Here is a 57,671-nt window from a genome sequence, read left to right as displayed (position 1 = left end):
CGCAGGGCCACTTACGCCCAGACTTTCGGGGTGTGCGGCCTGCAGAACGCAGGCCGCAGAAAAGACTTCAAACCTCAGCCGGACCAAGCTCGACACGAAAACGGCAGCCATTTGGCTCCATGGTGGTCAGTGTGACCCGCCAGCCCTGGCTATCGCAGATGCGCTGCACCAGTGACAGGCCAAGCCCCAGGCCTTCACCGCGTTTTTCGCTGCCGCGCACAAAGGGCTGAAACATCGCCTGGCGCTTTTCTTCAGGGATGCCCACGCCGCTGTCTTCCACCACAAAACCGCTGGGTTCCAGGGTCAGCCGGATAAACCCGCTGTCGGTGTAGTGCAAGGCATTGCGCAACAAGTTGCCCATGACGGCATGCAGGAAAGTGGCGTTATAACGGGTATCCAGCGGATTGCCGGGGTCGTAGATCAGCTCAAGACCCTTAGCTTCAATCGGCTCGCGCCACAGGCTGATCAGGCCTTCGGCCACGGTAGTCAAGGTCACCGTAGGCGACATGTTGGCATCCTCATGCTGGGCACGGGCCAGCATGAGGAAGGTTTGCACCAGTTCGCGCATTTCCTCACAGGCACGGGAAATACGCTCGACCTGTGAACGACTGCGCTGATCCAGCGACGGGCTTTCCAGCAACAGCTCGCAGGAACTGGCCAGCACCATCAGCGGAGTACGCAGCTCGTGACTGACATCACTGGTGAACAAACGCTCGCGGGTCAGGGTGTCGCGCAACCGACCCAGCGTGGCATCGAACGCCACTGCCAGCTCGCCCACTTCATCGGCCGCATAATCCGGGGCCAACGGCGGCGCCAGCCCCAGTAACTGATCGCGATGGCGGACCTGGCGTGCCAGACGGATAACCGGAGCCATCACCCGCCGCGCCAGGGTCCAACCCAGGAACACCGCCAGCGCCAGCGCCAGGACAAAACCGACGGCGACCACAGCAAACAACACGCGCTCGCGCTCTTCAAAATCGCTCTGGTCTTGCAGCAGGACATAACGCCGGCCATCGACCACTTCTACCATCGCGTGATACGACAACTGGTCACGGAACACTTCATGAAAGCCCGGATCCAGATGACGCAGGTCCTTGGGCAGGGCAAAGTCGCCACGCCCGCCACTGAAATAAAACAGCTGGCTCGGCTTGGGGCGATGGTTCCACTCCGCGCCGTTGTCCATCAGCAACAGGCGCTGCAAATCCCCGCCCAGCCCTGCCGATATGAGTTTTTCTTCGACCAGGTGCACGGTGGCAATAATGCCCACAGCGAATGTCCCTGCCACCAGCGCGCTCATCAATGCAAAAGCGATGATGATCCGCTGGGAAAGACTTTGCCTAAACTCCATCACGAACCTCGGCGAGGCGATAGCCCACGCCATGTACGGTGTGCAACAGAGGCTTGTCGAACGGCTTGTCGATGACCTGACGCAATTGGTGGACGTGGCTGCGCAGGCTGTCGCTGTCCGGGCAATCATCGCCCCACAAGGCTTCTTCCAGCACTTCGCGGCGCAATACATGGGGGCTTTTCTGCATGAGTACCGCCAGCAATTTCAAGCCCACCGGATTGAGCTTGAGCAGACGGCCTTCGCGTGTCACTTCCAGGGTATCGAGGTCGTAACGCAACTCGCCGACCTGCAGTTCGCGTCGCCCGCCGCCCTGGGCACGACGCAAAACCGCCTCGATGCGGGCAGCCAGCTCGGACAGGGCAAAGGGTTTTAGCAAATAGTCATCGGCACCTGACTTGAAGCCTTGCAGGCGGTCATCCAACTGGTCGCGGGCGGTCAGCATGATCACCGGGGTATCGCGACGGGCATCTTCACGCAGGCGCTTGCACAGGGTGTAGCCGTCGATGCCGGGCAACATGATATCGAGCACAATCAGGTCGTAATGCTCGGTGGCCGCCAGGTGCAGGCCCGACAAACCATCTTGCGCACAGTCAACGGTATAGCCCTTGAGACCCAGGTAGTCGGCAAGGTTGGCGAGGATATCGCGGTTGTCTTCAACCAATAGAATTCGCATGGGCACTCTCTCCGTTCACAGTTACGGCCGTCTTGGCCCGCGCAGCTTAAGGCCAAGAACCCCGCAGGGCCAGCACCACAGGGCGCTCAGACAATTTAGTTACGACTCTCACATAAATGACATTTTTTTTACTGTCGGTTCACAAACTCAATACAGTGGCGCCGGCACACTTTCGCACCCCCGCGTTTAAGGAAAAACAACTAATGCGTCTGCTGCACACCGCGCCTATGCGCTATCTCCTGCTGTTGACTGGCTGTTGGCTGGCGACCTTTCTAATCACCCGAGGCGTTCTGCTAGTTACACACCTGGGAGAGGCCGGCAACAACTGGCTGCCCGTGTTTGGCATTGGTTTGCTCTACGACCTTGGCTTTCTAGCCTATGCCGCCGTGCCGCTGGGGGTCTATCTGCTGTTATGCCCACCAGCCCTGTGGCGTCGCCGCGGCCACCAGTGGTTCCTGCAAGGCCTGCTGACGGTCAGCTTGTTTGCCATGCTTTTTACTGGCGTGGCCGAGTGGCTGTTCTGGGATGAGTTCGGCGTGCGCTTCAACTTTATCGCCGTGGACTACCTGGTCTACTCCGATGAAGTGCTGAATAACGTACTGGAATCCTATCCAATCGGCATCCTGCTCAGCGCCATCGCCCTGGCTGCCATTGTATTGAGCCTGATAGTGCGTAAACCGTTCAATGCGGCCATGAATGCCGAGCTACCGACACTGGGTGGACGTATCGCCACCTTTGCCGGCCTGCTGCTGGTAGCGGGCCTGTGCCTGCAACTGCTCGACCAGGACAGCCCGCGCGGCCAGGGCGGCAACGCCTACCAACATGAACTGGCGAGCAATGGCCCGTACCAGTTCTTCGCTGCGTTCCGTAACAACGAGCTGGATTACCAGCAGTTTTACGCCAGCCTGCCCACCGATGTAGTGGCCAAACAGTTGCGCGCCGAACTGACCGAGCCCAACGCCACCTTTGTGGGCCAGGACCCACTGGATATCCGCCGCAACATCGATAACCCGGGTGCTGTGCGCCAGCCCAATATCGTACTGGTGACCATCGAAAGCCTCAGTGCCAAGTACCTGGGCAGCAACGGTGACGGCCGCAACCTGACGCCGAATCTGGATCAGCTGCGTAAAGAGAGCCTGTACTTCAACAACTTTTATGCCACCGGCACGCGTACCGACCGGGGCCTGGAAGCCATTACCCTGGCCATTCCGCCGACGCCCGGGCGTTCAATCGTCAAGCGTATCGGCCGTGAAAGCGGCTTTGCCAGCCTGGGCCAGCAGCTCAATGGCGTGGGCTATGACAGCGTGTTCGTCTATGGCGGGCGCGGTTACTTTGACAATATGAACGCCTTCTTCAGCGGCAACGGTTACCGCGTTGTCGACCAAAGCAGCGTGAATGAAGCCGATATTCATTTCAAAAATGCCTGGGGCATGGCTGACGAAGACTTGTACCGCGAAACCCTGAAACTGGCCGATGCCAATTACGCGCAACAAAAACCGTTTTTGTTGCAACTGATGACCACCTCCAACCACCGTCCTTACACCTACCCTGAGGGCCGGATCGACATCAAATCGGGTAACGGCCGCGACGGCGCAGTGAAATACACCGACTACGCCATCGGCCAATTCCTCAACGATGCGCGTAAAAAGCCGTGGTTCGACAATACGATTTTCGTCTTCGTTGCCGACCACACGGCGGGCAGTGCCGGCAAGGAAGACTTGCCGATCACCAACTATCAGATCCCGCTGTTTATCTATGCGCCCAAGTTGATCGACGCCCGTGAAAACTCGCAACTGGCCAGCCAGATCGACCTGGCGCCCACCTTGCTCGGCTTGCTGAACCTGGATTACCAGTCGACCTTCTTTGGCCGCAACCTGTTGCAGGACAACCCGCTGCCGCCGCGCGTGGTCGTGGGCAACTACCAGCACCTGGGCTTGTTTGACGGCAAAGACCTGGCCATTCTCAGCCCGCGTCAGGGGCTGCGCCGCCATGATGATGCGCTGAGCACCAGTATTGAATCGCGGGTAGCGGCGACTGATCCGCTGATTGAGCGGGCAATAGCCTACTACCAGGGTGCCAGTCATGGCTTCAAGCAGCAGTTGCTGGGCTGGAAGCCGGCGCAAAAGGGACATGTGCAGGTTTCAGAACGCTAATTGACCCACGACCCTCACCCCAACCCTCTCCCATAGGGAGAGGGGGCTGATTGGGGCAAACCCCAGCCCCTCTACAGCCTGAATGCATTGAGTTGAATCCTGCATCGGCTCGGTCAAGCCCCTCTCCCTCTGGGAGAGGGCTAGGGTGAGGGGCTTTTAACAGACCTACAAAAAAGCCCCGCCTGATTACTCAGGCGGGGCTTTTGCGTAGCGGGGTAAGGCTGGCTTACATCATGCCGCCCATACCACCCATGCCGCCCATGTCTGGCATGCCGCCAGCTGGTTTGTCTTCCTGGATCTCAGCGATCATCGCCTCAGTGGTGATCATCAGGCTGGCAATCGACGAAGCCGCTTGCAGAGCCGAACGAGTCACTTTAGCCGGGTCAAGGATACCCATTTCGATCATGTCGCCGTATTCACCAGTGGCTGCGTTGTAACCGTAGTTACCCGAACCCTGCTTCACTTTGTCGACAACTACGCTTGGCTCATCACCGGAGTTGGCAACGATCTGGCGCAGAGGTGCTTCAACAGCACGACGCAGCAGAGCAATACCCACGTTCTGATCAGCGTTGTCGCCTTTCAGTTCGGAGATGGCTTGCAGAGCGCGAACCAGTGCCACGCCACCGCCAGGTACCACGCCTTCTTCAACGGCTGCACGAGTAGCGTGCAGGGCGTCTTCAACGCGGGCTTTCTTCTCTTTCATTTCTACTTCGGAACCAGCGCCAACCTTGATCACTGCAACGCCGCCAGACAGCTTGGCCAGACGCTCTTGCAGTTTTTCACGGTCGTAGTCCGAAGTGGTATCAGCCACTTGAGCACGGATCTGGGTAACACGTGCCTGGATGTCCGCATCGTTGCCAGCACCATCGATGATGGTGGTGTTTTCTTTGGACAGGATCACGCGCTTGGCGTTACCCAGGTGCTCCAGGGTAGTGCTTTCCAGGCTCAGGCCGATCTCTTCGGAGATTACGGTACCGCCAGTCAGAACAGCGATGTCCTGCAGCATTGCTTTACGACGGTCACCGAAGCCTGGTGCTTTGACAGCAGCGACTTTAACGATACCGCGCATGTTGTTCACAACCAGAGTCGCCAGGGCTTCGCCTTCAACGTCTTCAGCCACGATCAGCAGTGGACGGCCGGCTTTTGCAACGGCTTCCAGAACTGGCAGCATTTCGCGGATGTTGGAGATCTTTTTGTCAACCAACAGGATCAGCGGGCCGTCCAGCTCAGCCACCATGGTGTCTGGCTTGTTCACGAAGTAAGGGGACAGGTAGCCACGGTCGAACTGCATGCCTTCAACAACAGACAGTTCGTTTTCCAGGCCCGAGCCTTCTTCAACGGTGATCACGCCTTCTTTACCGACTTTTTCCATGGCTTCGGCAATGATTTCGCCGATGGAGCTGTCGGAGTTGGCAGAAATGGTACCAACCTGGGCAATTGCCTTGCCGTCAGCGCATGGCTTGGCCAGTTGACGCAGTTCTTTGACGATAGCGATGGTCGCTTTGTCGATACCGCGCTTCAGGTCCATCGGGTTCATGCCGGCAGCGACGGCTTTCAGGCCTTCGTTGACGATCGACTGAGCCAGAACGGTTGCAGTGGTAGTACCGTCACCAGCGTCATCGTTGGCACGGGAGGCAACGTCTTTAACCAGCTGCGCGCCCATGTTTTCGAAGCGGTCTTTCAGCTCGATTTCTTTTGCAACGGACACGCCGTCCTTGGTGATGGTCGGAGCGCCGAAGCTCTTCTCGATGATCACGTTACGGCCTTTAGGGCCCAGGGTCGCTTTTACTGCGTCAGCCAGGACGTTTACACCAGCCAACATTTTTTTGCGGGCGGAGTCGCCGAATTTAACTTCTTTAGCAGCCATGTTCGTTCTTCCTTAAATACTTTGTAGTAACGGGAAAAGGAGCGGGAAATCAGCCTTCAATTACAGCGAGAATCTCGTTCTCAGCCATAACCAACAGGTCTTCGCCGTCGACTTTTACAGTGTTGCTGCCGGAGTAAGGGCCGAACACAACCTTGTCACCCACTTTAACGGCCAGTGCACGCACTTCACCGTTGTCCAGAACGCGACCCGTACCAACGGCGATCACTTCACCGCTGTTAGCTTTTTCAGCAGCAGAACCCGGCAGAACGATACCACCAGCGGTTTTCTTTTCTTCTTCGCTGCGACGGATTACGACGCGGTCATGCAGAGGACGAAGCTTCATTGTCGATCTCTCCTAATTGAGGTGTTCATCGGCCGGTGTCAATACCGGCTGGGTTTACAAGTCCGGAAATGCCGGGTGCGATTCGCGGTTGGGATTTTGCTGTTGCCAGTAAAACCCTGCGGTGTCCGTTACATAAGGGCGCATCCACTTATTACAAGGGCACGCCCACGAAATTTTTAACCTGGCGTGCCACTTGAAACAGACACGGCACCCAAGGTGCCGTGTTGATAACGCCAAAGCCTTATTTATCGCGATGCTCGAACTCGCCTTCGATCACATTGGGCTCACGCCCCAAAGGCTGATGGGCACGTGGTCGTGCGGCTTCGAAGTCTTCGGCAAACGCACGCTGGCGGATGGCCTGTTCTTCAGCACGCTTGCGCAGGCGGTTGACCAGAAACCGGCGAACTGGCGGGAACAGCAACAACAGACCGGCCGCATCGCTGATAAAACCAGGCAGAACCAACAGTCCACCACCCAGCGCCAGCATCAGGCCTTCAAGCATTTGCTGAGCAGGCAGCTCGCCGCGATTCAGGCTTTCGCGCGCTTTGAGCGCCGTGGCCAAGCCTGCGACGCGAACGACCAGAACACCCAGCATGGAGCCGGCAATGATCAGCAGCAACGCGGGGAAAAACCCTATGGCGGTGCTGACCTTGAAAAAGACGTACAGCTCTAGCACTGGAAACAACAGAAAGAGCAATAGAAAAGCGCGCATCAAATGATTCCTCTCCGGAAGAATATCTTCCAACCAAGACTAGATGACGGCGCGCTTGTGCAAATTCAAGGTCAGACCGTCTGTTTTTTCGGCCACTCACTGGCACGGGCCAGCAAAACCAAGGCTTCGCGCACCTGTGTCGAAGTGTTGCAAGGCTCCGGAAAAGCCAACCAGTGCACGCCTTCGCCGATGCGCAGGTGCATGCCTTCGCTGTCGATGCCCACCAGCATAGCTGGCGCTGTTTGCGGCAGGCCGGTCAGTTTGACGTAGTGTTCAATGGCATTGGCGTGATCGCTGTTCATATGCTCGACCATCCGCACCTCGACCTGCCCGGCGAAAGGGTTTGCCAGCGTGACCTGGTCCAGCCAGTGGATGGCACCAAAACCGCCTATGTAGCGATGACGAACCGGGTTGAGCACCCAGAAATCGAAATCATGGGCAGTGTCATAGCCCTTCGCCTCGGGAAAGTAGCGGTAGTAACGCTCGGCTGCGGCTTCAATGGCTGCGGGATCGCTCAATTGCACGGCCTCAGCCAGCACGGTAAGACGGCCAACAGCCTGCACCTCTTCAGCGCCCCGCTCCCCCACCATCAGGGAACACTTGGGATCCTTGCGCAGGTTGTGGGTGTGCTGGGCGATGCGGCTGATCAGGATCAGTGGCCTCCCCAGCTCATCCAGGCAATAAGGCACCACGGAGCCGAAGGGAAATCCCGGCATGGCCTTGGACTGGGTAGCCAGGGCGCCACGGTATTCCTTGAGCAGTAATTCTCGGGCATGCTTGGCAGCTTCAACGCTCAACTTATGACTCCTTAATAAAAATCCGTAGATAACGGTCGAGATCAGGGCACTCATGCAACTTAAAGACAAAGTAATCATTATCACTGGCGGCTGCCAGGGGCTGGGTCGCGCCATGGCCGAGTACCTGGCTGCCAAGGGCGCCAAACTGGCACTGGTCGACCTCAACCCGGAAAAACTCGAACTGGCGGTGGCAGCCTGCCAGGCGCACGGCGTCGAGGCCCGAGCCTACCTGTGCAACGTCGCTGACGAAGAACAGGTTACGCAAACCGTTGGCCAAATTGCAGAAGATTTTGGTGCGATCAACGGCCTGGTCAACAACGCCGGCATTTTGCGTGACGGCCTGCTGCTCAAGGTCAAGGATGGCGTTATGACCAAGATGAGCCTGGCGCAATGGCAAGCGGTAATTGATGTGAACCTGACCGGGGTTTTCCTGTGCACCCGTGAGGTAGCGGCGAAAATGATCGAGCTCAACAGCGAGGGCGCGATCATCAATATCTCGTCGATCTCCCGTGCCGGCAATGTCGGCCAGACCAACTACTCGGCGGCCAAGGCCGGGGTTGCTGCTGCCACCGTGACCTGGGCCAGGGAACTGTCGCGTTACGGCATTCGAGTAGCCGGGATTGCACCGGGCTTTATCGAAACCGAAATGACCCTGGGCATGAAACCCGAAGCCCTCGAAAAAATGACCTCGGGCATTCCGCTCAAGCGCATGGGCAAGGTTGAAGAAATCGCTCATTCGGCAGCGTACATTTTTGAAAACGACTACTACACTGGGCGCATTCTGGAACTGGATGGCGGGTTGCGGATCTAGGCATCATCTCCCGCAAAGATAGGCTTGGATTCAATCATGAAACGGCCTGGACCCCCAATCCAGGCCTCACCGTTCACCTCGTTCGGAGTGCGTCAGCGCAAAGCTGTCAGATGCCGGACTAAGCGGTAAACCGCCAAGAAAGCCAATTCACAGGCTTTCGACACATCAAAATCGGATAACAAACACCTTGCCGACCGGGTCTTTCACTCGACGCTCTCGCTCGACCTGAACGTTGCTCCGATAATCCCAACGCTTGCTAAATCGATGTTCAAGGTGGGGGTGACTAGCGCTGCCCACCTATCACCACCGCTCTCCAGGCGCAGTTCATAGCCCCGCAATACCCGAGCCCGCACTTGTTGGATTGAGGCGGAATTTTACTGCGGCTTGATCTCGGGAATATTCGAGCAAACCTGATTGATACAGTAGCCGATGCAGGTATTGGTCTTATTTTTCTCTGGCATCGCAGGCATGACCGTTATATCAGGCATTCATGCCGGGGTTTTGCTGTGAGCGGCTATATAGTCTAGCCACAGCAACCTCTCAGAAAACTCTTACAAGAACAATAGCAAATGCCCATATAGCATTTAAAAGCCAAACAACGAACATACACACCCAAGCAGCTACCGCACAGTATCTCTTAAAAGAGAAACTGTGATGTCAACCAGGAATTCAAGGCGACATAACCTCCACCCAACAAGAGAAACAGAATTTAACAGCAAAACAGGAACACCTCATATATTGCACTATCCACACACTTAACCAAACGACATGAGAAATAACTGCATGCGAATTAAAATTATCGCTCTTACACTGCTGACAGGTTCCTCTATTGCAAGCATCGCTAATGCTGCGGACGGGACAATCAACTTTACGGGCACTATTCTCAGCGCGGCATGCACAGTGACGCCAGCGACTGGCACTCAGACAGTCCCACTTAATTCTGTCACCACGAGCAGCTTGAGCACCGCCGGTGTTACTTCGTCACCCACTAAATTTGATATCGTATTGACCAGTTGCCCTTCTACCGTCAGCACGGCCACCGTAAAGTTCGACGGCCCCACAGACAGTGACAATTCAAGCATCCTGAAACTTACGACTGAGCCAGGTGTTGCGACCGGTGTAGGCATCGCACTGTATGAAAAAGATGCCTCAACACAAATTCCGATCGGCACAAGCTCCACCAGCAGCACGCTGTCCACCACCAGTGACACTACCTTTACTTTTTATGCCAAGTACATGGCTACCAAGGCGGTCACTTCAGGTCCGGCTAACGGCAGCACAGACTTCACTATCAACTACAACTAGCCCCCATTCACCGTGCATTGAGTAATTTCAATGCGTACTGACAACCTGTGCCTACCCCTTGCAAGGGGTAGGCACCTTGAGGAAAACCACACAATGCAATGGCTCACGTCCATCTGTATTACTCTAACTCTCGCCAGCCTGACTCATACTGCTTCGGCGGGAGTGGTAATAGGAGGCACTCGAGTTATTTATGACACCGCAAGAAAAGACTCTTCCTTCTCGGTAAGCAATACTGGAACGTCAGAGCCTTATCTGATTCAGTCCTGGGTAGAAAACCTGCACGACAGCAACAAAGCCCCCTTTATCATAACGCCGCCCCTCTTTCGCCTTGACGCAGACCAAGAAAACACCCTGCGCATCATTCATACGGGAGGGCAGTTACCCGCCGATAAAGAGTCGGCATTCTGGGTGAATGTAAAAACAATATCAGCCTCGGAGAAAAGCGATTCCAACCAGTTACAAATTTCGGTCAAAAGTCGAATCAAGGTTTTTTATCGTCCTACTGGTCTCCCTGGTGATGCGACCGAAGCTTACAAGGCATTGACCTTTACTCGCCAGGGCAGGCAGCTAAAAGTTAACAATCCAACGCCGTATCATGTTTCTTTTTTTCACGTCCGCGTGGGAGATAAAGAAATACAAAATGCCGGTATGGTTGCCCCACAAAAAACGCTCAGCTGGGAGATTCCTCCCGACGCGACCGGACCTGTCAGCTGGCAAGCCATCAACGATTATGGCGGAGTTTCCCCCACCGCAAGTGCCGCACTGCAGTAGCCAGGTACTTTGCATACTTTATTGTCCAGGCCACCCTAAACTTCACACAGCCAAGCGATAGCGACTGAGTTTCACTGCAGTTGTATCGAGGTCGTTCGCATGCAAAAAGCCCCTTTCTACCAGGCCCTTAAATTCCAGGTGCGCCAGCGTGCGCCACTCTTGCACTGCACTCACCTGACTTTATTGATCAGCATACCCGCAACATTAGAACTCGCCTTCCAGCCCTCTTCAGCTTTTGCGCAGGAATACTTCAACCCCCACGCTCTGGAAATGGGTGATCCTGGACAAAAGCCCATCGACCTAGAGTACTTCGCCAACCAGGGCGGGCAACTACCAGGTCTATACAGTGTCGATATATATCTAAATGATAATCGGGTAGCCCATCGAGACGTAAACTTTGTGAGTATCGCTGGAACACTTCAACCCGAACTGACCTCACCTCAACTCCAGGAGATGGGGGTCAAGCTGGAAGCTTTCCCGGCCTTGCAGCAACTGCCCTCAACAAGCGCAATCAGTACATTGTCAGACTACATCCCCTATGCCAGCAGCCGGTTCGATTTCAAACTGCAGCGGCTGGATATCAGCATTCCCCAAGCCGCACTCACAAGCCAGGCTCATGGCTACGTGGATCCTCAGCTATGGGATCAAGGCCTTTCGGCTGCACTGTTGAACTATAGTTTCAGCGGCTCCAACACGCTCAATAATAATAGCAACAATCGCTCAAAGACAAACGACAGCTATTATTTAAATTTACGCAGTGGCCTGAACTTGGGCGCGTGGAGGCTGCGCAATTATTCTACGTATAATTCACGTAACGGAAATAACAACTGGCAGAACCTCGACACTTATGCGCAAAAGGATATTCAGTCACTAAAGGGGCAACTGACGTTGGGTGACAGCTCAACGCCCAGTGACGTTTTCAACAGTGTGCTATACCGCGGTATTCAATTAAATTCGGACGATAACATGTACCCTGACAGTCTGAAAGGGTTTGCACCCGTTGTTCGAGGCATTGCCCAGAGTAATGCCCAGGTCACCGTGCGACAAAATGGCTACATTATTTATCAAACCTATGTCTCGGCGGGTGCGTTCACAATCACTGACTTGTATCCCACGTCCTCCAGTGGTGACTTGGAAATTGCAATCACCGAAAGTGATGGCACCGTACGCCGTTCAACTCAATCATTTTCTGCGGTACCTGTAATGCTACGTGAAGGGCGCCTGAAGTATTCAGTGACTGCAGGACAATATCGTTCCAACGCCAACGCAGCCAGCAAACCAAGTTTTATGCAAAGCACGCTGATTTACGGATTGCCCTATGACTACACCCTCTATGGTGGCTTACTGGCATCTGGAAAATATAATGCCACGACTGTTGGTATTGGCCATACGCTGGAAGGTTGGGGGGCGGTATCTGTGGATGCTACACAGGCACACGCCAAACTACGCAACGGGTCCAGCCATCGAGGGCAGTCTTACCGCTTCCTCTATTCAAAAACCATTAATACCACTGACACTACCTTTACGTTGGCCGGATATCGCTACTCCACCAGCGGCTACTACGATTTTCAGGAAGCCAACGAAATTGACCCCGACAACTTCAATAATTGGCGCGGAACCAGCACTAAACGCAGCAAGACGCAGCTCAGCATCAACCAATCTTTTGGAGACAAAGGAAACTTCTATCTTAATGGATACCAACAAAGTTTCTGGCGTCAAAACAAATATGAACGCAGCCTGACGGCAGGTTATGACCTCAGTTACCGCAGCATCAACTACGGCTTGGCGTATACTTTCACCCAGACACCGCTTGATACTGGACGCAACAACAAAGATCAGCAACTTTCCTTCAAAGTTCAGTTCCCTTTGGGCAAGACACTCCCTAACAGTTGGGCCAGTTACAATTTCAACGCCAGCAAGCAAGGCAGCAGCGCTCATGACGTAGGCCTGAGCGGCACCGCACTGGCAGACAACAACCTGAGCTACAGTATTCAACAGCGGTACGCAAACCAAGGTGTCGGCAGTAGCGGTAATGCCAACGCAAACTACAAAGGCACTTATGGAGAAGCCAGGATTGGTTATAACTACGACACCCGATCACAGCAAGTCAATTACAACTTGCAAGGCGGTATTGTAGCCCACCCTTATGGTGTCACGCTTTCACAACAACATGGTGAAACCATGGCCTTGGTTCGGGCACCTGACGCAGCCGGTGCCAAAGTAAAGAATACTACCGGTGTAAAAACCGACTCGCGTGGTTATGCTGTCGTGCCCTATCTCAGTACATACCGAAAAAACCGGGTAGCGCTTGACACCGCAACACTCACTGACGACGTTGATATTGAGATCAATACCAAAACGGTGATTCCTACCAAAGGTGCGCTTGTATTGGCAGACTTTAAGACTCGTGTTGGCAAGCGTGTATTGATTTCTTTGAGTCACGGCGGCAAGCCCGTACCTTTTGGCGCTACCGCGACACTGCTGGAGAACTCAACTCATTCTAATAATGAGGGCGTTGTCGGCCTGGAGGGCGAGGTATACCTCAGCGGTGTGCCGCAGTCTGGAGCACTGCATGTAAAATGGGGGGATAAATCTGGCCAGCAATGCACGTCACACTTCATCTTGCCTGAGCTGCTTGTAGAGCAAAACGCCACCCCCGCCATCAGCTCCCTTTCAAGCATCTGTCAATAGGCGGAAAACCATGACTCTTGCCAAATATAAAGCCAGTGACCTTATCGTAAAACATAGAGGTCACGCTACTTTCGGATTGTTCATTCTTGCCTTTTCGAACATCGCCACAGCCAGTTGTTCTTTCTATAACGGGGCCACTTCAGAAATAAGAAAAGATATCAATTTTGGTTCTATCATTGTTCAGCGGGACAGTCCTGCTGGCACCGTATTGGCGACAATAAGCACCGGCCCATATCATAGTTCCTATCCCTTTTTCGGGTGCAACACGAGTTGGACATACCGCTGGACAAATGAAATATTTACGGTCCTGAGCCCCCTGGCAAACCGAATATACAACACCAATATTGACGGGGTCGGGATAAGTACAAATAATGAATCAAACACTTACATCGTACCGTACGACGAACCCCTAGGCGCCAACAATTATATTTCAATCCCCCGCGGTATGCGTGTAAGACTTATCAAAACAAAGGCGGGTGCCGTAGGAGCAGGAACTCTTACCACCGGAAGAATTGCCAGAGCGTCCATTGTTGGAAACTTCTATACCGCCAACATCACATTAGTGGGCGTTAATACTATTGTTCCCGTTGCCTGCTCCGTCACCAGCGCTTCCATCAACGTTCCGATGGGCGATGGAATACCGATGAGCACTTTTACTGGGCCCGGTAGCGTCGCCGCCGAAACACCATTCGCCATAGAGCTAAATTGCGATGCAAACACTCGTGTACAGGTCAAACTGGACGGCAGCCCCCATGCGTCTGCCGTCGAGGGTGTATTGGCGCTGAACTCCACCCCTTCCGGGACCATGGCCAAGGGCATAGGTTTACAATTACTTCACAACAGTACGCCTGTAAAGCTGGCGACTAATATTACCGTAGGGACCGTCACGAACGACGGCAACTACTCAATCCCACTGACGGCCCGGTATTATCAGACCGGCGCAAGCGTAAGTGGTGGCGTGGCAAACAGCACGGCAACATTTACCCTGACCTACAACTGATACCTTAAGTCGATGGTTGCATCTAGATATCAGGTCAGAACCTTAGTTTTTGAGGGAGAGCCCTGCCTCTAATGAGGCAGGCATTGGTGAATTTCAACATCCTTGGAATTCAAACGGGTGTTTTCTGATTCCCCACAAGATCCAAGCCCGCCCTCTCAAGTCATGCCGTACGGTTTTACTACCAGACCACGCCAAACCCTACGGTATAGCGGGTCTTGTTGAGGGCGTTATCAGAGCCACTCGAGCTGCCAATCAGGTCTTTCTCGGCCTTTAGATTCAGCGATGCCCATTCCGTGACCTTGTAACGCAAGCCGATTTCGGAATCGAGACTGTAGTCCGACTCCCCTTCCAGCGACTTGCCCAATTCACCATTGGTAAAAAACGAGACTGTTTTGCCCATCAGGTAACGGTTGTAATCCCACTTCATGGCCAGCGAGTAGAAGTTGTCTTTCTTACCGTCAGAGTATTCGTAATCAGTGCGATTGAGCAGTGAGCCCAGCGAGAATGCGCCCAATTCGTCATCCCAGAACTGGTAGCCGGGGCCGGTACCGACTGTACGCTGACGGGAAATGTCTTCCACCCGGTCGCGGTTATAGGTCAAACGACCTTGCCAGTACCACTTGTCGCTGATGAAGTAATCCAGCGCGTACTCAGCAGTCCAGTTATCCGTGGTTACCACATCGTTCTGAAACTCGCGGTTGTACTCACCCTCTGCGTGATGACGCCAGGCGCCGTGGCGGGCAGTGGTCTTGAAATCGAGATCGTAGTCGTCGGTATCCTTGTCCGCCCGTTTGTAGTCCATCGCCACATCAACATTGCCTTTCCAGACCATGTCTTCGACCAGCGGTTTGGGCTTGATGAGTTGCTGGATACTGGCCAGAGCTACGGTTTTCGGTGCTTCACCGTTGACCAGGGTTACGCTGCCGTCTTCGGCCGCCTGCAATGACTTGGCCTTTTCACCGGTCCAGGCATCCTGCTTGACCAGCAATTCCTGATCACTTTCCAGGGTCTTGACCTGCTTCCAGTCAATGGGCACGGCCCCCGCATACTCGGTCTGAATCAGTAATTTGCCGCCATCAAAGACTTTGATCTTGCCGCTCAGGCGGTCGCCGTTTTTCAACCACACCGTATCGGCAAACACGGGCGCAGCAAGGCACATGACAACAAGGCATAACAGGGTTCTGGACAACATAAGCGGATGCGAAACTCAGAAAAACGGAAGAATGCCGGCATTATCCGGATGGATACGCCCTTGAGGAAGAAAGACCGACTCATTGTGCCGGAGTTCATTCTATAGTTCTGTAACAACCCCCATCTTGACCAGAAGTGTCCCTTGAATACACTGCCAGACATTCTTCAAACTCCCGCCGAGATTCGGCGCACGGCGCTGTATTCAACCTTGATGATGGTGCCTGCAGGTTACGTGGTTACTTACGGGCAACTCGCCGAAGCGGCGGGTCTGGGTCGCGCAGCGCGCTGGGTTGGGCGAACGCTCAGCCAGCTCCCCGACGATACACGCCTTCCGTGGCACCGGGTGCTCGCCGCCGGTGGTCGTATCAGTCTGCCTGCAGGTAGCCCGTCTGGTGATGAACAGCGCGCGCGTTTGCGGGCAGAAGGCTTGAGCATCATGAATAATCGCGTGGATATGCGACGCCATGGCTGGCGCCAGATAGAGCACTGCGGTTAGAGTGCGCCCTTTGTTTCCGCAACCAGAGGCAGACTCCAGTCCATGCCCCGTAAAACCTGGCGCGAAGCGCTAGCTGCGTATTCCAGCCCCTCGACCCTAGTGCTGTTGCTGCTCGGTTTTGCCGCCGGCTTGCCGTACATGCTGGTGTTTTCAACCCTTTCCGTCTGGTTGCGCGAAGCCGGTGTGGCCCGCGAAACCATTGGCTATGCCAGCCTGATCGGGCTGGCATACGCCTTCAAATGGGTGTGGTCGCCGCTGCTGGACCAATGGCGCCTGCCATTACTCGGCAAACTTGGCCGGCGTCGCTCATGGCTGGTGCTGTCACAGTCACTGGTTATCCTGGGCCTGATCGGCATGGGCTTTTGTGACCCGCAAAAACATCTGTCCTGGCTGATTGCCATTGCGGTTGTAGTGTCTTTCGCTTCGGCGACCCAGGACATTGCCGTCGATGCCTATCGCCTGGAAATCGCCGAAGACAACCGGCAGGCCGCGCTCGCCGCCAGTTACATGTCCGGTTATCGCGTAGCGGCCCTGCTGGCCACGGCGGGCGCCCTGTTCTTTGCCGAAGGCTTCGGTTCGACGGGCTTCAACTACAAACATTCGGCCTGGACCGGCACCTACGTGCTGTTCGGCCTGCTGATGGTCCCCGCACTGCTCACCACCCTGTTTATGCGCGAACCGCCGGTACCGTTGCGCACCCAGCTGTCGGCCGGGCGCTACAGCTTTGGCCATCAGCTGGCGTCAGTTTTTGTACTGATCGTACTGCTGGTATCTGTCCCGGCCATGTTCACCCAGCTCTACAACACCGATTTTGCTGGCGTGTTGTTTGAAGGGGTCAGCCCGCTGAACCTGATACTGGAAGACCGGGCGTTTCTACGCGCCATCCTGTACACCCTGCTCACCGTGTTGTGCCTTTCATCCATCGGACGACGCGGCCTGGCTCCGGTTCTGACCCCGGTTAATGACTTTATCGTTCGGTATCGCTGGCAAGCCCTGCTACTGCTGGGGTTGATTGCCACCTACCGCATGTCGGACACGGTCATGGGCGTAATGGCCAACGTGTTCTATATCGACCAGGGTTTTACCAAGGATCAGATTGCAGGTGTCAGCAAGATTTTCGGCCTGATCATGACCCTTGTCGGTGCGGGCATGGGCGGCTTGTTGATCGTGCGTTTCGGCATTTTGCCAATTCTGTTGATCGGTGGTGCAGCATCGGCAGGCACCAACCTGCTGTTCATGTTGCTGGCCGATATGGGCCCGAACCTGCAGATGCTGATTGTCACCATTTCCCTCGACAACTTCAGCTCCGGCCTCGCCACCTCAGCATTCGTCGCCTACCTGTCCAGTCTGACCAACCTCAAATTCTCCGCCACCCAGTACGCCCTGCTCAGCTCGATCATGCTGCTGCTACCGCGCTTGATGGGCGGTTACTCGGGGGTCATGGTCGAGAAGTTCGGTTATCACAACTTCTTTATCATTACCGCGGTGATGGGCATCCCGACGCTGCTGCTGATTGCCTTGCACTGGTATCAGGAGAGCCGCCGGGCCCGGCAAAAGCCCGTTGTCGACCTGGAAAAGGCCCAATAAACACGAGGGGGAGCACACCTCCCCCGCCCGCCCTGTACGCAGGCAGATCTCGCCCGTACAATGCCGAGTCATTTCTAGTCATCAGCAACGGCACCGGCTAACCATGCGCACCAGTCAATATTTGCTCGCCACACAGAAAGAAACGCCTTCAGATGCGGTCGTTATCAGCCATCAGCTGATGCTGCGCGCAGGCATGATTCGCAAACTTGCTTCGGGCCTCTACACCTGGCTGCCCATGGGCCTGCGGATCATGCGCAAGGCCGAAGCCATTGTTCGCGAAGAAATGAACGCTGCAGGCGCTCTGGAAGTGCTGATGCCGAGTATCCAGCCAGCTGAGTTGTGGCAGGAGTCCGGCCGTTGGGAAGAGTACGGCCCTGAACTGTTGCGCCTTAAAGACCGCCACGGTCGCGAGTTCTGCGTGGGCCCGACCCACGAAGAAGTGATCACCGACCTGTGCCGCAACGAGTTGAACAGCTACAAACAGCTGCCAATCAACCTGTACCAGATCCAGACCAAATTCCGTGACGAAATCCGCCCGCGCTTCGGCTTGATGCGCGGCCGCGAATTCATCATGAAGGACGCCTACTCCTTCCACGCAGACACCGCTTCGCTGCAGGTCACCTATGACCGTATGCACCAGGCCTACTGCAACGTGTTCACCCGCCTGGGCCTGAACTTCCGCCCGGTTGAAGCCGACAACGGCTCCATCGGCGGTGCCGGCTCCCACGAGTTCCACGTTCTGGCTGAATCCGGCGAAGACGATATCGTGTTCAGCAATGGTTCCGACTACGCGGCCAACATCGAAAAAGCCGAAGCCGTACCCGCCGAAACTTCGCGCCCTGCTGCCACCCAGGAGCTGCGCCTGGTCGACACACCGGATGCCAAGACCATCGCGCAATTGGTTGATGGCTATGACCTGCCAATCGAGAAAACCGTCAAGACCCTGATCGTTCACGCCGCCGAAGCTGGCAAACTGATCGCTCTGGTGATCCGTGGCGATCACGAACTCAACGAAATCAAGGCTGCCAACCATCCGCTGGTGCACAGCCCGCTGGTCATGGCCTCGGATGCCGAACTGCGTGACGCCATCGGCGCCGGCGCTGGCTCTCTGGGCCCGCTGAACCTGCCACTGCCATGCATCATTGATCGCTCGGTCGAGCTGATGAGCGACTTCGGTGTGGGTGCCAATATCGACGACAAACACTACTTCGGCGTGAACTGGGAGCGCGACCTGCCAGTACCGACCGTTGCCGACCTGCGCAACGTGGTGGCCGGCGACCCTAGCCCGGACGGCAAAGGCACGCTGGAAATCAAGCGCGGTATCGAAGTGGGTCACATCTTCCAGCTGGGCACCAAGTACAGCGAAGCCATGAAGTGCCAGGTACTGGGCGAAAACGGCAAGCCGGTCACCCTGGCCATGGGCTGCTACGGCATTGGTGTTTCCCGCGTGGTTGCCGCAGCCATCGAGCAGAACAACGACGAGCGTGGCATTATCTGGAGCGATGCCCTGGCCCCGTTCCAGGTTGCCCTGGTACCGCTGCGCTACGAAACCGAAGCCGTACGTGAAGCTACCGACACGCTCTATGCCGAACTGACTGCAGCTGGCTTTGAAGTGCTGCTGGACGATCGCGACAAGAAAACCAGCCCCGGCATCAAGTTCGCAGACATGGAACTGATCGGCATCCCGCACCGGATCGTGGTCAGCGACCGTGGCCTGGCTGAAGGCAATCTGGAATACAAGAGCCGCACCGAAGCAGAGCCGCAAGCCCTGCCCGTTGCTGATGTGCTTGCCTTCCTTCAGGCCCGTATCGCTCGCTGAAACCAGATAGAGACGCCATGTTCACTCGAAACACCTTGACCCTCGGGGGCGCCGCCATGTGCGGCGCCCTGCTGCTGAGCGGCTGTGCCAATCACATGTCGCAACGCAGCGAGCACGAGGAACGCATCGAGCGCAAACTGCTCGCCCACAGCCTGCAGATCGATGTCGGCTCGCCAACTGTGCTTGAGCTGCCGCAACGTCGTGTGCGCATCAATGAACAGAAGACCTTCGAGGTCACCGAGTTCGATGTCACACGTCATTACGACCGCTACACCCCATACCAACCCTGGCGCGAAGTCTACGAGATTCCGCTGGGCGCGGTGGCTATTGTCGCCGGGGTAGGTGCCAATGTGCTTAATGTGTTCATGTTCGGGCAACTGCCTGACAGCGTGACCAAAGACTGGATCAACTACGGCTTTGCAGGGGTAAACCCGGCGATGAACGTGCAGTCCCATGGCCGCGCCGAGCAGAACCTGGCGGGGATTGATGATGTTCAGCGTGACAAGCGCCTGGAATATTCAAGCCTGCCCTGGGCCGAACGCCCGGTGGTGATCAAGGCTGGCAAACAGACCCACGAGCTGACCACAGACCGCAATGGCGTGCTGCGCCTCAACCTGCTGGACAGCCCTTTTGCCGAACAGGATCTCAATCACGTCGGCAAGCTGACCATCATGGTGGAAGACGCCCAGGACGAAACCCATTCCGATTCGACCCTGTCGATCAGCAGTCACCTGCGCGGCAAGCTGCTCGAAGCACATAACCTGATCTACGACGACCTGGAGGGTGACGACGTCAACCAATGGGTACATCGGGTCAAACGCCTGTCGGAACTGGGGCTGGAAGAAGAAGCCAGCGAACTGGAACAAAGCCTGATCGAACTCACGCGCAACGATCCTGAGTTGCAACGTGAATTCCTTCAATCCTTGACCAAAAATGCCGGGAGACTGGTAGCGGATCCCGGCGTCAGCTGACGCAACTCTGACATGTGGGAGCGGGCTTGCTCGCGATGATATGGCTGCGGTTTTCCTGACAGACCGCACGCCAGCATCGCGAGCAAGCCCGCTCCCCCAACCAGCAAACCAGCCTACCCCTTGAACAGCTCCAGCTGCTCAAAACCAGTGTTCAAATCATGCAAACGCACGCCCAGCCCGAGCAATCGCACGGGCCTGGCACCGCGCGCAAACGCCTGGCTCAACAACCCCTGATAACTCTCAAGGTCGCGCCCGGCACCGGATTGCTCCAGCGTGGTCTGGGTAAAGTCATGGAACTTCACTTTGACAAACGGCTTGCCGGGGCGATAACTGCTGTCGATACGGCCAATACGCCGGTTCAGGGTCTCTAGCAACTCCGGGAGTTTCTCCAGGCAAGAGGCCAGATCTGGCAGGTCAGTATCGTAAGTGTTTTCCACGCTGACTGACTGACGCCGACTGTCACTTTGCACCGGACGCTCATCAATCCCCTGCGCCAACCCCCACAACCGCTCACCAAAACTGCCGAATTCCCGCACCAGAGCCAGTTTGTTCCAATCACGCAGTTGCAGGCAGGTTTCGATACCCAGGCGCCCAAGCTTGTCCGCCGTGACTTTGCCCACGCCATGCAGCTTATTGACCGGCAAGGCAGACACGAAATCATCAACCTGATCAGGGGTGATCACGAACAAGCCGTTGGGCTTGCGCCAGTCACTGGCAATTTTGGCCAGAAACTTGTTGGGGGCTACCCCGGCCGACACCGTGATATGCAACTGATTGGAAACGCGCCGGCGGATGTCCTGAGCTATGCGCGTGGCACTGCCGGCAAAATGCGGGCTGTCGGATACATCCAGATAGGCTTCATCCAGAGACAGCGGCTCAATCAGCTCGGTGTAGTCGCGCAAGATGCCGTGAATCTCTCTGGACGCTTCTTTATAAGCATCCATCCTGCCGTTGACGATAACCAGGTCCGGGCACAGCTTGAGCGCATGCCGGGACGCCATTGCCGAGCGCACGCCATAAGCCCGAGCTTCATAATTACAGGTCGAGATGACCCCGCGCCGATCAGCCGAGCCCCCGACAGCCATCGGCTTGTTTGCCAGGCTCGGGTCATCACGCATCTCAATAGCGGCATAGAAACAGTCACAGTCGACGTGGATGATTTTGCGCTGCGTCATGTAAGGCGGTGTTCTTCAAGGAGGTAGGCAATACTCGGCGCAAGTATGTCACCGCGAACTGTATATAGCACCAGTAGTCTTGATTCTCCCCGACAGACGCGGGAAAAATCGCAGCTGAATTGTTTTTTTCAATCGAATCTCTACCCTCAATAGAGCTACACCCCATACGGAACAGGGCCTGCAGGTCTTTTTATAGCTGTATTTTCTAGCTAAGCAATTGACGCATAACGAATTTTTCTAAATTAACGTTTGACAGCCCAGCGTATCGCTGTAGAATCCACCCCACAGACGCGGGATGGAGCAGTCTGGTAGCTCGTCGGGCTCATAACCCGAAGGTCGTCGGTTCAAATCCGGCTCCCGCAACCAAACATCAAAAAAGGCTACTCGAAAGAGTGGCCTTTTTTGTGCGCGTGTGCTTTGTGCTGCCACCCAACCCGTAGCAGCTGCTACGGACCGAACTGCCCATATCCAAAATCAATGCCAGCTTTGATCTTATTTAACTCATTTATACATTAAAGGTTGACTCCCCCGCCCATCACTGTAAAGTGCGCCCCACAGACGCGGGATGGAGCAGTCTGGTAGCTCGTCGGGCTCATAACCCGAAGGTCGTCGGTTCAAATCCGGCTCCCGCAACCAAACATTAAAAGGCTGCTCGAAAGAGTGGCCTTTTTTGTGCCCGGGTGTTTTTGCCCTCCTCCTGCCAAATGCAGAGCATGGATTAAAACCGGGTATTTCAAGCGGTTACGTGATTTAAGGGTTGACACCTTAACGATTCGCTGTAGAATCCACCACACAGACGCGGGATGGAGCAGTCTGGTAGCTCGTCGGGCTCATAACCCGAAGGTCGTCGGTTCAAATCCGGCTCCCGCAACCAAACATCAAAAAGGCTACTCGAAAGAGTGGCCTTTTTTGTGCGCGCTCGAAAAGTCAGAGACAAGCGTTTATTGACATTAAACGTCATATTTCTGAAAGTCCGTTCATCTATGCTGTCCGCCAACAATTAACCTTTTTTCTCAGACCAATCCTGAACCTCAGGCAAACGGCTGAACACATTTAGAAATATTTTAACCAAAAGGATTGGTAACTTGAGCCTATGCCTCCATCCTATCGCGCACGATCCACGAGGTGATTGATGCCCGATAACTCGCCAGAACCCAAAGAAGCCGTTACAGCAGCCCACCCCATAGCCGCGACCCGATTGCGCTGGCTGGATTTGCTGAGCAAGTATCGCCAGCCCATTGGGCTCGCGCTCACGCTGCTGTTATTTGCAATAGCACTGATTGCGTGTCGCCATCTGTTAAGCGAACTTGACCTGTACGCCCTGCATGACTCGATCCTCGAAGTTCCCAAGCCCGCCCTCTTCGGTGCCGTGGCTGCGACTGCCGCGGGTTTTATCATCCTGCTCGGTTATGAGTGGTCAGCCAGCCGCTATGCGGGGGTAAAACTGCCACCCAAAACCCTGGCACTGGGCGGCTTTACCGCCTTTGCCATTGGCAATGCCATCGGCCTGTCGCTGCTGTCCGGCGGCTCTGTGCGGTATCGCCTTTATGCCCGGTATGGCGCGGGGGCGTCAGAAGTCGCCCATATGACTCTGTTTGCCAGCCTGTCGCTGGGCTGCGCCCTGCCACCGCTGGCGGCACTGGCCACATTGAGCAATTTGCCCGCAGCCTCCGCCGCCCTGCATATCCCGGCCTGGATATTGGGTGCTATCGCTTTTGCGGTGCTGGCCCTGTTTGCCTTGCTGGCAATAGGAATCTACCGCCGACGCCTGCCCGAGCAGCCGATCCCGGACAACCTGCTGGTCAAGGCCGGGCGCCGCACATTGCGCCTGCCAAGTGCGCGCCTGACCTTGCTGCAACTGGTCATTACCGCTCTGGACGTCGCGGCCGCCGCCACGGTGCTCTATCTGCTGCTGCCTGAAGCACCGCCCTTCGGCGCATTTATGCTCGTTTACCTGCTGGCCCTGGCGGCCGGCGTGCTCAGCCACGTCCCCGGCGGTGTCGGGGTGTTTGAGGCAATCTTGCTGGCAGCCTTCGCCGACAAGCTCGGCGCCGCACCATTGGCGGCAGCCCTGCTGCTGTATCGCATGATCTATGTGATTCTGCCGCTGCTGATTGCCTGCCTGATGCTGCTGATGACCGAAGCTCAGCGCCTGATTCACGCCCGCCAAAGCCTGCGGGTTGCGTCAGGCCTGGCCGCTCCGGTACTGGCCGTGCTGGTATTCATGTCCGGCGTGGTTTTGCTGTTCTCCGGCGCCACACCGGAAATCGACACGCGCCTCGAACACATCGGTTTTCTGATCCCCCATCGCCTGGTCGACGCTTCGCACTTTGGCGCCAGCCTGATCGGCGTGCTCTGCCTGCTTTTGGCCCAGGGCCTGCGCCGCCGCCTGTCCGCCGCCTGGATGCTGACCACTATCCTGTTGCTGGTCGGCGCCGTACTGTCCCTGCTGAAAGGCTTCGACTGGGAGGAAGCCACTATCCTGGTTCTCACCGCCAGCCTGCTGGGCCTGTTCCGCCGCTCTTTCTACCGCCCGAGCCGCCTGACCGAACTGCCCTTTTCACCGCTATATCTGGTGGCCAGTGTCTGCGTACTGGGCGCCTCGATCTGGTTGCTGTTGTTCGCCTATCAGGACGTTCCTTATAGCCATCAACTGTGGTGGCAGTTCACCCTTGACTCGGACGCACCACGGGGCCTGCGCTCGCTGCTGGGTGCCGCGGTACTGCTGGTGGTCGTATCCCTGACCTGGTTGCTGCGCACTGCCCGCCCGGTGATCCACCTGCCCGATGCCACCGAACTGGAAAAGGCCGGCAAGATCATCCTTGCCTCCGACCAGCCCGACGGCGGCCTCGCGCTGACCGGTGACAAGGCCTTGCTGTTCCACCCCGACGACAACGCCTTCCTGATGTACGCTCGCCGCGGGCGCAGCCTGGTGGCGCTGTACGACCCGATCGGACCGCCCCAGCAACGTGCCGAGTTGATCTGGCAGTTTCGCGACCTGTGCGACACCGTTCATGCCCGCCCCGTGTTCTATCAGGTACGCGCCGAGAACCTGCCGTTCTATATGGACATCGGCCTGACCGCGATCAAGCTCGGTGAAGAAGCCCGGGTCGACTTGCACCGCTTTGATCTCGAAGCCAAGGGCAAAGAGATGAAGGACCTGCGCTACACCTGGAACCGTGGCACCCGTGACGGCCTGTCACTGGAAATCCACGAACCGGGTGAGGCACCAATGGATGAGCTCAAGGTCATTTCCGACGCCTGGCTCACCGGCAAGAATGTGCGGGAAAAAGGCTTCTCACTCGGGCGCTTCAGCGAGGACTACATCAAGCACTTTCGCATCGCGATCATTCGCTTTGAAGGCAAGCCGGTGGCCTTTGCCAACCTGCTTGAGACCCACAGCCATGAGCTGTCGAGCCTCGACCTGATGCGTGCCCACCCGGACGCGCCGAAACTGACCATGGAATTCATGATGGTCGGCCTGATTCAGCATTATAAAAAGCATGGATACGCCCGTTTCAGCCTGGGAATGGTACCTCTGTCCGGCCTGCAACCGCGTCGCGGCGCACCCTTGACCCAACGTTTGGGTTCGATGCTGTTCCAGCGCGGCGAGCACCTGTACAACTTCCAGGGTTTGCGTCGCTTTAAAGACAAATTCCAGCCCGACTGGGAACCTCGTTATATGGCCGTACCCGCCGGACTTGATCCGCTGGTGGCACTGGCTGATACCGCCGCCCTGATTGCAGGCGGCTTGACTGGATTGGTGAAACGTTAATGAAACATCGTTCCTGGCGGTTTTTGTTGCTTGCCTTGATAGTTCTGGTCGCCCTGGCAGCAGGCGGCTATTGGTGGTGGAATCGCCCGGCTCCGGAACCGACGATTGAACACCTGGGCCAGACCGATGGCTCGACCCTGACCAGGGTCACACCCGGACAGAGAGCCCAGGCCCGGGTGGTGATTGCCACTCCGGCCGAAGAAGCCCTGAACGACAAGCAACTCATGGCCCTGAGCCGCGCAGGCAAGGCGCAACTGGTGCAAGTGATCCTGCCCAAGGACGACTGCACCCTGCAACAGCAAGCACTGCAAACCGCGCTACAGCAGCTCAAGGGGCCTGCAACCCTGGTCAGCGGCATAGGCCCTGGGGCCACTCTGGCCTGGCGCTGGCTGGCCGCGCAAACCAACGACAAGGCGCAAGCCGTATCGGTGGGTTTCAAGCTGGAAGAACCCGGCTGCACACTGCCCGTTCCGAAAACTGCCACCCACGGTAACTGGCTGGTGGCCTGGAACGACAACCCTGATGACCCGAGCGCGGCTTTTGTACGCGATCAACCGAATGCGCAGACCAGCATCAGCGACTACGACATTCACTACCCACAAGTCCTGAGCAACGAGCTGCGCAAAATCCTGGTGGGCGATGAAAACGGCGGGCTGAGCATGCCGGTGGTCGAAGTACCTGCCGGCCAGCAAAACAGCACCGTGACCCTGTTCCTCTCCGGTGATGGAGGCTGGCGGGATCTGGACCGTGACGTGGCGGGCGAGATGGCCAAGATCGGCTACCCGGTGGTGGGCATCGACATGCTGCGCTACTACTGGCAGCACAAGACCCCCGAGCAAAGCGCCACCGACCTCACCGAACTGATGCAGCACTACCGGCAAAAATGGGGCACCCAGCGCTTTGTACTGGTGGGCTATTCGTTTGGTGCAGATGTGTTGCCGGCCACCTACAACCGCCTGCCTGAAGCGGAGCAAAAGCGTGTCGACTCGATCATGCTGCTGGCCTTTGCCCGCAGCGGCAGTTTTGAGATCCATGTCGATGGCTGGCTGGGCAAGGCTGGCGCAGAAGCGGATACCGGCGAAGAAATGTCCAAGCTGCCAGCCAGTAAAGTCGTGTGCATCTATGGCGCAGAAGAAGTCGATGAAAGCGGCTGCACTGCCAAGACCGCAGTCGGCGAAAGCCTCAAGCTGCCCGGCGGCCATCACTTCGACGAGAATTACCCGGCCCTCGCCCAGCGCCTGGTGGACCTGATCAAGAAACATCAGGCGACGGCCCAATAAGTCAGCCTTTGTGGGAGCGGGCTTGCCCGCGATAGCAACGACTCGATCTACCAGATACACCGAGCCGCCTGCATCGCGAGCAAGCCCGCTCCCACAGTTACAGGCCCCGGCTTAACCAAAAAAGCCCCGACTCTCGCGAGCCGGGGCTTTTTTATTGCGCCTGGACGGGTTTACATCTCGACCTGCGTCCCCAGCTCAATCACCCGGTTAACCGGCAGCTTGAAGAAGCGCAGGTTGCTGTTGGCATTCTTGAGCATAAAGGCGAACAAGGCTTCACGCCAACGCGCCATACCCACCAGTTTGGAGGTAATCACTGTCTCACGGCTAAGGAAGTAAGTGGTGCGCATCGGGCTGAAATCCAGCTCATCAAGATGGCACAGCTTCAACGCATCAGGCACATCCGGTTCATCCATAAAGCCAAAGTGCAGGATCACCCGGAAGAACCCGTCACCATAGGCGTCCACCTCGAACCGTCGCGAAGCGGGCACTCGCGGCGAGTCTTCGTTGACCACCGTCAGCAATACCACCTGCTCGTGCAGCACCTGGTTGTGCAGCAAGTTGTGCAACAGCGCATGAGGTACGGCATCCGGACGCGCAGTCAGAAACACCGCCGTCCCCTTCACCCGATGCGGCGGCTGTACCCGGATGCTGCTGATAAACAGCGGCAGTGGCAGCGCGCTTTCGTCAAGACGATCCACCAGTAGTTGCTTGCCGCGGCGCCAGGTGGTCATCAGGACAAACAGCACTATGCCCGCCAGCACCGGAAACGCCCCGCCCTGGAAGATTTTCGGCACGTTGGCAATAAAGAACAGACCGTCCACCAGCAAAAAGCCGATCAACACGGGCACGGCCAGAACAGGTGGCCACTTCCACAACAGCAACATCACTGCCGACACCAGAATACTGGTAATCAGCATGGTCCCTGTGACCGCCACCCCATAAGCCGAAGCCAGGGCTCCCGAAGACTCAAAGCCCAGCACCAGCAAAATCACCCCGACCATCAGCGACCAGTTCACCGCGCCAATGTAGATTTGGCCCTGTTCGGCGCTTGAAGTGTGCTGGATATGCATGCGCGGGATATAACCCAGCTGAATTGCCTGATGGGTCAGGGAGAAGGCTCCGGAAATCACGGCCTGGGAGGCAATCACCGTCGCCAGCGTGGCCAGCCCGACCAAAGGAATCAACGCCCAGGCCGGCGCCAGCAGATAGAACGGGTTGCGCGCCGCCTCAGGATTTTCCAGCAGCAAGGCGCCCTGGCCAAAGTAGTTGAGCACCAGCGCGGGCAACACCAGGATGAACCAGGCCCGGGCAATCGGCTTGCGACCAAAGTGGCCCATATCGGCATACAGTGCCTCGGCGCCGGTCAGCGCCAGCACCACGGCACCCAGAATGGCAACGCCCATGCCAGGGTGAGAAACAAAGAACCGCACGCCCCATAGCGGGTTCAGCGCATTGAGCACTTCAGGGTGCTGAACGATACCGTGGATCCCCAGGCCGCCCAGCACCACAAACCACACCACCATGACTGGCCCGAACAGCTTGCCGATACTGGCCGTGCCATGGCGCTGAATCAAAAACAGCAGCACCAGCACAATCAAGGCCAGCGGCACGACCCAATGCTCCAGGCCGTCGAATGCCAGCTCAAGCCCTTCTACGGCGGATAGCACCGAGATCGCCGGGGTAATCATGCTGTCGCCGTAAAACAGTGCCGCACCGATCAACCCCAGGATCACCAGCACCGAACGCAACTTCGGATAAGGCGACGCCGCACGCCTGGCCAGTGCGGTCAGGGCCATGATGCCACCCTCCCCTTCGTTGTCGGCGCGCAGGATAAACAGCACGTACTTGATCGAGACCACCCAGATCAGCGACCAAAGGATCAGCGCCAAAATACCGAAGACACCGTCATGGTTGACCTGCACACCATAGCCGCCGGAAAACACCTCTTTGAGGGTGTACAACGGGCTGGTACCAATATCGCCGTACACCACTCCGACCGCTGCAACCAGCATCCCGATAGGCTTGGCCTTCGAGTGACCGTCTTCTGCCGCCTGACTGCTTGCCTGCCCCATCAACCACTCCTACGACCATTGACCGCGTTTCTTAATGGCTTGCGCTACATTTGATCAGCAGCATGCGCTGATTTCCCGAGTGTTAGCTACGGCTCCTGCCTACAAAATCACGTTAGTTAAAAACCCTGCTTTCGCAACGGCGCGCAGCATAGCGCAGCACTCGTCGCAAATCCCCGTATAACGCTGGTCAAGTGCGTTGACCATAGCTAAAATTGCGCACTTTTTTTGATCAGAGGCGCAATAAGCGCCCGTTCGTCGTGCAGCCTTTACGGGCATGTAACGTCACTACATACCGAGGTTCGCCATGTCCACCGTTACCACCAAGCCAGCCAACCCAAAGGTTGGCTTTGTTTCCCTGGGTTGCCCGAAAGCACTGGTCGACTCCGAGCGCATCCTTACGCAACTGCGCATGGAAGGCTATGACGTCGTCTCAACCTATCAGGACGCCGACGTCGTGGTGGTCAACACCTGCGGCTTTATCGACAGCGCCAAGGCCGAATCCCTGGAAGTGATCGGCGAAGCCATCAAGGAAAACGGCAAGGTCATCGTGACCGGCTGCATGGGTGTCGAAGAAGGCAATATCCGCGACGTGCACCCAAGCGTACTGGCCGTGACCGGCCCGCAGCAGTACGAGCAGGTAGTCAACGCCGTGCACCAGGTGGTGCCGCCGCGCCAGGATCACAACCCGCTGATCGACCTGGTGCCGCCACAGGGCATCAAGCTGACGCCACGTCACTACGCCTACTTGAAGATTTCCGAAGGCTGCAACCACAGCTGCAGCTTCTGCATCATCCCGTCGATGCGCGGCAAGCTGGTCAGCCGCCCGGTGGGTGACGTGCTCGACGAAGCCCAGCGCCTGGTCAAGGCCGGCGTCAAAGAGCTGCTGGTGATTTCTCAGGACACCAGCGCCTACGGCGTTGACGTCAAATACCGCACCGGCTTCTGGAACGGTGCTCCGGTCAAGACGCGCATGACCGAGCTGTGCGAAGCCTTGAGCTCTCTGGGCGTATGGGTGCGTCTGCACTACGTTTACCCGTACCCGCACGTTGACGAACTGATCCCGCTGATGGCCGCCGGCAAAATCCTGCCGTATCTGGACATCCCGTTCCAGCACGCCAGCCCGAAAGTGCTCAAGGCCATGAAACGCCCGGCGTTTGAAGACAAGACCCTGGCCCGGATCAAGAACTGGCGTGAAATCTGCCCGGAACTGATCATCCGTTCGACCTTTATCGTCGGCTTCCCGGGTGAAACCGAAGAAGACTTCCAGTACCTGCTCGACTGGCTGACCGAAGCTCAACTGGATCGCGTGGGTTGCTTCCAGTACTCGCCGGTAGAAGGAGCACCTGCCAACCTGCTGGACGCGGCCATCGTGCCGGATGACGTCAAACAGGATCGCTGGGATCGCTTTATGGCCCATCAACAGGCCATCAGCGCAGCACGCCTGCAGATGAAGATCGGCAAGGAAATCGAAGTCCTGATCGATGAAGTCGACGAGCAAGGCGCTGTAGGCCGCTGCTTCTTCGATGCCCCGGAAATCGACGGCAACGTATTTATTGCGACCGAAAAAGATATCAAGCCGGGTGACAAGATCATGTGCCGCGTCACCGACGCCGACGAATATGACCTGTGGGCTGAAGTGATCTAATTCGCGACTGCCTCGTAAAAAGCCCTGCCGCTCTCGCGCCAGGGCTTTTTTTACGGCTATCGTAAACCCATTGCCTTCCACACCTGTGTCAGGAGACACGCTCGATGCAACAACAATGGGTCATTCATACCCCACGTCTTACGGACTTCGCCGAACTAACCGACGTATGGGAAGCATCTGTTCGTGCCACCCATGATTTTTTACCTGACAGCTATATTCAACTTCTGCGCGGCCTGGTCAAAGACCAATATCTGGACGCCGTCATGCTGATCTGCTGCAAGGACCCGGTCAGCAAACGCATTACCGGCTTTGCCGGAGTCGCGGCCGGCAAGGTTGAAATGCTGTTTGTTCACCCGGATTACCGGGGGCAAGGCATCGGCAAGTGCCTGTTAATGTTCGCCATCAATGAACTGAATGCCGAACGCCTCGACGTCAATGAGCAAAACTCGCAAGCCATCGGCTTTTACCTCAAACAGGGGTTTGAGGTGATCGGGCGCTGCGAAAAAGACGGCATGGGCCAGCCCTATCCCCTGCTGCACCTGCGGTATAAACGCCCAGCACGTGCATAAGGCAAATGTTGCCGGGCTTAACCGGCGCCAGGCGGGTACAATAGCCGCCCAATTCCTTTACGGCCCCTGTCATGTCTGAACCGATACGTCTCTCCAAACGCCTCATCGAACTCGTCGGCTGCTCCCGCCGTGAGGCCGAACTGTTCATTGAAGGTGGCTGGGTCACGGTAGATGGCGAAGTCATCGACGAGCCACAGTTCAAGGTCGACAACCAGAAAGTCGAGCTGGACCCTGAAGCCAAGGCCACCGCGCCCGAGCCTGTGACCATTTTGCTCAACGCCCCGGCGGGCCTGGATACCGACAGCGCCATGGCGTTGATCGGCCCGGACACCCTGAGCGAAGAACACCGCTTCGGCAAGCGCCCGCTCAAGGGCCACTTCCTGCGCCTGAGCGTTGGCAATGAGCTGCAAGCCAACGCCAGCGGCCTGCTGGTGTTTACCCAGGACTGGAAGATCGTGCGCAAGCTGACGGCCGATGCCAGCAAGATCGAGCAGGAATACGTGGTCGAGGTCTCTGGCGAAATGGCCCCCCACGGTCTGAACCGTCTCAACCACGGCATGACTTACAAGGGTCGCGAGCTGCCTGCGGTCAAGGCCAGCTGGCAGAGTGAAAACCGCCTGCGTTTTGCGATGAAAAATCCGCAACCAGGTGTGATTGCCCTGTTCTGCCAGGCGGTAGGCCTGACCGTGATTTCCATGCGCCGGATTCGTATCGGCGGCGTGTCGATGGGCAAGTTGCCCGTAGGCCAATGGCGCTATATGAGCGCCAAAGAAAAGTTCTAACGACTTACAGCCCTACCCCGAACATTTCGACACCGCAGCAATGCCTGCGGTGCTTACTGCTGAATATCAGGATTACCCAAATGATTCATAACGACGTACTGCGCAGCGTGCGCTACATGCTCGACATCAGCGACAACAAGGTTGTCGAAATCATCAAGCTTGGTGGCCTGGAAGTTACCAAGGAAGATGTACTGACCTACCTGAAAAAAGACGAAGAAGAAGGTTTTGTACGTTGCCCTGACGACGTGATGGCGCACTTCCTGGATGGCCTGGTGATCTTCAAGCGCGGCAAGGACGAAAGCCGTGCGCCAATGCCGGTCGAGCTGCCGGTGACCAACAACATCATTCTGAAAAAACTGCGTGTGGCCTTCGAACTGAAGGAAGACGACATGCACGCCATCCTCAAGGCTGCGGGCTTCCCGGTGTCCAAGCCCGAGCTGAGCGCCCTGTTCCGCAAGTTCGGCCACACCAACTACCGCACCTGTGGCGACCAGTTGCTACGCAACTTCCTCAAGGGCCTGACCCTGCGCGTTCGCGACTGAAAACACACCTCCTGTGGGAGCGGGCTTGCTCGCGATAGCAGCACCGCAGTGATTCAGATTGACCGAGCCGTCTGAATCGCGAGCAAGCCCGCTCCCACAAGAGCCTGTTCTGACCCACCAGCCCGATATCTCCCATGCCCTACACCGTCTCCCCCATCGGCTTTGTGCGCTCCTGCTTCAAGGAGAAGTTCGCCATCCCGCGCCAGCCACAACTGGCACCGGCCGCCCGTGGCGTGCTGGAACTGGTCGCACCCTTTGACCAGGGCGATGCGGTGCAGGGCCTGGAGCAGGTCAGCCATGTCTGGTTGCTGTTTGTGTTTCATCAGGCACTTGAAGACAAGCCTCGCCTCAAGGTGCGCCCGCCACGCCTGGGCGGCAACAAGTCGATGGGCGTGTTTGCCACCCGCGCCACCCATCGCCCGAACGGCATCGGCCAGTCAGTGGTCAAGCTGGACAAGGTAGAAGCCAATCGCCTGTGGATTTCCGGCATCGACCTGCTCGACGGCACGCCGATTCTGGATATCAAACCCTATGTGCCCTACGCCGATATCATCAGCGATGCCAGCAATGGCATGGCCAGCGCCGCACCGGTATTGATCCCCGTGCGATGGGCCGACAGCGCCCTGCAACAGGCCCACAGGGAAGCCCTGCGCCTTCAGGAGCCGCTGGTGGAGCTGATCGAGCAATGCCTGGCGCAAGATCCACGCCCTGCTTACCAGACGCCCACAGCCGAACGAGAATACGGCGCGCAGTTCTGGGATCTGGATGTACGCTGGCATTACCCCGAGCCTGGTTTGATCCGTGTGCTTGAGGTGATTCCCAAGCCGTGACCTGAAACGCAATGTGGGAGCGGGCTTGCTCGCGATTACGGCCTGTCAGTCACCCATGCGGTGGCTGAGACTCCACAATCGCGGGCAAGCCCGCTCCCACATTTGTATCGATCTGCGTTTGTTACTTCTCGACGAAAGCACGCTCGATCAGGTAATCACCCGGCTCCCGCATACGCGGCGAAACTTTCAGGCCGAAGCTGTTAAGCACTTCGCTGGTCTCGTCGAGCATGCTCGGGCTGCCGCACAACATGGCACGGTCGTCCTGCGGGTTGATCGGCGGCAGACCGATATCGCTGAACAGCTTGCCGCTGCGCATCAGATCGGTCAGGCGGCCTTCATTCTCGAATGGCTCGCGGGTCACGGTCGGGTAGTAGATCAGCTTTTCACGCAGCGCTTCGCCGAAGAATTCGTTCTGCGGCAGGTGCTCGGTAATGAATTCGCGGTAAGCGACTTCATTGACGTAACGCACACCGTGGCACAGGATCACTTTTTCGAAACGCTCGTAGGTTTCCGGATCCTGGATAACGCTCATAAAGGGCGCCAGACCGGTGCCGGTGCTGAGCAGATACAGATGCTTGCCCGGCTTCAAGTCGTCCAGCACCAGCGTACCCGTAGGTTTTTTGCTGATGATGATCTCGTCGCCTTCCTTCAAGTGCTGCAACTGGGAGGTCAGCGGGCCATCAGGCACCTTGATGCTGAAGAACTCCAGATGCTCTTCCCAGTTCGGGCTGGCAATCGAGTAGGCACGCATAAGCGGACGGCCATTGGGCTGTTGCAGGCCGATCATCACGAACTGACCGTTCTCGAAGCGCAAGCCCGGGTCACGGGTACACTTGAAGCTGAACAGGGTGTCGTTCCAGTGATGAACACTGAGGACACGTTCGTGGTTCATGTTGCTCATGTACGGGGCTCCTAAATTCGCCTGCGCTGACTATGGGCGCGATTGCACAGCATTCTAATGGCGGCGACAATATCTGTTAACTGAATTATCAAGATAAGGGTTATCGGTTATATCGATATGCGATTTACTCTCAGACAACTCCAGGTTTTCGTCGCCGTCGCCCAACAAGAGAGCGTGTCTCGCGCTGCCGGCTTGTTGGCCCTTTCACAATCTGCTGCCAGTACCTCGATCACCGAACTGGAGCGCCAGACCAGCTGCCAGCTGTTCGACCGTGCCGGCAAGCGCTTGAGTCTCAACGCACTGGGCCGGCAATTGCTGCCACAGGCTGTCGCATTACTGGATCAGGCCAAGGAGATCGAAGACCTGCTTAATGGCAAGTCCGGTTTTGGCTCATTGACCGTCGGCGCGACACTGACCATCGGCAACTACCTGGCCACCCTGCTGATCGGCAGCTTTATGCAGGCGCACCCGGAAAGTCAGGTCAAGCTGGTGGTTCAGAACACGGCTCATATCGTGCAACAAGTCGCCCACTACGAAATTGATCTGGGTCTGATCGAAGGCGATTGCGCCCACCCGGATATTGAAGTGCAGAGCTGGGTCGAGGATGAACTGGTGGTGTTTTGCGCCCCGCAGCATCCACTGGCGGCTCGTGGCCGCGCCACACTTGACGAGCTGACCCGTGAAGCCTGGATTTTGCGCGAACAAGGCTCGGGAACTCGCCTGACGTTCGACCAGGCCATGCGCCATCATCAAACGTCGCTCAATATTCGCCTGGAACTGGAACACACCGAAGCGATCAAGCGCGCCGTTGAGTCGGGGCTGGGCATTGGCTGCATCTCACGCCTGGCGTTGCGTGACGCTTTCAGGCGCGGCAGCCTGGTGGCAGTGGAAACGCCTGAACTGGATCTGGCCCGGCAGTTCTTCTTTATCTGGCACAAAAAGAAGTATCAGACATCCGCCATGCGCGAATTTCTGGAGCTGTGCCGCGCCTTCACCGCCGGGGTTCAGCGCAGCGACGAGATCGTATTGCCAACCATTGCTTAAAGCAGGATCACTGCCCACACCACGGCAATCATGGTCAGCACCACAAACTGGGCAGCGCTGCCCATGTCCTTGGCGTTTTTCGACAAGGGGTGCAGGTCGAGGGAGATTCGGTCAACCACCGCTTCAATGGCCGAGTTCAACAACTCGACAATCAATGCCAGCAGGCACACAGCGATCAGCAATGCGCGCTCTACGCGGCTCACATTTAGCAAGAAGCTCAGCGGGATCAGGATCACGTTGAGCAGCACCAACTGCCGAAAAGCCGCCTCGCCCGTAAAGGCTGCGCGCAAACCGTCCAGCGAGTAACCGCCAGCATTCAAAATCCGTTTAAAACCGGTTTTACCCTTGAAAGGCGACATAGATAGGCAACTGCACAAAAAATGAGAGGGGAACGCTAGTTCACGCTTCGTCAAAAAAGCGTGAAGATTCGCAGATTAATGACTCGAAATTGATTCAAGTTGCTGCAAGAGTAGCGCGGCCTGGGTGCGAGTGCGAACTCCCAGCTTGCGGAAAATCGCCGTAACATGGGCCTTGATGGTTGCCTCGGAAACGCTTAGCTCATAAGCGATCTGCTTGTTCAGCAAACCTTCGCAGACCATGGTCAGCACGCGGAACTGCTGGGGCGTCAGGCTGGCCAGCCCTTCGCTGGCCGCTTTGGCCTCGGCCGAGACCTGAACATCCTCAAACGCCTGGGGCGGCCATGACACATCACCATCCAGTACGGCACGTACGGCCTTCTGGATGTCTTCCAGCGAACTGGATTTCGGAATAAAGCCGCTGGCTCCGAACTCGCGGGAACGCACCATGATCGAGGCTTCTTCCTGGGCCGACACCATCACCACCGGAATTTGCGGGTATTGGCCACGTAACAACACCAGGCCGGAGAAACCGTAAGCACCCGGCATGTTCAAGTCGAGCAGTACCAGATCCCAATCTGCCTTTACCGCCAGCTGTGCTTCAAGCTCGGCAATACTGGCGACCTCTACCAGGCGAACATCAGAGCCCAGACCCAGGCTCACGGCCTGGTGCAGGGCACTGCGAAACAGTGGATGGTCGTCGGCAATCAGGATTTCGTATGTGGCCATTGTTTAAATGATCCCGTTTTTCAGGCGAGCACTGATCAATTCCAGCACTCGCTAAGGCAACTCGAGCAAAAGCTCAAAGACTGTGCGTCAAAGGGCGCGATTTACGCGAAACGTCGGCAAATATAAGTGTTTTGACAGCTGCGATAGCCGAATCGGCGCCAAGCATGCCCAGCGAAACAAGGGTGGTCAAGCTGAAAACCTGACACCCGGGTCCACGTAGAACCCCTTAGAGCGCCATCATCGAAAAACCCGCCATGCTGCGCGCTTACATCTGTTGGAAAATTGTAGCGCTACTTCTTTAGTCTATTGAGCCCGATTCTGGGGAAGGTCTTTTACAAAAACGCCCAGTTCCTGGTGCGCTGCGCTGGACTCATTGATCGGCAACTGGTTCTTGGCATCCAGATAATGCTGACTGAAGACATCGAAGTAGGCATCCAGCGCACTTGAGGCCTGGGAGTCACCGGCAAGTTCAAGACACAGGCTGGCAACTTCCGCGGTACACAGATGCTCGCTGCGGGTAGAGCGGCGCAAGCGGTAACGCGAAAGCCGCTCAGGCAGCAGGCTCAAAATCGGCAAGGTGTCGAAGTACGGGCTTTTGCGGAAAATCTTGCGTGCTTCGGTCCAGGTGGCATCCAGCAGAATAAACAACGGACGCTTGCTGCTGTCCAGATCCACCGTGTGCGTTACCCGCTCAGGCGCGACGTACTCGCCGGGAAACACCAGATACGGCTGCCATTGTGGATCGGCCAGCAACGCCAGCAAGGCTTCGTCGGTTTCAGTGCGTGACCAGATAAAGGCAAAATTGTCTTTGACCACATCTGCGATCAACCAGCCGGTATTGCTGGGCTTGAACACTTCCTTTTTAGTCATGACCAGACACACCCCCGAACGTGTCTCGACCCGGGGTCGCCAGCTGCACAGGCAGTGGCTTTCGATCACACGGCAGGTATGGCAACGCGGAGCCCGCGAGCCGCGGGCCAGGTAGGGTTTGGTGCTCTCCTCTTCACGCTCGTCTCGTAAACGGGCTACAGCATTCGGGGAAAAGGTCGTCAGGGTCATGATTTTTACTTTAAAGGCGCCAAGCGTCCATTCGCCAGAATTGGCGCATAAACGGATTCACAATAGAAAGGAGCCAAGTTTACCAGAGGCGCGATTCCATGACCTTTGGCATTTCCTGCATGGCTATGCTGACCTATACTCCCGCGCCACTGAACGCACAGATATATGGCCTGTCCAAGTCTGCGTCACTGAAATCAGGAGAGATTCATGCTGCGCCATATCATTCCGACCGTCGCTCTAATGCTTGCACTGCCTCTGGCCGCACACGCAGCCTCTCTCAAGGATTTTGAGCTGAACAAAACCTTGCTCAAGGTTGCAGAGAAAAGTAATGAAGGCAAACCGCGAGCAATCAATGCAGACCTGCTGGATAAAGGCTTTACGGTAGACGGCACTGTGCTGATCAACAACCTGGAAGCCAGCCCGACACTGGCCGCCCAGATGCGCTCCAACCCAGAAGAGACCGTGCCGCAACTGGGTCGCAGCGTGTGCAGCAATGCAGGTTTCCGTACCCTGATGGCTCAAGGCGCCACGCTGCGCTACAGCTTCAGGGAGTACAAAACCAACAGCCCGGTCCTGATCCAGGATTTCCGCGCTGAAAACTGTCAGCGCAAAAAGTAAATCCCCCGCCACGCCGTACCCCGTACGGCGTATGACCCCGCTCTGCAGCCCTGCCTCCTTCCGCTAAACTTCATGTATGTCAGGCAATTAGCTATTGCCAGTCAAGACATCTCAGGACCATCATCGAAGCATCATTGTGACACTCAGTGTCTCAGCGCCTGCTCAGGTTGCGGCGTTTTCAAGGATGTTGCGTAGAAGGAGAAATACATGCCTGATCAATCCAATGACTCCCTGACGCTGTTTTTCCAGGAGCAGGGTCTTGAGCTTGCACAAGAAGTGGACGAGCAACTGCAGCGGGTTGCACCCGACAGCCCTAACCGGGCGCTTTACCGCGAGATGCTGCTGACCGTATTGCGCATGGCCCATGACGACCTTGATCGCTGGAATGCCAAGATCACCCTGCAAGCCATTCGCGAACTGGAAAAAACCTTTCGCACCCTGGAGCAGTTCAAGGGCCGTCGCAAAGTCACGGTCTTCGGCTCGGCCAGAACCCCGGTAGAACACCCGCTCTATGCCCTGGCACGGGAAATGGGCAGCGTGCTGGCCAAGTCCGACATGATGGTCATTACCGGCGGCGGCGCTGGCATCATGGCTGCCGCCCATGAAGGTGCAGGCCTGGCTCACAGTTTGGGGTTCAATATCACCCTGCCGTTCGAGCAACGGGCCAACCCCACCATCAATGGCACGCCCAATGTTCTGGCGTTTCACTTTTTCTTTACCCGCAAACTGTTTTTCACCAAGGAAGCAGATGCTCTGGTGATGTGCCCGGGCGGTTTTGGCACGCTGGATGAAGTGCTGGAAGTAGTGACCCTGATGCAAACGGGTAAAACCCCGTTGGTGCCGGTAGTTTTACTGGATGTGCCGGGGGGCAAGTTCTGGCAGGGGGCGCTGGACTTTATTCACAACCAGCTGGAAGCCAACCAGTACATCCTGCCCAACGATTTGAAGTTGATGCGCCTGGTGCATAGCGCCGAAGAGGCCCTTGCTGAAATCAACCAGTTCTACAGCAACTTCCATTCAAGCCGCTGGTTGAACAAAACTTTTGTGATCCGCATGAAGCGGCCGGTCAGTGTGCAGGCACTCAAGGAGATACAGCAGGCGTTTGCCGATATCTGCCTGAGTGACGGCTTCCATCAAGAGCAATACTGCCACTTTGAACATGACGACCCAAAACTCAACCACCTGACCTGCCTGGGCTTTGCGTTTAGCGGGCGCAATCAGGGACGGCTGCGCGAACTGGTCGACTTTATCAACCTGCCGCAAAACTGGGCTGCAACTGATAATGCGCCTACGGCGCAGATGCACGAGTCGCTGGCTGATTAAGCCGGAATTGGTAAGTGGGCTGGTACTGTGGGAGCGGGCTTGCTCGCGATGCAGGCGGCACGATCTGGCAGGCAAACCGCATTGCCGCCTTCGCAGGCAAGCCTGCTCCCACAGGTTTTGTGGCGCCCACTGAATCCGAACCTTAAAGGGTACGAGCGCCAACAGCTTCAGTCATCAAACTCTCGGCCGCTTAACAGGCGGCCGATCATTTCAAGCGGGTAACCGCGGTAACTCAAAAAGCGCCCCTGGCGGGCACGCTCTTTTGCATCAGCGGGCAACTGACCGGAAAACTTGCGGCGCCAGGTCTCTTCCAGTCGCTCTTGCCAGTCGAAACCGCATTCTCGCAACGCCTCCTCTATATCTCCACGCACCAGCCCACGCTGGCCAAGCTCTTCACGAATTCGCAAAGGGCCATAACCGGAACCGGCACGGTAGTTGATATAGCTTTCAAGGTAACGAGACTCGGACAACAGCCCCTCTTCCGTCAAACGGTCAAGGGCAGCGTCGATCATGTCGGGGCAAGCGCCGCGCTGACGCAACTTGCGCGTCAGCTCGACTCGACCGTGCTCGCGTCGCGCGAGCAGATCCATTGCAGTCCGTCGCACCGCGACGGGGGTATCCAGGACGGCAATCATGGCAGTGATCAGTTATCGCCGTCGGTGGCGTTTTCCATTTCTTCGGCTTCAGCCAGCGCTGCAGCTTCTTTGGCAGCCTTGCTCATTTTTGGCATGACTTTCAGTTCTGCCAGTTCGGCATCGGTTTTTGGCCCGAGCAACTTCTCACGCAGCTGCTTCTCCAGCGCATCCTTGATGTCCGGGTTATCGTCCAGGAACTTGGCGGAGTTGGCCTTGCCCTGACCGATTTTGCTGCCGTTGTAGCTGTACCAGGCGCCAGCTTTTTCAACAAAGCCATGCAGTACGCCCAGGTCAATCATTTCACCGTTCAGGTAGATACCCTTGCCGTACAGGATCTGGAATTCAGCCTGACGGAACGGTGGTGCCACCTTGTTCTTGACCACTTTCACACGGGTTTCGCTACCCACCACCACATCGCCTTCTTTTACGGCGCCGGTGCGGCGGATATCCAGACGTACCGAAGCGTAGAACTTCAGTGCGTTACCACCGGTGGTGGTTTCAGGGCTGCCGAACATCACGCCGATTTTCATGCGGATCTGGTTGATGAAGATAACCAGGCAGTTGGCGTTCTTGATGTTACCGGTGATTTTACGCAGCGCTTGCGACATCAGACGGGCTTGCAGGCCAACGTGGGTATCGCCCATGTCGCCTTCGATTTCAGCTTTTGGCGTCAGTGCAGCAACGGAGTCGATGATGATCACGTCAACCGCATTGGAACGCACCAGCATATCGGTGATTTCCAGTGCCTGTTCGCCGGTGTCAGGCTGTGAAACCAGCAGGTCATCAACGTTTACGCCCAGTTTGGCAGCGTACTCAGGATCAAGGGCGTGCTCGGCATCGACGAAGGCGCAGGTAGCACCGGCCTTTTGCGCCTGTGCAATCACGGACAGGGTCAAGGTGGTTTTACCCGACGACTCAGGGCCGTAGATTTCAACAATACGGCCTTTTGGCAGACCGCCAATGCCCAGTGCGATGTCCAGACCCAACGAGCCGGTGGAGATCGCCGGCACGGCCTGACGCTCCTGGTCGCCCATCAGCATCACGGCTCCCTTGCCGAATTGACGTTCGATCTGACCCAGGGCCGCAGCCAAGGCTTTCTTCTTGTTGTCGTCCATTAAAGTCCTCTCGTAATCAATAAGGCCCGACGGCCGATAACTGTATAAGTAGCCAGTATTATTCCACAGGGTTAGAGGATCGCCTACCCCTGATTTTTTATTTCTCGTACCGTTCGGCGTATTAAACCTTCCAGAGCGGCAATCACGGTTTGCCGGCGCACCTCATCGCGGTTGCCCGCAAAGTGCCTGCGCTCGCTGGATACCTCGTCGCCGGCGCCCCACGCCAGCCACACGGTGCCGACCGGCTTCTCGGGCGAACCGCCCCCCGGCCCGGCCACACCACTGACCGCCACGGCAAATCGCGCCCCGCTTTGGCCCTGCGCACCCTGCACCATCGCCTCGACCACCTCGCGGCTGACCGCCCCCACCCGGGTGAATAAAGGCTCGGGAACCTCCAGTTGCCGGGTCTTTTGCTGGTTGGAGTAGGTCACAAACCCCGCCTCAAACCACGCGGAGCTGCCGGCAATACGGGTGATGGCCTCGGCAATGCCGCCACCGGTGCAGGACTCGGCGGTTGTCACCTGGGCATTGAGAGCCTTTAACAGCAGCCCGAGTTCAGATGCAAGTTGAGATATTTGATCCACTGTCCTCTCCTGATGGCGGGTCTGCGCCATAACCTACACCAAAAAGCGCCTGTTACGGCTCGATCCGCGAGTCACCGGGCGCAGCATCTACCCCGAGCCGCTTCGCGGCCCAGCGCTGGTACAGGCTGATTGCCGCATCTGCACCGGCCAGTGCGGCCAGAATCGACATCCCGGCCGAGTACAGCAGCATAAAGGTCGAGACACCGCACACCACGCACGCGCCCGAACGCAACGCCAGGCGCCGCATCAGTGGCCATCCGCTGGTGCCGTCCTTGTCTGCCCGCCACATCTCGCCAAAAACGCCGCCTACCAAGGCAAGGAGGATGACCAGTAAAACCGGCATTTCCAGTAAGACTTGCGGTTCATTCATCATGTGATCACTCCTGTGTCCTTATTGATAAGCGCCAATTTCCGGTCTGGCTGAAACGTCATACCCCTGCCTGAGATCCATCGTTGGCCGCAATGGAATAAAGACTATGCATGTATGGATATACAGTCAATGCACCAGTGCATATATTTATTCGGACAATTTCAACAAGTCGGCCAAGACATGCAAATACGGTGAGAATTGTCTGTTGGTTGGGTGAAAATACTGCTCGCGAAAGCTGATTCGCGAGCAGGCTCGCTCCCACAGGGTGTTCCAAGAGTTATGGTTAGCGGGCGTACATGCCCCACCAGAACACATGACCAAGAATGACCAGTTGTTCATCCTCGAGATCGTTGTAGGCGTAGTCCTCATCCGGGAACTCGTCGCGATTGAAACTGCGCAAACGAATACCGCCCGCCAGGCGATACACCTGTTTCACCCGCAACTGGCCATTGTGATTGACCGCATACAGGTCGCCATCAACCACTTCGTCAAGGGTACGTTTGCCCGCATTGACTCCCACCGTTGCGCCATCGCGCAGGACTGGCAGCATGCTGTCGCCGCGTACGGTCACGCACTTGGCCTGATCGAACTCCACGCCGTTATGGCGCAGGCTGCGCTTGCCGAAACGCAACCTGGCGCGTTCGCTCTCCTCAATGGCAAAGCGCCCTGAGCCGGCGGCCAGTTCAACCTGACGCAAAAATGGAATGGACACTTCATCGTCCGCCACCGGGGTGTCGTCATCCCACAGGCAAATATCACGCAACTCTGGGTGACGTAGCTCGATTTCAGGCACCCGCACATCCTCCCGGCCGCGCAAGCGATCGGTGCTGATGTGGAAATACTCGGCGATTTTGGAGATATGCCTGTCGGAAGGATCGGCAATTTTGCCGCTCAATATTCGCGACAACGTAGGTTGCGGTACTCCCGTACTGCGGTGAAGCGCCATCGCGCTGATACCGTGCCGGGCCAGCAGCTCTTTAAGGACGGTTGAAACAGTTCGTTTTGACATGGCGGCAATAGTGCTGGCCGTGTTTATTGATGGCAAATGCTATTTCTTCTATTTATAGCAGCCAGTCAGCGCGCCCGGTGCGCACCTGTAGATGCAAGGGGCTGACATGTTAACCTTGCGCCCATTGCGAAAACCTCAGGCCACGGCCTGCCTTTCCCCCACTTCTGAACGAATCCGCCTAAGTCCTGATGAGTAAAAATACTTCCGACCTGTCCAGCCATACCCCGATGATGCAGCAGTACTGGCGCCTGAAGAACCAGCACCCTGACCAGCTGATGTTTTATCGCATGGGCGATTTCTACGAAATCTTCTACGAAGACGCGAAGAAAGCCGCCAAACTGCTGGACATCACCCTCACGGCACGTGGCCAGTCTGCCGGGCAGGCGATTCCGATGTGCGGGATCCCTTACCATGCGGCCGAAGGTTACCTGGCCAAGCTGGTCAAGCTGGGGGAGTCGGTAGTGATCTGCGAGCAGGTCGGCGACCCGGCCACCAGCAAAGGCCCGGTTGAGCGTCAGGTCGTACGCATCATCACCCCGGGCACCGTCAGTGACGAGGCGCTGATGGATGAGCGCCGCGACAACCTGATTGCCGCGGTGCTGGGCGATGAGCGTCTGTTTGGCCTCGCCGTGCTGGATATCACCAGTGGCAACTTCTCGGTGCTGGAGATCAAGGGCTGGGAAAACCTGCTGGCAGAGCTTGAGCGCATCAACCCGGTTGAGCTGATGATCCCGGATGACTGGCCACAAGGCCTGCCAGCGGAAAAACGTCGTGGCGTTCGTCGCCGTGCGCCGTGGGACTTTGAGCGTGACTCGGCCCTGAAAAGCCTGTGCCAGCAGTTCTCAACCCAGGATCTAAAAGGCTTTGGCTGCGAAAACCTGACCCTGGCCATCGGCGCTGCAGGCTGCCTGCTCAGCTATGCCAAGGAAACCCAGCGCACGGCCCTGCCCCACTTGCGCAGCCTGCGCCATGAGCGCCTGGACGACACCGTGGTGCTCGACGGCGCCAGCCGCCGCAACCTGGAGCTGGACACCAACCTGGCCGGCGGTCGCGACAATACCCTGCAATCGGTGGTCGACCGTTGCCAGACCTCGATGGGCAGCCGCTTGCTGACCCGCTGGTTGAACCGTCCGTTGCGCGATTTGAGCGTGCTGCTGGCGCGCCAGTCTTCAATTACCTGCCTGCTCGATGGCTATCGCTTTGAAAAGCTGCAGCCACAGCTCAAGGAAATCGGTGACCTGGAGCGGATCCTGGCCCGTATCGGCCTGCGCAACGCGCGCCCCCGCGACCTGGCCCGCCTGCGTGATGCCTTGAACGCGCTGCCGGAACTGCAAGACGCCATGCTCGGCCTCGAAGCGCCGCACTTGCAGCAACTGGCCACGATCACCAGCACCTACCCCGAACTGGGCGCACTGCTGGAAAAAGCCATCAATGATAACCCACCCGCGGTGATCCGCGATGGCGGCGTGCTTAAAACCGGCTATGACGCCGAGCTGGACGAGTTGCAGGCACTGAGCGAAAACGCCGGCCAGTTCCTGATTGACCTGGAAGCCCGAGAAAAAGCCCGCACCGGCCTGTCCAACCTCAAGGTCGGTTACAACCGGGTCCACGGCTACTTTATCGAGCTGCCAAGCAAACAGGCCGAACAGGCTCCGGCCGATTACATCCGCCGCCAGACGCTCAAAGGCGCCGAACGCTTTATCACCCCTGAGCTGAAAGCCTTCGAAGACAAGGCCCTGTCGGCCAAGAGCCGTGCCCTGGCTCGTGAGAAAATGCTCTATGAGGCATTGCTCGAAGAGATGATCGGCCACCTCGCACCGCTGCAGGACACCGCCGCCGCCCTGGCCGAGCTGGATGTGCTGAGCAACCTGGCCGAGCGTGCGCTGAACCTGGACCTGAACTGCCCGCGCTTTGTTGAAGAGCCGTGCATGCGCATCAGCCAGGGTCGCCACCCGGTGGTCGAGCAAGTGCTGACTACGCCGTTTGTGGCCAACGACCTGGGGCTGGATGACAACACCCGCATGCTGGTGATTACCGGTCCTAACATGGGCGGTAAATCGACTTATATGCGCCAGACTGCATTGATCGTATTGCTGGCCCATATCGGCAGTTTTGTGCCAGCAGCCAGTTGCGAGCTGTCGCTGGTTGACCGGATTTTTACCCGGATCGGTTCCAGTGATGACCTGGCAGGTGGCCGTTCGACCTTTATGGTCGAGATGAGCGAAACCGCCAATATTTTGCACAACGCCACCGAACGCAGCCTGGTGCTGATGGACGAAGTGGGTCGTGGCACCAGTACCTTTGACGGCCTGTCCCTGGCCTGGGCTGCAGCAGAACGTCTGGCCCAGTTGCGCGCCTACACCTTGTTTGCCACGCACTACTTCGAACTGACGGTACTGCCCGAAAGTGAACCGCTGGTCGCCAACGTGCATTTGAGCGCAACCGAGCACAATGAACGTATCGTGTTCCTGCACCATGTTCTGCCGGGCCCGGCCAGCCAGAGTTATGGCCTGGCCGTGGCGCAACTGGCGGGGGTACCGAGTGAAGTCATCAGCCGTGCCCGCGAGCATTTGAGCCGCCTGGAGACCACCAGCCTGCCCCATGAAGTGCCACTTGCGAAGCCTGGCAAAAAGCCTGCGCCACAACAAAGCGACCTGTTTGCCAGCCTGCCGCACCCGGTGCTGGATGACCTTTCCAGGGCCGATCTGGACAACATGACGCCACGTAAAGCGCTCGATTTGCTCTACACATTAAAGACACGCCTTTAAAAGCTGCTAGAATCGCGCGCGGTTCGGGATGCTACTGACCTTTTAGCCTGGTCTTTAGATATCACTCCCGAACCCGGCGAACCCGTTCTGGAAGGGCTTCGCTGCCGCCGCCTGAGGAGAGAATTAGAAATGACCTTCGTCGTCACCGACAACTGCATCAAGTGCAAGTACACCGACTGCGTAGAAGTCTGTCCGGTGGACTGCTTTTACGAAGGCCCGAACTTCCTGGTGATTCACCCGGATGAGTGCATTGACTGCGCGCTTTGTGAGCCTGAATGCCCTGCACAGGCGATCTTCTCTGAAGATGAAGTGCCTGCCGGCATGGAGAATTTCATTCAGTTGAACGTCGAGCTGGCTGAAATCTGGCCAAATATCACTGAACGCAAAGACCCTCTGCCGGACGCGGCCGAGTGGGATGGCAAACCAGGCAAGATCGTCGACCTGGAACGCTGATTCACGTTTAAGCAAAAAGCCCCTTTTGGGGCTTTTTGCGTATTTGACCCGGCGAAAACACTTTAAAACTGGAAGGCAGTCGTCTGCGTAGCAGCAGCCTCGTTCCTACGGCAGCCGCTACGAGAGGCTTGGCTCCTAACCGTTGATTGCGCAGCCCGTGGCCTCTTGAAGCTGCTCGCGGGTGACTCCCGGCGCCAGCTCCACCAGCTTGAGTCCTTGCCCGGTCACATCCAGCACGGCCAGATCGGTGATAATCCGGTCGACCACGGCCACGCCCGTCAGCGGCAGATCACACTGCTTGAGCAGTTTATGGGTGCCGCCCTTGGCCGTGTGCTCCATCAGCACGACAACGCGCTTGACCCCGGCCACCAGGTCCATCGCCCCGCCCATGCCCTTGACCATCTTGCCGGGGATCATCCAGTTGGCCAGGTCGCCCTTCTCGGACACCTGCATCGCCCCCAGAATCGACAAGTTGATATGACCGCCACGAATCATCGCGAACGAATCGGCACTGTTGAAGAAGCTGCTCCCCGGCAAAGTCGTGATGGTTTGCTTGCCGGCGTTGATCAGGTCGGCATCGACTTCATCGTCAGTCGGAAACGGACCAATGCCCAGCAGGCCATTTTCGCTTTGCAACCACACATCCATACCTTCAGGAATGTAGTTCGCCACCAGGGTGGGCAAACCGATACCCAGGTTGACGTAGAAACCGTCCTGCAGTTCTTGGGCGGCACGATGCGCCATTTCTTCACGAGTCCAGGCCATGGTCAGGCGCTCCGCACAGTGCGATGTTCAATGCGTTTTTCCGGCGCAGCGTTGAGCACCAGCCGTTGTACGTAAATCCCGGGCAAATGCACCTGATCGGGCTCGATCTCGCCAACCTCGACAATCTCTTCCACTTCCACCACACACACCTTGGCCGCCATGGCCGCCAGAGGGTTGAAGTTGCGTGCGGTTTTGTTGAATAGCAGGTTGCCGGAGGTATCGGCTTTCCAGGCCTTGACCAGGGCTACATCGGCGCGCAGTGAACGCTCCATGACATACCACTCGCCATCGAACTCCCGGGTTTCCTTGCCTTCAGCTACCAGCGTGCCGTAGCCAGTCTTGGTAAAGAACGCCGGGATACCCGCCCCGCCCGCCCGCAGCTTTTCCGCAAGGGTGCCTTGCGGGGTGAACTCAAGCTCCAGCTCGCCCGCCAGGTACTGGCGCTCGAACTCTTTGTTCTCGCCAACATAGGAAGAAATCATTTTGCGAATCTGGCGCGTTTCCAGCAGTTGCCCCAGACCAAATCCGTCAACCCCGGCGTTATTGCTGATCACCGTCAGCTCGCGCTTGCCGGTATCGCGCAAAGCCGCGATCAGCGCTTCGGGGATACCGCACAAGCCAAAACCGCCTACAGCCAGGGTCATGCCGTCTTCGACCAGGCCTTGCAAAGCGGATTCAGCACTCGAGTAAATCTTGTTCACTTGTTATTCCTCGAATTGTCCACGACACACCACACCGTCGCAGTCTGTTTGCTTCAATCGGGAGAGGAAAACAGCCTGGCAGTTGCCCGCTCCCCCGTTGCTGGCAGCTCTGGCCTGAGGCCAAAGCGTTGCTCAAGTGTAGGGGAAGCCAAGGCAGGAAGGGTTGATTGGAAAAAATAACCGAGAACGATGCCGCCGTTCAGTAATCCTTAATCCGCAATCGCTTAGGATTAATTACATCTGGCTGTGGGACGTTTAACTAAACGATAACAATTTAGCTACAAAATACTTAGCTCGCTAACTTTAAACCCGCGGGCCAGACGTATATAAATGCCATCTGCCATCAAATGGCCCAAAGGGCAAAATCTTCACTCGCCTTATTGCTTGAGCCTACTAGACTCCCTCTCGGATATTGCCGGAGTTTCTTAAAGCTGGGCTTGTGCGCAGCATGTCCAGCCCCGTATCGACCCAGGATTGCGCGTGTGTGTACAGGTCAAAGCTGTCGGGAACCAGCAGCCATTGTCCGAGTATTCCGTCGATATAGGCATGCAGGCAGATGGCAGCACGGCGAACATCCAGATTTTCAGGGAGCTGTTGACGATGAATGGCATTGCTCAGGGCCAGCTCGATCCTGCTGTTGCAATCGAGCATCGCCATCTGGCGTTGAGCCCGTAAATCACACATTTCGTCAGTGAATTCGCACTTATGGAACAAAATTTCATTGATACGCCGGGTTTTTGGGTCAATGGCAACCTGGCGAAACAAGTGAATCAGCAATTGGCGCATGCAGCCAAGCGGGTCGACTTCGTTCTCGCTTTCGCTTGCCCTGGCCATTTCATCCAGAGGCTCATTCAAGCTGTCGAGCATGGCTTGAACCAACTCGGCCTTGTTGCTGAAGTGCCAGTAAATGGCACCACGGGTGACACCCGCCAGTGTGGCGATATCAGCCAGCGTCGTGCGGGCAACCCCGCGCTCATAGAAGGCCTGTTCGGCCGCTTCGAGGATTTTGCTCCGGGTCTCAAGAGCTTCTTCTTTGGTACGACGCACCATGGCAATAAAAACCTCAATCAGAAGGATCCGGGCCTCTACGGTCACTTGCCCGGACCAACATCGGGTGGCGCTTGTTATGCCTTATCCCGGTCTACTACACGCATGAAAAATGGCGCTGTAAGGCTTGGCGAGACAGCGTCCCACTATTTACAAACAGACACGAATGTAAGTATATTACTTAGCAAGCTATTTATCCACCCGGAACAGCTTTCTTTACCCTTCCACTATTCTTGTGCGCTTTCGCGTGCCTGACCCGAGGATCTTCATGCAATTCAAGCCAGCTGTTACCGCTCTGGTTGCTGCCATCGCCCTTGCTTCGCTGCTCAGCGGATGCAAAAAGGAAGAGGCAGCACCTGCCCCGCAAATCCCTCAGGTCGGCGTTGTCACGCTGAAAACCCAGCCATTTACCTTGACCACCGATCTGCCTGGCCGCACCGCGTCATATCGTTCGGCAGAAGTACGCCCGCAGGTAAACGGCATCATCCTCAAGCGCTTCTTTAAAGAAGGCAGTGACGTCAAGATCGGCCAGCAGCTCTATCAAATCGATCCGGCGATCTATGAAAGCGCCGTACTCAGCGCCCGCGCCACCCTGCAATCGGCAAAATCACTGGCTCAGCGCTACAAGCAACTGGTCGCCGAGCAAGCCGTAAGCCGTCAGGAATACGACAACGCCGAAGCCGCCCGCCTGGAAGCAGAAGCCGCGCTGAACACCGCCCAGGTTAACCTGCGCTACACCAAGGTGCTGGCGCCGCTGACCGGCCGCATCGGTCGCTCGCTGTACACCGAAGGTGCACTGGTCACCAGTGGCCAGGCCAACGCTTTGGCCGTGATCACCCAACTGGACCCGATCTACGTTGACGTGACCCAGTCCTCGGTAGAAATGCTCGAACTGCGCCGCGACCTGGCCAGTGGCCGTTTGAAGAAGGCCGGTGAAAACGCCGCCAAGGTCAAGCTGACCCTGCCTGACGGCAGCGAGTACGGCCAGGAAGGTCGCCTTGAGTTCGCCGAAGTCTCGGTTGATGAAACCACCGGTTCCGTCACCCTGCGCGCAGTGTTCCCGAACCCTGACGAAACCCTGTTGCCGGGCATGTTTGTCCACGCGCAGCTGGAAGCAGGCATCGACAGCAATGCCATCCTCGCTCCACAGATCGGCGTGACCCACAACCTCAAGGGCCAACCGACTGCAATGATCGTTGGACCGGACAACAAGGTTGAGCTGCGTGTACTGCAAGCTTCGCGCACCGTTGGCAGCAACTGGCTGGTTGAGAAAGGCCTGAACCCTGGCGACCGTCTGATTACTGATGGCCTGCAATTCATCAAGCCTGGCATTGAAGTCAAGATCATGGACAAGCCACAAGGCGAAACCCCGGCATCTGCCCCGGCAACAGAAAAAGCTGCAGGCAGTAAAGGGGAATAAACCATGTCGAAATTTTTTATCGACCGTCCGATTTTCGCCTGGGTTATAGCCCTGGTGATCATGCTGGTCGGGGCTCTATCGATCCTGAAGTTGCCGATCAACCAGTACCCGAGCATTGCACCACCGGCCATTTCGATCTCCGTGACCTACCCGGGCGCTTCGGCGCAAACCGTGCAGGACACCGTGGTTCAGGTGATCGAGCAACAGCTCAACGGTATCGACCACCTGCGCTATGTGTCATCGGAAAGTAACTCCGACGGCAGCATGAGCATTACCGCCACATTCGAGCAAGGCACTGACCCTGACACCGCACAGGTCCAGGTACAGAACAAGCTCAACCTGGCGACCCCCCTGCTACCGCAAGAGGTACAGCAGCAAGGTATCCGTGTAACCAAGGCAGTGAAAAACTTCCTGATGGTTATTGGCGTGGTGTCTGAAAACGGCAGCATGAACAAGGACGACCTGTCCAACTACATCGTTTCCAACATGCAGGACCCGATCTCCCGTACCGAAGGTGTGGGCGACTTCCAGGTGTTCGGCGCCCAGTACGCCATGCGTATCTGGCTCGACCCGGTCAAGCTGAACAAATACAACCTGACTCCGGTGGACGTTAAATCGGCCATCAGCGCACAGAACGTCCAGGTGTCCTCCGGGCAACTGGGCGGCCTGCCTGCCGTCAAGGGTCAGGAGCTGAACGCGACCATCATCGGCAAAACCCGTCTGCAAACGGCTGAAGAGTTCAAAAAGATCCTGCTCAAGGTCAACACCGACGGATCCCAGGTACGCCTGAGCGATGTCGCAGATGTTGCCCTGGGTGGTGAGAACTACAGCGTCAGCGCACAATTCAACGGCAAACCGGCATCGGGTATCGCGATCAAGCTGGCCCCGGGCTCCAACGCTCTGGACACGGCAAAGGCATTGCGTGAAACCATCAACGGCCTGGAACCCTTCTTCCCGGAAGGTATGAAAGTCGTTTACCCGTACGACACCACGCCTGTGGTTTCGGCATCGATCGAAGGTGTGGTGCACACCCTGGTCGAAGCGGTTGTACTGGTGTTCCTGGTGATGTTCCTGTTCCTGCAAAACTTCCGGGCCACCATCATCACCACGATGACAGTACCGGTTGTATTGCTGGGTACCTTCGGGATCCTGGCCGCTGCAGGCTTCAGCATCAACACCCTGACCATGTTCGGTATGGTACTGGCCATCGGCTTGCTGGTGGACGATGCGATCGTGGTGGTTGAAAACGTTGAGCGGGTCATGTCCGAAGAAGGACTGCCGCCCAAGGAAGCCACCAAGAAATCCATGGAGCAGATCCAGGGTGCCCTGGTAGGTATTGCGCTGGTGTTGTCGGCGGTATTGCTGCCGATGGCCTTCTTCAGCGGCTCCACGGGTGTGATCTATCGCCAGTTCTCGATCACTATCGTGTCGGCGATGGGCCTGTCGGTACTGGTTGCCCTGATCTTCACCCCGGCCCTGTGCGCCACCATGCTCAAGCCAATCCAGAAGGGTGATCACGGCGAGAACAAGCGCGGTTTCTTCGGCTGGTTCAACCGGACCTTCGACAATGGCGTGAAACGCTATGAAAAAGGTGTCGGCAGCATTCTGCGGCACAAGGCTCCGTACCTGCTGGCTTATGTGCTGATTGTGGTTGGCATGGTGTTCCTGTTTACCCGTATCCCTACCTCCTTCCTCCCGGAAGAAGACCAGGGCGTACTGTTTGCACAGGTTCAAACACCGGCAGGCACCACTGCAGAGCGCACCCAGCAAGTGATCGACCGGATGCGCGAATACCTGCTGGCCGATGAGTCGGACGCTGTGTCTTCGGTGTTTACCGTAAACGGCTTCAACTTCGCCGGCCGTGGCCAGAGCTCCGGCCTGGCGTTCATCATGCTCAAGCCGTGGGGCGAGCGCGATTCCGACAACAGTGTATTTGCACTGGCTGCACGGGCGCAGAAAGTGTTCTCCAGCTACCGCGATGCAATGGTGTTCGCTTTTGCCCCGCCTGCTGTAATGGAACTGGGTAACGCCACCGGTTTCGACGTGTACCTGCAAGACCGCTCCGGCATTGGCCACGAGAAACTGATGGCTGCACGCAATCAGTTCCTGGGGATGGCGGCTCAAAGCAAGATCCTGGCGGGCGTACGTCCGAACGGTCTGAACGATGAACCGCAATACAAGCTGCTGATCGACGATGAGGCCGCTCGCGCCCTGGGCCTGAGCATTTCGGACATCAACAACACCCTGTCCATTGGTCTGGGTGCCAGTTATGTCAACGACTTCATCGACCACGGTCGAGTCAAAAAGGTATTCCTGCAAGGCGAAGCTGACTCGCGGATGAACCCCGAAGACCTGAAGAAATGGTACGTGCGTAACGATCAGGGAACCATGGTGCCGTTCTCGGCCTTCGCCAAGGGCGAGTGGATCTACGGCCCACCCAAGCTGTCGCGTTACAACGGCGTAGAAGCGATGGAAATTCTCGGCGCTCCGGCTCCGGGCTATACCAGCGGTCAAGCCATGGCTGAGGTCGAAGCCCTGGCCAAGAAGTTGCCAGCGGGTGTAGGTATTTCCTGGACGGGGCTGTCTTACGAGGAACGTCTGTCAGGTTCGCAAGCGCCTGCCCTGTACGCTATTTCCTTGCTGATGGTATTCCTGTGCCTTGCAGCACTGTACGAAAGCTGGTCGATCCCGATTGCGGTGATGCTGGTCGTACCCCTGGGGATCATTGGTGCGCTTATGGCCACCAGCCTGCGCGGGTTGTCCAACGACGTGTACTTCCAGGTGGGCTTGCTTACGACCATCGGTCTGGCCTCGAAAAACGCCATTCTGATCGTCGAGTTTGCCAAGGAACTGCATGAGCAGGGACGAAGCCTGGTGGATGCCGCGATCGAGGCGTGCCGCATGCGTCTGCGTCCGATCATCATGACCTCCCTGGCCTTCGTACTGGGTGTGGTTCCACTGGCCATCTCCACGGGCGCAGGCTCGGGCAGCCAGCACGCTATTGGTACCGGTGTTATCGGTGGCATGATCACCGCCACCGTACTGGCCGTGTTCTGGGTACCGCTGTTCTTTGTGGCCGTATCGTCCATTGGCGGCGGCAAGAATAAAGACACGGAAAAGAAAGTGGATCTGACTAAAACTCCAAACCAAGAGGCTGGCCAATGAGCAAGTCGCTTCTCGCAGTAGCTGTTGCAGCGTTTACGCTCGGCGGCTGCTCGCTGATCCCCGACTACCAGCGCCCTGAAGCGCCGGTAGCGGCGCAATACCCGCAAGGCCCGGCCTACTCGCCAACCGAGGCGGCCAGCAAGGCCGCTGCGGAACAGGGCTGGCGTCAGTTTTTCCATGACCCGGCGCTGCAGCAGCTGATCCAGACGGCTCTGGTCAACAACCGCGACCTGCGGGTCGCGGCGTTGAACATCGACGCCTATGCCGCGCAGTACCGCATCCAGCGCGCCGATCTGTTCCCGGCGGTTTCGGCCTCTGGCAGCGGTAGCCGTCAACGTACTCCGGCCAACATGTCGCAAACCGGCGAGTCGAGCATCACCAGTTCTTATTCGGCGACCCTTGGGGTCAGTGCATACGAGCTGGACCTGTTCGGCCGGGTTCGCAGCCTGAGCGATCAGGCGTTGCAGAACTACTTTGCAACCGAAGAAGCCCGACGCAGCACCCAGATCAGTCTGGTGGCCAGCGTCGCCAATGCCTACCTGACCTGGCAGGCTGACAAAGAGCTGCTCAAGCTCACCGAAGACACCCTCAAGGCGTTCGATGAGAGCTACAAGCTCACTTTGCGCAGCAATGAAGTCGGTGTGGCTTCGGCCCTTGAAGTCAGCCAGTCGCGTACCTCGGTGGAAAACGCCAAGGTGCAGCTGGCCCGCTACACCCGTCAGGTGGCGCAAGACCAGAACAGCCTCGCGCTGTTGCTGGGCAGCACCATCCCGGACAACCTGCCGGCAGCCCAACCGCTGGCAGCCGACCTGTTGAGCGAAGTACCGGCTGGCTTGCCATCGGACTTGCTGCAACGTCGTCCGGACATCCTTGAAGCCGAGCACAAGTTGCTGGCCGCCAACGCCAACATCGGCGCGGCGCGGGCAGCGTTTTTCCCGAGCATCAGCCTCACGGCCAATGCCGGGACCTTGAGCCCTGACCTGTCGGGGCTGTTCAAGGGCGGCTCGGGCACCTGGTTGTTCTCACCGCAAATCAACTTGCCGATCTTTAACGCAGGGGCTTTGCGCGCCAGCCTGGACTACGCAAAAATCCAGAAAGAGATCACCGTTTCCCAGTACGAGAAAACAATCCAGACCGCCTTCCAGGAAGTTTCTGACGGTCTGGCAGCGCGTCAAACCTACAACCAGCAGTTGCAGGCGCAAACCGACTTCGTCAACGCCAACCAGGATTACTACCGTTTGGCCGAGCGTCGTTATCGGATTGGCATCGACAGCAACCTGACCTTCCTCGATGCCCAGCGCTCGTTGTTCAGCGCGCAGCAATCGTTGATCACCGACCGTCTTTCGCAGCTGACCAGTGAAGTCACTCTGTACAAGGCGCTGGGTGGCGGCTGGTACGAACAGACCGGGCAAAACCGCCCTGTTTCGGATCAGCCACCCAAGGCTTGATGCGTATCGGTTAAACAACAAACCCGCCTTATGGCGGGTTTGTTGTTTCAGGCTAGGGATGCAGATTGATCTGTAGCCGCTGTTACTCCCGCGACTCAACCCCCAATTCATCCCACACCGATTCAGCCAGATGAAACGTCGCATTGGCCGCCGGAATCCCGCAATAGATAGCACTCTGCATGATCACTTCCTTGATCTCGGCCCGGGTCACGCCATTGTTGGCCGCAGCGCGCAGATGCAGTTTCAGCTCTTCATTGCGGTTCATGCCGATCAGCATCGCGATGGTAATCAGGCTACGGGTATGGCGCGCCAACCCCGGACGGGTCCAGATATCACCCCAGGCGTGGCGGGTGATCATTTCCTGAAACTCGCTGTTGAACTCGGTCAGGGCATTGAGGCTGCGATCCACATGGGCATCACCCAGCACTGCGCGGCGTACTTGCATGCCCTCGTTGTAACGTTGTTTCTCGTCCACAAAAAGCTCCTTAGCTTGCCTGCAAAAAATGCAGCACGCGCTGGCTGAAAGCATCGCCCGCCTGCACGTTGGACAGGTGCGCGGCGTAAAACTCGGCGTACTGCGCGCCACGCACATGTTCCTGAATGAAGTGGCTGCCCGCAGGCGGCGTGACGGCATCTTCAGTGCCCGCGATCACCAGCATGGGCACTTCGATTGCACCCAACTGATCGCGAAAATCTGCATCACGCACAGCAGCACAATTGGCGGCATAGCCCTGGGGCGAAGTGGCCGCCAGCATATCGGTGATGCGCTTGGCCTGCCCGGGATTGGCCTGGGCGAAGTCCGCGGTAAACCAGCGGGCAATGGAGGCATCACGCAACCCCGCCATCGCCGCAGCACCCTCACGCAAAACCATCTCGATGCGCGGATTCCAGACCGCAGGCTCGCCAATTTTGGCAGCCGTGTTGCACACCACCAGCTTGTGCAGCCGCGAACCGGCATGGATCCCCAGCCACTGGCCAATCAGTCCACCCATCGACAACCCGCAAAAGTGCGCGCGCTCGATATGCAGCGCATCCAGCAGCGCCAAAACATCTCCGCCCAGTTGTTCAATGCTATACGGTCCTTCGGTCACCAACGACTGGCCATGACCCCGGGTGTCGTAGCGCAATACCTGGAAGTGCTCGGCGAACGCCGCAATCTGCGTGTCCCACATCCCCAGATCAGTGCCCAGGGAATTGGACAGCACCAGCACCGGTGCACCTTGCGGGCCGTCCAGGCGGTAGTTGAGTTCACCTTCAGCGAGTTGTACACGTCCCACGAGTTTCTCCTTTAGAGGACCAACGCAAAATGTTCAGCCCGCGCACGTTCGACCCACGTCGTCGCCTGACCAAGGTAATGGGCAGGATCGAGCAGGCGATCCAGTTCCTGCGCGCTAAGGTGCGCGGTGATTTGCGGCTCTTCGCCCAGCACCCCACGTAAATGGCGCTTTTCGGCCACCGCCCGCTTGCAACACTGCTCCAGCAGATGATGCGCGGTTTCGCGCCCTACCCGCTGCGCCAGCACAATGCTTACCGCTTCAGCCAGCACCAGCCCGTGGGTCAGATCGAGGTTGCGCGCCATGCGCTCACTGTCCACTTCCAGCCCACGGGCAATATTCAACGCCTGTACCAGCGCGCCGGACACCACGCAACAAATCTCGGGGAGGGTTTCCCATTCGGCATGCCATAAGCCCAGGCTGCGCTCGTGCTCCTGAGGCATGGCGCTGAACAAAATGCTCAGCAGGCCCGGCACCCGCGTTGCGGCACCGATCAATACCGCAGACCCAACCGGGTTGCGCTTGTGCGGCATGGTCGACGAGCCGCCCTTGCCCGGTGCCGACGGCTCGAACACTTCCGCCGCCTCGGTCTGCATCAGCAGGCTGATATCCCGACCGATTTTGCCCAGGCCACCGGCGATCAGGCCCAGAACTGCGGCAAATTCCACCAGACGATCACGCTGGGTATGCCAGGGTTGCTCAGGCAGACTCAGGCCCAGTTCATCAGCCAACGCCTGTGCCACCGGCATGGCCTGATCGCCAAGGGCTGCCAGGGTGCCGGAAGCACCGCCAAACTGCAGGCACAGTAAACGCGGTTTGAGCTCGTGCAGGCGCTGGCGGCTACGGGTCACGGCCCCCAGCCAGCTGGCGATTTTCATGCCCAAGGTCACCGGAGTAGCCTGCTGCAGCCAGGTGCGTCCGGCCAAAGGCGTTGTGGCATAGCGCTGAGCCTGCGCGGCGAGCACATCCGCCAGCTGCGTCATGTCACGCTCGATCAAATCCAGAGCGGCGCGCAATTGCAGGACCAGACCGCTGTCCATCACGTCCTGGCTGGTGGCACCCAAATGCACATAACGTTCCGCTTCGGGCGCGCTGCTGGCAATCTGTTTGCCCAGGGCCTTGACCAGCGGGATCGCCGAATTGCCGGCACTGGCGATCGCCAGGCCCAGCGCTTCAAAATCGTAGAGTTGTGCGCGACAGGCCGCGGTAATCGGTGCAAGCGCAGAGTGAGGAATCACCCCGACCCGGGCTTGTGCCCGGGCCAGCGCCGCTTCGACGTCGAGCATGGCCTGTACCCGGCCATGATCGCAAAACACTTGCTTCATGGCCTCGGCGGTAAAGTACGCATCGAACAGCTGATCACTCATAAACCTTCCTTAGAAAGCGCGCGCCACAGCCGGGCGCGCGGGCACATCACAAATCGTGGTGCAGGTACTTGGGCTGCTTGGGCAAACGGAAGCTGAACAGGAACGCGATGGCCATCATCACCGTCACATACCAGTAGAAGCTGTTTTCCATGCCCATGGACTTGAGGCCCAGTGCCACGTATTCCGCAGAACCACCAAAGATGGCGTTAGCCACGGCATAGGCCAGGCCAACACCCAGCGCCCGTACCTGCGGCGGGAACATCTCGGCTTTGACCAGGCCGCTGATCGAGGTGTAGAAGCTGACAATCGCCAGCG

At 57.3% G+C, this 57,671-nt stretch carries 50 protein-coding genes and 3 tRNA genes (1 of these 53 cut by a window edge); 28 read left to right on the top strand and 25 right to left on the bottom strand.

The window, feature by feature from the left end; translation table 11 throughout:
• Positions 1 to 67: 67 nt before the first annotated feature.
• Together HBN79_RS15990 and colR are read right to left on the bottom strand one after the other, a co-directional pair.
• Positions 68 to 1,348, bottom strand: coding sequence for a HAMP domain-containing sensor histidine kinase (locus tag HBN79_RS15990; protein ID WP_095003358.1), 1,281 nt, complete (start codon positions 1,346 to 1,348; stop codon positions 68 to 70).
• A complete protein-coding gene (colR, locus tag HBN79_RS15985) occupies positions 1,338 to 2,021 on the bottom strand; it encodes a two-component system response regulator ColR (protein ID WP_016779797.1) in 684 nt (227 codons plus the stop codon). Before colR ends, HBN79_RS15990 begins: the two co-directional genes overlap by 11 nt.
• A 203-nt stretch (positions 2,022 to 2,224) precedes the next feature.
• On the opposite strand from colR, the gene HBN79_RS15980 reads away from it, so the two are divergent.
• Entirely contained in the window at positions 2,225 to 4,174 is a 1,950-nt protein-coding gene (locus HBN79_RS15980) for an LTA synthase family protein (RefSeq protein WP_169916878.1), read from the top strand.
• Positions 4,175 to 4,400: 226 nt separating this feature from the next.
• Here HBN79_RS15980 and groL read toward each other — a convergent pair whose 3' ends face one another.
• The 4 genes from groL to HBN79_RS15960 form a co-directional block, all read right to left on the bottom strand.
• Entirely contained in the window at positions 4,401 to 6,041 is a 1,641-nt protein-coding gene (groL, locus tag HBN79_RS15975) for a chaperonin GroEL (RefSeq protein WP_016779795.1), read from the bottom strand.
• 49 nt (positions 6,042 to 6,090) lie between these two features.
• Complete coding sequence (locus tag HBN79_RS15970) at positions 6,091 to 6,384, bottom strand: co-chaperone GroES (RefSeq protein WP_016779794.1); 294 nt, start codon at positions 6,382 to 6,384, stop codon at positions 6,091 to 6,093.
• Between the two features lie 241 nt (positions 6,385 to 6,625).
• Positions 6,626 to 7,096: an FxsA family protein gene (locus HBN79_RS15965; protein ID WP_095003356.1), complete on the bottom strand. Its 471-nt coding sequence runs from the start codon at positions 7,094 to 7,096 to the stop codon at positions 6,626 to 6,628.
• 71 nt (positions 7,097 to 7,167) lie between these two features.
• The gene (locus tag HBN79_RS15960; RefSeq protein ID WP_095003355.1) at positions 7,168 to 7,893 is read right to left on the bottom strand and encodes a HugZ family protein; all 726 of its coding nucleotides are present in this window, start codon (positions 7,891 to 7,893) and stop codon (positions 7,168 to 7,170) included.
• A 52-nt stretch (positions 7,894 to 7,945) separates the two neighbouring features.
• Here HBN79_RS15960 and HBN79_RS15955 point away from each other — a divergent pair, with 52 nt between their 5' ends.
• The 5 genes from HBN79_RS15955 to HBN79_RS15935 all read left to right on the top strand — a co-directional run bounded on the left by HBN79_RS15955 (position 7,946) and on the right by HBN79_RS15935 (position 14,471).
• Positions 7,946 to 8,704: an SDR family oxidoreductase gene (locus HBN79_RS15955; protein WP_095019396.1), complete on the top strand. Its 759-nt coding sequence runs from the start codon at positions 7,946 to 7,948 to the stop codon at positions 8,702 to 8,704.
• A gap of 783 nt (positions 8,705 to 9,487) precedes the next feature.
• Entirely contained in the window at positions 9,488 to 10,009 is a 522-nt protein-coding gene (locus HBN79_RS15950) for a fimbrial protein (protein WP_095019395.1), read from the top strand.
• A gap of 93 nt (positions 10,010 to 10,102) precedes the next feature.
• Positions 10,103 to 10,780 (top strand): molecular chaperone, encoded by a 678-nt coding sequence (locus tag HBN79_RS15945; protein WP_095003365.1) that lies wholly within the window; start codon positions 10,103 to 10,105, stop codon positions 10,778 to 10,780.
• Positions 10,781 to 10,879: 99 nt separating this feature from the next.
• Positions 10,880 to 13,471: a fimbria/pilus outer membrane usher protein gene (locus HBN79_RS15940; protein WP_169916877.1), complete on the top strand. Its 2,592-nt coding sequence runs from the start codon at positions 10,880 to 10,882 to the stop codon at positions 13,469 to 13,471.
• 10 nt (positions 13,472 to 13,481) lie between these two features.
• Positions 13,482 to 14,471 (top strand): fimbrial protein, encoded by a 990-nt coding sequence (locus HBN79_RS15935; RefSeq protein ID WP_095019393.1) that lies wholly within the window; start codon positions 13,482 to 13,484, stop codon positions 14,469 to 14,471.
• A 178-nt stretch (positions 14,472 to 14,649) separates the two neighbouring features.
• Here HBN79_RS15935 and HBN79_RS15930 read toward each other — a convergent pair whose 3' ends face one another.
• On the bottom strand, positions 14,650 to 15,663 hold the full coding sequence (locus HBN79_RS15930; RefSeq protein ID WP_095003350.1) for a DUF481 domain-containing protein: 1,014 nt from the start codon (positions 15,661 to 15,663) through the stop codon (positions 14,650 to 14,652).
• Positions 15,664 to 15,804: 141 nt separating this feature from the next.
• Between HBN79_RS15930 and HBN79_RS15925 the strand changes: the two genes are divergently transcribed.
• The 4 genes from HBN79_RS15925 (at position 15,805) to HBN79_RS15910 (ending at position 20,535) form a co-directional block, all read left to right on the top strand.
• Complete coding sequence (locus HBN79_RS15925; protein WP_095003349.1) at positions 15,805 to 16,158, top strand: MGMT family protein; 354 nt, start codon at positions 15,805 to 15,807, stop codon at positions 16,156 to 16,158.
• 42 nt (positions 16,159 to 16,200) lie between these two features.
• Positions 16,201 to 17,745 (top strand): AmpG family muropeptide MFS transporter, encoded by a 1,545-nt coding sequence (locus HBN79_RS15920; RefSeq protein ID WP_095003348.1) that lies wholly within the window; start codon positions 16,201 to 16,203, stop codon positions 17,743 to 17,745.
• 103 nt (positions 17,746 to 17,848) lie between these two features.
• Entirely contained in the window at positions 17,849 to 19,564 is a 1,716-nt protein-coding gene (locus HBN79_RS15915) for a proline--tRNA ligase (RefSeq protein ID WP_095003347.1), read from the top strand.
• A gap of 17 nt (positions 19,565 to 19,581) precedes the next feature.
• Positions 19,582 to 20,535 (top strand): hypothetical protein, encoded by a 954-nt coding sequence (locus tag HBN79_RS15910; protein ID WP_095003346.1) that lies wholly within the window; start codon positions 19,582 to 19,584, stop codon positions 20,533 to 20,535.
• A gap of 113 nt (positions 20,536 to 20,648) precedes the next feature.
• Here HBN79_RS15910 and dinB read toward each other — a convergent pair whose 3' ends face one another.
• Positions 20,649 to 21,710 (bottom strand): DNA polymerase IV, encoded by a 1,062-nt coding sequence (dinB, locus tag HBN79_RS15905; RefSeq protein WP_169916876.1) that lies wholly within the window; start codon positions 21,708 to 21,710, stop codon positions 20,649 to 20,651.
• A 289-nt stretch (positions 21,711 to 21,999) separates the two neighbouring features.
• On the opposite strand from dinB, the gene HBN79_RS15900 reads away from it, so the two are divergent.
• From HBN79_RS15900 to HBN79_RS15880, 5 genes are all read left to right on the top strand, one after another.
• Positions 22,000 to 22,076: transfer RNA gene (locus tag HBN79_RS15900), tRNA-Met, on the top strand.
• A 193-nt stretch (positions 22,077 to 22,269) separates the two neighbouring features.
• A tRNA-Met gene (locus HBN79_RS15895) sits at positions 22,270 to 22,346 on the top strand.
• A 161-nt stretch (positions 22,347 to 22,507) separates the two neighbouring features.
• Positions 22,508 to 22,584 (top strand) — tRNA-Met (locus HBN79_RS15890).
• Positions 22,585 to 22,842: 258 nt separating this feature from the next.
• On the top strand, positions 22,843 to 25,485 hold the full coding sequence (gene mprF, locus HBN79_RS15885) for a bifunctional lysylphosphatidylglycerol flippase/synthetase MprF (protein ID WP_169916875.1): 2,643 nt from the start codon (positions 22,843 to 22,845) through the stop codon (positions 25,483 to 25,485).
• Positions 25,485 to 26,765: an AcvB/VirJ family lysyl-phosphatidylglycerol hydrolase gene (locus HBN79_RS15880; protein ID WP_095020422.1), complete on the top strand. Its 1,281-nt coding sequence runs from the start codon at positions 25,485 to 25,487 to the stop codon at positions 26,763 to 26,765. Before mprF ends, HBN79_RS15880 begins: the two co-directional genes overlap by 1 nt.
• A gap of 170 nt (positions 26,766 to 26,935) precedes the next feature.
• On the opposite strand, the gene HBN79_RS15875 is transcribed toward HBN79_RS15880, so the two are convergent.
• Positions 26,936 to 28,837 carry a potassium transporter Kup gene (locus HBN79_RS15875; RefSeq protein WP_095020421.1) on the bottom strand — a complete coding sequence of 634 codons (1,902 nt, stop codon included), beginning with the start codon at positions 28,835 to 28,837 and terminating at the stop codon, positions 26,936 to 26,938.
• 304 nt (positions 28,838 to 29,141) lie between these two features.
• Here HBN79_RS15875 and rimO point away from each other — a divergent pair, with 304 nt between their 5' ends.
• From rimO to tsaA, 5 genes are all read left to right on the top strand, one after another.
• Positions 29,142 to 30,482: a 30S ribosomal protein S12 methylthiotransferase RimO gene (gene rimO / locus HBN79_RS15870; RefSeq protein WP_086795996.1), complete on the top strand. Its 1,341-nt coding sequence runs from the start codon at positions 29,142 to 29,144 to the stop codon at positions 30,480 to 30,482.
• A 104-nt stretch (positions 30,483 to 30,586) separates the two neighbouring features.
• Positions 30,587 to 31,051, top strand: coding sequence for a GNAT family N-acetyltransferase (locus tag HBN79_RS15865; RefSeq protein ID WP_095019816.1), 465 nt, complete (start codon positions 30,587 to 30,589; stop codon positions 31,049 to 31,051).
• A 71-nt stretch (positions 31,052 to 31,122) separates the two neighbouring features.
• Positions 31,123 to 31,833 (top strand): rRNA pseudouridine synthase, encoded by a 711-nt coding sequence (locus HBN79_RS15860; RefSeq protein ID WP_095003026.1) that lies wholly within the window; start codon positions 31,123 to 31,125, stop codon positions 31,831 to 31,833.
• Positions 31,834 to 31,913: 80 nt separating this feature from the next.
• Positions 31,914 to 32,375, top strand: a complete 462-nt coding sequence (locus HBN79_RS15855) for a DUF1456 family protein (RefSeq protein ID WP_095003025.1) — start codon at positions 31,914 to 31,916, stop codon at positions 32,373 to 32,375.
• A 134-nt stretch (positions 32,376 to 32,509) separates the two neighbouring features.
• Positions 32,510 to 33,205 (top strand): tRNA (N6-threonylcarbamoyladenosine(37)-N6)-methyltransferase TrmO, encoded by a 696-nt coding sequence (gene tsaA, locus HBN79_RS15850; protein ID WP_169916874.1) that lies wholly within the window; start codon positions 32,510 to 32,512, stop codon positions 33,203 to 33,205.
• A gap of 121 nt (positions 33,206 to 33,326) precedes the next feature.
• On the opposite strand, the gene fpr is transcribed toward tsaA, so the two are convergent.
• Positions 33,327 to 34,106 (bottom strand): ferredoxin-NADP reductase, encoded by a 780-nt coding sequence (fpr, locus tag HBN79_RS15845; protein WP_019827846.1) that lies wholly within the window; start codon positions 34,104 to 34,106, stop codon positions 33,327 to 33,329.
• A gap of 117 nt (positions 34,107 to 34,223) precedes the next feature.
• Here fpr and HBN79_RS15840 point away from each other — a divergent pair, with 117 nt between their 5' ends.
• Complete coding sequence (locus tag HBN79_RS15840) at positions 34,224 to 35,150, top strand: LysR family transcriptional regulator (RefSeq protein WP_095003023.1); 927 nt, start codon at positions 34,224 to 34,226, stop codon at positions 35,148 to 35,150.
• On the opposite strand, the gene HBN79_RS15835 is transcribed toward HBN79_RS15840, so the two are convergent.
• From HBN79_RS15835 to HBN79_RS15825, 3 genes are all read right to left on the bottom strand, one after another.
• Positions 35,147 to 35,509, bottom strand: coding sequence for a diacylglycerol kinase (locus tag HBN79_RS15835; protein ID WP_016779774.1), 363 nt, complete (start codon positions 35,507 to 35,509; stop codon positions 35,147 to 35,149). The genes HBN79_RS15840 and HBN79_RS15835 overlap by 4 nt on opposite strands.
• Before the next feature lie 75 nt (positions 35,510 to 35,584).
• On the bottom strand, positions 35,585 to 36,235 hold the full coding sequence (gene erdR / locus HBN79_RS15830) for a response regulator transcription factor ErdR (protein ID WP_095003022.1): 651 nt from the start codon (positions 36,233 to 36,235) through the stop codon (positions 35,585 to 35,587).
• A gap of 303 nt (positions 36,236 to 36,538) precedes the next feature.
• Positions 36,539 to 37,294: a tRNA-uridine aminocarboxypropyltransferase gene (locus HBN79_RS15825; protein ID WP_095003021.1), complete on the bottom strand. Its 756-nt coding sequence runs from the start codon at positions 37,292 to 37,294 to the stop codon at positions 36,539 to 36,541.
• Positions 37,295 to 37,501: 207 nt separating this feature from the next.
• On the opposite strand from HBN79_RS15825, the gene HBN79_RS15820 reads away from it, so the two are divergent.
• Positions 37,502 to 37,912 (top strand): PA3611 family quorum-sensing-regulated virulence factor, encoded by a 411-nt coding sequence (locus HBN79_RS15820; protein WP_095003020.1) that lies wholly within the window; start codon positions 37,502 to 37,504, stop codon positions 37,910 to 37,912.
• Between the two features lie 207 nt (positions 37,913 to 38,119).
• Positions 38,120 to 39,235 carry a TIGR00730 family Rossman fold protein gene (locus tag HBN79_RS15815; RefSeq protein WP_095003019.1) on the top strand — a complete coding sequence of 372 codons (1,116 nt, stop codon included), beginning with the start codon at positions 38,120 to 38,122 and terminating at the stop codon, positions 39,233 to 39,235.
• 167 nt (positions 39,236 to 39,402) lie between these two features.
• Here the strand turns inward: HBN79_RS15815 and recX are convergent, their stop codons facing one another.
• From recX to HBN79_RS15790, 5 genes are all read right to left on the bottom strand, one after another.
• On the bottom strand, positions 39,403 to 39,870 hold the full coding sequence (gene recX, locus HBN79_RS15810; RefSeq protein WP_095003018.1) for a recombination regulator RecX: 468 nt from the start codon (positions 39,868 to 39,870) through the stop codon (positions 39,403 to 39,405).
• A gap of 8 nt (positions 39,871 to 39,878) precedes the next feature.
• Entirely contained in the window at positions 39,879 to 40,985 is a 1,107-nt protein-coding gene (recA, locus tag HBN79_RS15805; protein ID WP_016779767.1) for a recombinase RecA, read from the bottom strand.
• Positions 40,986 to 41,068: 83 nt separating this feature from the next.
• Positions 41,069 to 41,569 (bottom strand): CinA family protein, encoded by a 501-nt coding sequence (locus tag HBN79_RS15800; protein WP_095020419.1) that lies wholly within the window; start codon positions 41,567 to 41,569, stop codon positions 41,069 to 41,071.
• Between the two features lie 52 nt (positions 41,570 to 41,621).
• The gene (locus tag HBN79_RS15795; protein WP_169916873.1) at positions 41,622 to 41,942 is read right to left on the bottom strand and encodes a phage holin family protein; all 321 of its coding nucleotides are present in this window, start codon (positions 41,940 to 41,942) and stop codon (positions 41,622 to 41,624) included.
• A gap of 280 nt (positions 41,943 to 42,222) precedes the next feature.
• Positions 42,223 to 42,948 (bottom strand): XRE family transcriptional regulator, encoded by a 726-nt coding sequence (locus HBN79_RS15790; protein WP_095019810.1) that lies wholly within the window; start codon positions 42,946 to 42,948, stop codon positions 42,223 to 42,225.
• Positions 42,949 to 43,136: 188 nt separating this feature from the next.
• Between HBN79_RS15790 and mutS the strand changes: the two genes are divergently transcribed.
• Together mutS and fdxA are read left to right on the top strand one after the other, a co-directional pair.
• Complete coding sequence (gene mutS / locus HBN79_RS15785; protein WP_095003014.1) at positions 43,137 to 45,716, top strand: DNA mismatch repair protein MutS; 2,580 nt, start codon at positions 43,137 to 43,139, stop codon at positions 45,714 to 45,716.
• Between the two features lie 129 nt (positions 45,717 to 45,845).
• A complete protein-coding gene (gene fdxA / locus HBN79_RS15780) occupies positions 45,846 to 46,169 on the top strand; it encodes a ferredoxin FdxA (protein WP_016779762.1) in 324 nt (107 codons plus the stop codon).
• A gap of 135 nt (positions 46,170 to 46,304) precedes the next feature.
• On the opposite strand, the gene HBN79_RS15775 is transcribed toward fdxA, so the two are convergent.
• The 3 genes from HBN79_RS15775 to HBN79_RS15765 form a co-directional block, all read right to left on the bottom strand.
• The gene (locus HBN79_RS15775; RefSeq protein ID WP_095019809.1) at positions 46,305 to 46,934 is read right to left on the bottom strand and encodes a CoA transferase subunit B; all 630 of its coding nucleotides are present in this window, start codon (positions 46,932 to 46,934) and stop codon (positions 46,305 to 46,307) included.
• A 2-nt stretch (positions 46,935 to 46,936) separates the two neighbouring features.
• Positions 46,937 to 47,635 (bottom strand): CoA transferase subunit A, encoded by a 699-nt coding sequence (locus HBN79_RS15770; protein WP_095020417.1) that lies wholly within the window; start codon positions 47,633 to 47,635, stop codon positions 46,937 to 46,939.
• A gap of 393 nt (positions 47,636 to 48,028) precedes the next feature.
• Positions 48,029 to 48,685: a TetR family transcriptional regulator gene (locus HBN79_RS15765; protein ID WP_095003031.1), complete on the bottom strand. Its 657-nt coding sequence runs from the start codon at positions 48,683 to 48,685 to the stop codon at positions 48,029 to 48,031.
• Between the two features lie 265 nt (positions 48,686 to 48,950).
• Between HBN79_RS15765 and HBN79_RS15760 the strand changes: the two genes are divergently transcribed.
• The 3 genes from HBN79_RS15760 to HBN79_RS15750 are packed head-to-tail and all read left to right on the top strand — an operon-like array spanning position 48,951 to position 54,715.
• Positions 48,951 to 50,102, top strand: coding sequence for an efflux RND transporter periplasmic adaptor subunit (locus HBN79_RS15760; RefSeq protein WP_095003011.1), 1,152 nt, complete (start codon positions 48,951 to 48,953; stop codon positions 50,100 to 50,102).
• 3 nt (positions 50,103 to 50,105) lie between these two features.
• On the top strand, positions 50,106 to 53,267 hold the full coding sequence (locus HBN79_RS15755; protein ID WP_095003010.1) for an efflux RND transporter permease subunit: 3,162 nt from the start codon (positions 50,106 to 50,108) through the stop codon (positions 53,265 to 53,267).
• Complete coding sequence (locus HBN79_RS15750; protein WP_016779756.1) at positions 53,264 to 54,715, top strand: AdeC/AdeK/OprM family multidrug efflux complex outer membrane factor; 1,452 nt, start codon at positions 53,264 to 53,266, stop codon at positions 54,713 to 54,715. Before HBN79_RS15755 ends, HBN79_RS15750 begins: the two co-directional genes overlap by 4 nt.
• 82 nt (positions 54,716 to 54,797) lie before the next feature.
• Here HBN79_RS15750 and pcaC read toward each other — a convergent pair whose 3' ends face one another.
• The 4 genes in view from pcaC to HBN79_RS15730 are tightly spaced (at most 46 nt apart) and all read right to left on the bottom strand, a layout consistent with a single transcriptional unit that may run on beyond the window.
• The gene (gene pcaC / locus HBN79_RS15745; protein ID WP_095025909.1) at positions 54,798 to 55,190 is read right to left on the bottom strand and encodes a 4-carboxymuconolactone decarboxylase; all 393 of its coding nucleotides are present in this window, start codon (positions 55,188 to 55,190) and stop codon (positions 54,798 to 54,800) included.
• Positions 55,191 to 55,200: 10 nt separating this feature from the next.
• Positions 55,201 to 55,992 carry a 3-oxoadipate enol-lactonase gene (pcaD, locus tag HBN79_RS15740; RefSeq protein ID WP_169916872.1) on the bottom strand — a complete coding sequence of 264 codons (792 nt, stop codon included), beginning with the start codon at positions 55,990 to 55,992 and terminating at the stop codon, positions 55,201 to 55,203.
• A gap of 11 nt (positions 55,993 to 56,003) precedes the next feature.
• Positions 56,004 to 57,356 carry a 3-carboxy-cis,cis-muconate cycloisomerase gene (locus tag HBN79_RS15735; RefSeq protein ID WP_095003007.1) on the bottom strand — a complete coding sequence of 451 codons (1,353 nt, stop codon included), beginning with the start codon at positions 57,354 to 57,356 and terminating at the stop codon, positions 56,004 to 56,006.
• Positions 57,357 to 57,402: 46 nt separating this feature from the next.
• Positions 57,403 to 57,671, bottom strand: partial view of an MFS family transporter gene (locus HBN79_RS15730; protein WP_016779752.1) — the 3' end only. 1,024 nt of this gene lie beyond the right edge of the window; the window shows 269 of its 1,293 coding nt (coding positions 1,025–1,293); its start codon lies beyond the right edge, outside the window — the gene reads right to left on this strand; its stop codon occupies positions 57,403 to 57,405.

This window comes from Pseudomonas sp. WS 5051, assembly GCF_012985715.1.
Taxonomy (GTDB): Bacteria; Pseudomonadota; Gammaproteobacteria; order Pseudomonadales; family Pseudomonadaceae; genus Aquipseudomonas; species Aquipseudomonas bubulae.
This window is presented reverse-complemented; position numbering and strand designations above follow the sequence as displayed.

Bases quoted from the DNA above. Each gene is read 5' to 3' on its own strand.
- HBN79_RS15940 (WP_169916877.1), top strand. From the start codon at position 10,880: ATGCAAAAAGCCCCTTTCTACCAGGCCCTTAAATTCCAGGTGCGCCAG.
- HBN79_RS15910 (WP_095003346.1), top strand. From the start codon at position 19,582: ATGTTCACTCGAAACACCTTGACCCTCGGGGGCGCCGCCATGTGCGGC.
- HBN79_RS15875 (WP_095020421.1), bottom strand. From the start codon at position 28,837: ATGGGGCAGGCAAGCAGTCAGGCGGCAGAAGACGGTCACTCGAAGGCC.
- HBN79_RS15755 (WP_095003010.1), top strand. From the start codon at position 50,106: ATGTCGAAATTTTTTATCGACCGTCCGATTTTCGCCTGGGTTATAGCC.
- recX (WP_095003018.1), bottom strand. From the start codon at position 39,870: ATGATTGCCGTCCTGGATACCCCCGTCGCGGTGCGACGGACTGCAATG.
- HBN79_RS15855 (WP_095003025.1), top strand. From the start codon at position 31,914: ATGATTCATAACGACGTACTGCGCAGCGTGCGCTACATGCTCGACATC.
- HBN79_RS15795 (WP_169916873.1), bottom strand. From the start codon at position 41,942: ATGATGAATGAACCGCAAGTCTTACTGGAAATGCCGGTTTTACTGGTC.
- fpr (WP_019827846.1), bottom strand. From the start codon at position 34,106: ATGAGCAACATGAACCACGAACGTGTCCTCAGTGTTCATCACTGGAAC.
- erdR (WP_095003022.1), bottom strand. From the start codon at position 36,235: ATGGCCACATACGAAATCCTGATTGCCGACGACCATCCACTGTTTCGC.
- HBN79_RS15765 (WP_095003031.1), bottom strand. From the start codon at position 48,685: ATGGTGCGTCGTACCAAAGAAGAAGCTCTTGAGACCCGGAGCAAAATC.
- HBN79_RS15840 (WP_095003023.1), top strand. From the start codon at position 34,224: ATGCGATTTACTCTCAGACAACTCCAGGTTTTCGTCGCCGTCGCCCAA.
- HBN79_RS15945 (WP_095003365.1), top strand. From the start codon at position 10,103: ATGCAATGGCTCACGTCCATCTGTATTACTCTAACTCTCGCCAGCCTG.
- HBN79_RS15760 (WP_095003011.1), top strand. From the start codon at position 48,951: ATGCAATTCAAGCCAGCTGTTACCGCTCTGGTTGCTGCCATCGCCCTT.
- HBN79_RS15930 (WP_095003350.1), bottom strand. From the start codon at position 15,663: ATGTTGTCCAGAACCCTGTTATGCCTTGTTGTCATGTGCCTTGCTGCG.
- HBN79_RS15935 (WP_095019393.1), top strand. From the start codon at position 13,482: ATGACTCTTGCCAAATATAAAGCCAGTGACCTTATCGTAAAACATAGA.
- HBN79_RS15775 (WP_095019809.1), bottom strand. From the start codon at position 46,934: ATGGCCTGGACTCGTGAAGAAATGGCGCATCGTGCCGCCCAAGAACTG.
- mprF (WP_169916875.1), top strand. From the start codon at position 22,843: ATGCCCGATAACTCGCCAGAACCCAAAGAAGCCGTTACAGCAGCCCAC.
- colR (WP_016779797.1), bottom strand. From the start codon at position 2,021: ATGCGAATTCTATTGGTTGAAGACAACCGCGATATCCTCGCCAACCTT.
- rimO (WP_086795996.1), top strand. From the start codon at position 29,142: ATGTCCACCGTTACCACCAAGCCAGCCAACCCAAAGGTTGGCTTTGTT.
- HBN79_RS15920 (WP_095003348.1), top strand. From the start codon at position 16,201: ATGCCCCGTAAAACCTGGCGCGAAGCGCTAGCTGCGTATTCCAGCCCC.
- recA (WP_016779767.1), bottom strand. From the start codon at position 40,985: ATGGACGACAACAAGAAGAAAGCCTTGGCTGCGGCCCTGGGTCAGATC.
- HBN79_RS15790 (WP_095019810.1), bottom strand. From the start codon at position 42,948: ATGTCAAAACGAACTGTTTCAACCGTCCTTAAAGAGCTGCTGGCCCGG.
- HBN79_RS15980 (WP_169916878.1), top strand. From the start codon at position 2,225: ATGCGTCTGCTGCACACCGCGCCTATGCGCTATCTCCTGCTGTTGACT.
- HBN79_RS15965 (WP_095003356.1), bottom strand. From the start codon at position 7,096: ATGCGCGCTTTTCTATTGCTCTTTCTGTTGTTTCCAGTGCTAGAGCTG.
- HBN79_RS15990 (WP_095003358.1), bottom strand. From the start codon at position 1,348: ATGGAGTTTAGGCAAAGTCTTTCCCAGCGGATCATCATCGCTTTTGCA.
- HBN79_RS15970 (WP_016779794.1), bottom strand. From the start codon at position 6,384: ATGAAGCTTCGTCCTCTGCATGACCGCGTCGTAATCCGTCGCAGCGAA.
- fdxA (WP_016779762.1), top strand. From the start codon at position 45,846: ATGACCTTCGTCGTCACCGACAACTGCATCAAGTGCAAGTACACCGAC.
- groL (WP_016779795.1), bottom strand. From the start codon at position 6,041: ATGGCTGCTAAAGAAGTTAAATTCGGCGACTCCGCCCGCAAAAAAATG.
- HBN79_RS15825 (WP_095003021.1), bottom strand. From the start codon at position 37,294: ATGACCCTGACGACCTTTTCCCCGAATGCTGTAGCCCGTTTACGAGAC.
- HBN79_RS15865 (WP_095019816.1), top strand. From the start codon at position 30,587: ATGCAACAACAATGGGTCATTCATACCCCACGTCTTACGGACTTCGCC.
- HBN79_RS15750 (WP_016779756.1), top strand. From the start codon at position 53,264: ATGAGCAAGTCGCTTCTCGCAGTAGCTGTTGCAGCGTTTACGCTCGGC.
- tsaA (WP_169916874.1), top strand. From the start codon at position 32,510: ATGCCCTACACCGTCTCCCCCATCGGCTTTGTGCGCTCCTGCTTCAAG.
- mutS (WP_095003014.1), top strand. From the start codon at position 43,137: ATGAGTAAAAATACTTCCGACCTGTCCAGCCATACCCCGATGATGCAG.
- HBN79_RS15880 (WP_095020422.1), top strand. From the start codon at position 25,485: ATGAAACATCGTTCCTGGCGGTTTTTGTTGCTTGCCTTGATAGTTCTG.
- HBN79_RS15820 (WP_095003020.1), top strand. From the start codon at position 37,502: ATGCTGCGCCATATCATTCCGACCGTCGCTCTAATGCTTGCACTGCCT.
- HBN79_RS15915 (WP_095003347.1), top strand. From the start codon at position 17,849: ATGCGCACCAGTCAATATTTGCTCGCCACACAGAAAGAAACGCCTTCA.
- HBN79_RS15835 (WP_016779774.1), bottom strand. From the start codon at position 35,509: ATGTCGCCTTTCAAGGGTAAAACCGGTTTTAAACGGATTTTGAATGCT.
- HBN79_RS15955 (WP_095019396.1), top strand. From the start codon at position 7,946: ATGCAACTTAAAGACAAAGTAATCATTATCACTGGCGGCTGCCAGGGG.
- HBN79_RS15815 (WP_095003019.1), top strand. From the start codon at position 38,120: ATGCCTGATCAATCCAATGACTCCCTGACGCTGTTTTTCCAGGAGCAG.
- dinB (WP_169916876.1), bottom strand. From the start codon at position 21,710: ATGACGCAGCGCAAAATCATCCACGTCGACTGTGACTGTTTCTATGCC.
- HBN79_RS15860 (WP_095003026.1), top strand. From the start codon at position 31,123: ATGTCTGAACCGATACGTCTCTCCAAACGCCTCATCGAACTCGTCGGC.
- HBN79_RS15950 (WP_095019395.1), top strand. From the start codon at position 9,488: ATGCGAATTAAAATTATCGCTCTTACACTGCTGACAGGTTCCTCTATT.
- HBN79_RS15735 (WP_095003007.1), bottom strand. From the start codon at position 57,356: ATGAGTGATCAGCTGTTCGATGCGTACTTTACCGCCGAGGCCATGAAG.